We start from the raw sequence: 56,348 nt of genomic DNA, 5'->3' as shown, positions 1-56,348 counted from the left end.
CGGCGGCACCAGCGAGGTCATGAAGTCGATCATCGCCAAGTCCATGGGCCTGTAGAACGGTTACGTTCTTCTCCATGAGCGCAGCACTTGAATCCCTGCTCGATCTGCTCGACCTGGAGCAGATCGAGCGGGACATCTTCCGGGGCACGAGCCGTTCGGCGGTCGTGCCCCGGGTCTTCGGCGGACAGGTCGCGGCCCAGGCACTCGTTGCCGCGGGCCGCACCGTCCCCGCGGACCTTCCCCAAGCTCTCGGCTCCGCTCGAGCAGGGGAGACCCCATTGGCCCACTCGTTGCACTCGTACTTCCTGCGGATGGGCGACCCGGGCGCGCCGATCGTCTACAGCGTCGACCGGATCCGCGACGGCCGCTCCTTCACCACCCGGCGGGTGGTGGCCGTCCAGCACGGGCAGCCGATCTTCCATCTCTCGGCGTCCTTCCAGACATACGAGGAGGGCCTGGAGCACCAGGCGGACATGCCGCCCGCTCCCGACCCGGAGACGCTGCCCACAGCGGAACAGATGCTCCCGCGGTACGCGGACGCGTTCACCGACCCGGGTGTCATGGACCGGCTGCTGGAGGCGCGGGCCGCGGTCGACCTGCGGTATGTCGACGCCCCGCCGTTCGCCAGCGTCGGCGAGTCCCGCGAGCCGCGCTCCCAGGTGTGGTTCCGCACCAATGGCAAGCTCGCGGACGACCCGCTGCTGCATGTCTGCATGGCCACATACGTCTCCGACATGACGCTGCTCGACTCGGTGCTGCTCGCGCACGGGCGCGGCGGCTGGACGGTCGGCGACGTGGTCGGCGCGAGCCTGGACCACGCGATGTGGTTCCACCGGCCGTTCCGGGCCGACGAATGGCTGCTGTACGACCAGGAGTCACCGTCCGCGTCCGGTGGGCGCGGGCTCGGCCAGGCCCGTATCTACACGCAGGACGGCCGGCTGGCGATCACCGTCATCCAGGAGGGCGTGGTCCGGGTCCCCCGGGACTGAACAGGCCGCGAGGAGCAGTTGCAGGAGCGGTATCCGGCGATCCGCCGGGTGTATCTGGACCCGACGCCGGGGCTGGGGCTGCGGAGAGCGGGCCGGGTACCGGACCGGCCTGACCGCGTACGACTCGGACGTACGACTCAGACCAGTCCCGCCGCATCCAGCAGATAGTCCGTCATCGGGTCGTAGAACCGCGGGTCGAGCACGTGATCGTCCAGCGGCACCACCACCTGCAGGGTGCCCTCCGCCTCACCCAGGAAGAGCGCCGGGTCGTTGCAGTCCGCGTACCCGACCGCGTCGAGCCCCCGCTGCCCGGCGCACCCCGCCCACCCGTGGTCGGCGACGACCAGGTCCGGCAGCGGCCGCCCCTCGCGCTCCAGACCGTCGAGGATCGCCGCCATCGGCGCCGGTGAGTGCGTGTGCCACAGCGTCGCCCCGCGTTCCAGCACGGCGACATCGGCGAACTGGAAGACCATGCCCTCGTCCGCCATCAGCCCGGACGGAATCCGTACGATCTCGCACCCGGCGCCGCGCAGCGCATCCGCGGTCTGCCGGTGCACATCCAGCAGCCCACCCGGATGCCCGGTCGCGAACAGCACCCGCTCCGACCCCGCAGCCGCCTTGCGCAGCCGGGCCGCCATCCGCTCCAGCGCGTCGACGGTCAGCTCGGGATCGATGGTGTCCTGCCCGTACCGGTGCTCCGGATCGTCACTGACCCCGCAGCGCTCGGCCATCACGGCGAGCACGTCCTGCTCGTCGGCCCACCGGTTGCCGAGCTCCAGCCCCAGCCAGTAGTGGCGGTCCCCGTTGGCGAGCCTGCGGTAGTGGGTGAGGTTGTTGTCGCGGGGGGTGGCGACGTCTCCGGCGATACGCGTGCGGACGAGGTGTTCGACGAGGGCGGCGCGGCTGGGTATCGGCATGAACCCATTGTGCCGTCAGGTGTGCGCAGTGTGCCGGGTGTCTTGCACGGCGGACGGTTGGGGGCGGCTGCGCTGCCCCCTCCGGACCGTCGCGGAGCGGTCCGGTCCCGGCACTGGGCCGTGGAGTGGTGCTCCTGCCGCCCGATGGGGCATGGTGCGGGGCCCTCCGCGCAACGCCGTTCGGACGGACGTATCCCTCACCGGATCGCGGCTGTCGCGACCCGGTGACCCGCGACCCGGCCGACCGCGACGCGGTCCGGTGCGACATCAAAAGCTTTTGATTCTTCGGGGAATTACCTTCCCAACCCCTCCCTGCCTCCCATCACCCGCAAGGGTGAGGTTTGCCAACTGAGCTGGATTTCGCACCGGTTGGCAGGCATATGCTCGCCGCGACAACCCCAGACATGCGTCGGCCCCCGGCCGGGACTCGCAATCCCGATCGAGGGCCTGACCACCGAGGAAGAAGCACCTTCCCGATGGATACCCAGCAGATTACCGCGCCCTCGCGCGCCACGGCAGGCGATCGCCGCCCTGCCACCCCTTCCGGTGTCATTCACGTCAACACCCGGCACACCAACCGCTACACGGTCATCGGCAACCACCTCGCCCAGCACCGCGAGATGTCGCTGGTGGCGATCGGGCTGGCCGTACACATCCAGTCGCTGCCTGCCGGGGCCAAGATCGGTATCAAGTTCCTCGCCGACCGCTTCCCCGAGAGCGAGACCCGTATCGCGGCCGCCCTGCGCGAACTGGAAGGCCATGGCTACCTGTCCCGTACGCGGGAACGAACATCCGGCGGCCGTGTCATCACGCGGACCGTGTCGTACAACCAGCCGGGAGGGGACGTTGACCGCCTGACGCCGAAGCCCGAGCCCAGGGCCGAGCGGAAGCGGCAGCGCGAGCCGATGGTGCCAGCGATGCCTGCCCCGGCCACCGTCCGGGCCTCCGTACCGGAGCAGCGAGCCGCGCCACCCGTCGCGCCGCTTGCCAAGCCACAGGCCCTCGACCTCGCACATCACCACGCCGCCGTCGACCTGCTCGCCGACCTGCGCCGCCACGATCCCCGGCTGCTGCTCTCCGAGGACGACATCCGCCGACTGACCCCCGCCGTCGCCGCCTGGCTCGAACGCGACGCCCACCCCGACGCCGTGCGCCGCACCCTCGTCGCCGACCTCCCCGAACCTCTGAAATACCCAGCGGGCCTCCTCGCCCGCCGCCTCGCCGTCCTCCTGCCACCCGCGCTCCCCGCCGCCCCGGCCCGGGAAGCCGTACGGCGCCCGGACCCGCTGCAGAACTGCGACGGGTGCGACCGCGCCTTCCGGGCGCCGGAGCCCGGCGAGTGCTGCGACTGCCGATCCGACCTGTGGGAGGCCGCCTAGCATGAACGTGACGACCCTTGCCCCTGGGTACAGACGACGAGGAGCGAGCACTATGACCATCGCCCCGGACGACGCACGGCGAGACGCCCGCCTGTACCAGATCATGCGGGACTTCGTCTCATCCATGGACGACACCCTTCCCGGCAAATTCGAGATCACCAAGGAAGGGATCGTCCACGACATGATGTCGCCCGCGAGGCCGCACGAACTCACCACGCTGCGTGTACGGAAACGCCTGGAGAAGGTCCTGCCGGAAGAGCTGGTGGCCCACACCGGGACTCCCGACGTGGAAGACGCGACCGAGGGCATCATGCGTCACCCCGACGTCATGGTGATCGCCGAGGCGGACATGGAGGGCGAGGGTTCCTTCGAGCCCCGCACGCTCATCGCCGCCGTCGAAGTTGTCTCACGGTCCAACCCGGACAACGACTGGGTGAGCAAGATGCGGGACTACCCGCTTCTGGACATCCCCCTCTACGTGATCTTCGATCCGCGTACCGGGTCGGGGGCCGTGCTCTCCGACATCCACCCCACGCCGAACGGGCCGCGCTACGCCATGCGCAAGGACTTCCTGTACGGCGAGGACATCACCATCGGCGAGTGGACCATCTCGACCGAGAACCTGCCGCGGTACGCATAGCGCACCGCGGCCCGCCCGGTCGGTATCGCGTACCGCGGCCTGCCCGGTCGGTGCGATCTGCGCACGGCCTGTGGTGAGCGACCCGCGCCCGGTCGCCGCTAGGAAGCGGACGCCGCAGCGAACGCGCCCCGCGCCAGCCGGTGCAGCAGCGCCGCCGTCGCCGTGCGGCCCGGGAGGGCGCCGGGGCGGCCCAGGTGCGGGGTCGAGTTGAGCAGGCCGAAGACCGCGTGGACGGTGGCGCGGGCCTCGCTCTCGGGGAGGAGGGGGTAGAGGGCGCGGACCACCTCGACCCACAGCTCCACGTACTGGCGCTGGAGCTGGCGCACGCGCTTGCGGTCGGTGTCCCGGAGGCGGTCCAGCTCGCGGTCGTGCAGGGTGATCAGGGGACGGTCGTCCAGAGCGAAGTCGATGTGGCCCTCGATGAGCGCGTCCAGGAGGGCTTCCGGGGAGCCGTCGCCGGAAGTCGCGTCCTCCGTGACGCGGAGCCTTCCGCCGGCCAGGAGGCGCTCGCTGATGCCGACCAGCAGTTCGGCGAGCATCGCGTCCTTGCCGGGGAAGTGGCGGTAGAGGCCGGGACCGCTGATCCCGACGGCTGCGCCTATCTCGTCGACGCCCACACCGTGGAAACCGCGCTCGGCGAAGAGGCGGGCAGCCTCCTTGAGGATCTGCTCGCGGCGCGTGGGGGCGTCCGTCCTGGTGGTCATGGATTCGATTCTAGACAGTGGCGTTAGCGAGCGTTAACCTGAAGGAAACGTGTTAACGCTCATTAACCGGATCGGCCGGACCGGTCGACCGGGCAAGGGGGCTCGACGGATGCAGCAGGCACCGGTGCTGGCGAGTGCGGCGGATCCCGCTTCTCAGGGCTGGCTGGCCAACGAGGAGGCGCACCGCGCGCTCGGCGACGAGCTGCGGGCGCGCCTGGCCGCGGCCAGGCTGGGCGGGGGTGAGAAGGCCCGCGCCCGGCATGTGGCGCGCGGGAAGCTGCTGCCCCGGGAGCGGGTGGACGCCCTGCTCGACCCGGGGTCGCCCTTCCTGGAGCTGGCACCGCTCGCGGCCGAGGGGCTGTACGGGGGCGCTGCTCCGGCGGCCGGGGTGATCGCCGGGATCGGGCGGGTCAGCGGCCGGGAGTGCGTGATCGTCGCCAATGACGCCACGGTCAAGGGCGGCACGTATTACCCCATGACAGTGAAAAAGCACCTGCGGGCGCAGGAGGTGGCGCTGGAGAACCGGCTGCCGTGTCTGTACCTCGTGGACTCCGGTGGCGCGTTTCTGCCGATGCAGGACGAGGTGTTCCCCGACCGGGAGCACTTCGGGCGGATCTTCTACAACCAGGCGCGGATGTCGGGGGCCGGGATTCCGCAGGTCGCGGCCGTGCTCGGGTCCTGTACGGCCGGTGGGGCGTACGTCCCCGCGATGAGCGACGAGGCCGTGATCGTGCGGAACCAGGGGACGATCTTCCTCGGCGGTCCGCCGCTGGTGAAGGCCGCGACCGGTGAGGTCGTCACGGCGGAGGAGCTGGGCGGCGGCGAGGTCCACTCCCGCACGTCGGGCGTCACCGACCATCTCGCGGAGGACGACGCGCACGCGCTGCGGATCGTCCGGAACATTGTCTCCACGCTGCCCGCGCGCGGGGCTCTGCCCTGGTCCGTGGAGGCCGTGGAGGAGCCGAAGGTCGATCCTGCCGGGCTGTACGGGGCCGTGCCGGTCGATTCGCGGACGCCGTACGACGTACGGGAGGTCATCGCGCGGGTCGTCGACGGGTCGCGGTTCGCCGAGTTCAAGGCGGAATACGGGACGACGCTGGTCACCGGCTTCGCCCGGATCCACGGGCACCCGGTCGGCATCGTCGCCAACAACGGCATCCTGTTCTCCGAGTCCGCCCAGAAGGGTGCGCACTTCATCGAGCTCTGCGACCAGCGCGGCATCCCGCTGGTCTTCCTGCAGAACATCTCCGGGTTCATGGTCGGGCGCGACTACGAGGCCGGCGGCATCGCCAAGCACGGCGCCAAGATGGTCACGGCCGTCGCCTGCACCCGGGTCCCGAAGCTGACCGTCGTGGTCGGCGGGTCGTACGGGGCGGGGAACTACTCCATGTGCGGGCGGGCCTACTCGCCGCGCTTCCTGTGGATGTGGCCCAACGCCAAGATCTCCGTCATGGGCGGCGAGCAGGCCGCGTCCGTGCTCGCGACGGTCAAGCGCGACCAGCTGGGCGACGACTGGAGCGCCGAGGACGAGGAAATCTTCAAGGCGCCGATCCGCGAGCAGTACGAGACGCAGGGCAACGCGTACTACGCCACCGCCCGGCTCTGGGACGACGGTGTGATCGACCCGCTGGAGACCCGGCAGGTGCTGGGGCTCGCCCTGACCGCGTGTGCCAACGCCCCGCTGGGTGAGCCCGGCTTCGGCGTCTTCCGGATGTGAGGAACAGATGACGATGTTCGACACCGTTCTGGTCGCCAACCGCGGCGAGATCGCGGTCCGGGTCATTCGGACCCTGCGCGAGCTGGGTGTGCGGTCCGTCGCCGTCTTCAGCGACGCGGACGCCGACGCCCGGCATGTACGGGAGGCCGATACGGCGGTGCGGATCGGCCCCGCACCCGCCGCCGAGAGCTACCTCAGCGTGCCCGCGCTGCTGGAGGCCGCCCGCCGCACCGGCGCGCAGGCCGTGCACCCGGGGTACGGATTCCTCGCCGAGAACGCCGGGTTCGCGCACGCCTGCGCGGACGCGGGGCTCGTCTTCATCGGGCCGCCCGCTTCCGCGATCTCGCTGATGGGCGACAAGATCCAGGCCAAGGAGACCGTCGCGGCGGCCGGGGTTCCGGTCGTGCCGGGGTCGTCCGGCAGCGGGCTCAGCGACACACAGCTCGCGGAGGCGGCGCGCACGATCGGCATGCCGGTGCTGCTGAAGCCCTCGGCGGGCGGCGGCGGCAAGGGCATGCGGCTGGTGCGCGACGAGGCGCTGCTCGCCGACGAGATCGCCGCCGCCCGGCGCGAGGCGCGCGGCTCGTTCGGGGACGACACCCTGCTCGTGGAGCGGTGGATCGACCGGCCGCGCCACATCGAGATCCAGGTCCTGGCCGACGGGCACGGGAACGTGGTGCATCTCGGCGAGCGCGAGTGCTCGCTCCAGCGCCGTCACCAGAAGATCATCGAGGAGGCGCCGTCCGTCCTGCTCGACGAGGAGACCCGGGCGGCGATGGGCGAGGCGGCCGTCCAGGCGGCCCGCTCCTGCGGGTATGTCGGCGCGGGCACGGTGGAGTTCATCGTCCCGGGCAACGACCCCGCCTCGTACTACTTCATGGAGATGAACACGCGCCTCCAGGTCGAGCACCCGGTCACCGAACTGATCACCGGCCTGGACCTGGTGGAGTGGCAGCTGCGGGTCGCCTCCGGCGAACAACTCCCGTACAAGCAGCCGGACATCACACTCACCGGACATGCGATCGAGGCCCGTATCTGCGCCGAGGACCCGGCCCGCGGATTTCTGCCGTCCGGCGGTACGGTGCTCTCCCTCGGCGAGCCGAACGGCCAGGGTGTACGGACCGACTCGGGTCTCAGTGAGGGGGTCGAGGTCGGCAGTCTGTACGACCCGATGCTCTCGAAGGTCATCGTCCACGGACCCGACCGGGCCACGGCTCTGCGGCGGCTGCGCACCGCTCTGTCGGAGCTGGTGATCCTGGGCGTACCGACCAATGCCGGGTTCCTGCGCAGGCTGCTCGCCCACCCGCAGGTGGTGGCGGGCGAGCTGGACACCGGGCTGGTGGAGCGCGCGGTGGACGGGCTGGTGCCGGACGGGGTACCGGAGGAGGTGTACGCGGCGGCGGCGCTGCTGCGGCAGCCGGCCGCCGGGGGCACCTCGCCCGGGGCCGGCTCCGGTTGGGTCGATCCGTTCTCGGTGGCCGACGGCTGGCGGCTGGGCGGCGCCCCCGCCCGCACGGTCCGCCACTTCCGACTTCCGGGCCACGACCCGGTGCAGGTCGCCGTGCGCTCCTGTCCGGCGGGCACCGAGCTGACGTTCGGTCATGTCGGGGAGGGCGCACTGCCGCCGGCGCCCGCGACGGGCACCTGCGGCCCGCTGGCCCCACTGCCCGGCGGCATGGAGACAGCCAGGGTCATCGACGTCTCCGCGCACCGACTCATCTTCGAACTCGCCGGTGTCACCCATACGTTCACCCACGCCACCTCCCCGGAGGGGACCTGGCTGGGCCGCGACGGCGACACCTGGCACGTACAGGACCACGACCCCGTGGAGGCGTCCCTCACCGGCGCCGCGCACGGCGGCGCGGACACGCTCGCCGCGCCCATGCCGGGCACGGTCACCGTGGTGAAGGTGGCCGTCGGGGACGAGGTCGTCGCCGGGCAGAGCCTGCTCGTCGTGGAGGCGATGAAGATGGAGCACGTCATCTCCGCCCCGCATGCCGGGACCGTCACCGAGCTCGATGTGACGGCCGGTGCCACCGTCGCCATGGACCAGGTGCTGGCCGTGGTGGTTCCGAGCGAGGAGGAAGCATGACCGCCGGCAACCTGCCCATGATCGTGCCCGCACCGGATCTGCCCGCCCGGGTACGCATCCACGAGGTCGGCGCCCGTGACGGGCTGCAGAACGAGAAGGCGGTCGTCCCGACCGAGGTGAAGGCGGAGTTCATCCACCGCCTCGCCGAGGCCGGCCTGACCACCATCGAGGCGACCAGCTTCGTCCACCCGAAGTGGGTGCCCCAACTCGCCGACGCGGAGGACCTGTTCCCCCGCCTCGGGGACATCGAGGGGGTCGCGCTCCCCGTGCTCGTACCCAACGAAAGCGGGCTGGACCGCGCCCTCGCTCTCGGTGCGCGCCGGATCGCCGTGTTCGGTTCGGCGACCGAGACGTTCGCCGCCCGCAATCTCAACCGCACGGTCGCCGAGTCACTCGCCATGTTCGAGCCCGTCGTCGCCCGCGCCAAGGCGGACAAGGTGCACGTCCGCGGCTATCTGTCGATGTGCTTCGGCGACCCGTGGGAGGGGCCGGTCCCCGTCCACCAGGTCGTGCGCGTCGCCAAGGCGCTGATGGATCTCGGCTGCGACGAGCTCTCCCTCGGCGACACCATAGGCGTCGCCACCCCCGGCCATGTGCAGAACCTGCTCTCCGAGCTGAACGAGGAGGGCGTGCGCACCAACACCATCGGGGTGCACTTCCACGACACGTACGGCCAGGCGCTCTCCAACACCCTCGCCGCGCTCCAGCACGGCGTCGCCACCGTGGACGCCTCCGCGGGCGGCCTCGGCGGCTGCCCGTACGCGAAGAGCGCCACCGGAAATCTCGCCACCGAAGACCTCGTGTGGATGCTCCACGGCCTCGGCATCGAAACCGGGGTCGACCTCGACGCGCTCACCGCCACCAGCGTGTGGCTCGCCGAACAACTGGGCCGCCCGAGCCCGTCCCGTACCGTCCGCGCGCTCTCGGTTCAATAAACACAGTCCCACAAGGAGTGACCCCCGCCATGTCCCTGGACCACCGGCTGACCGCCGAACACGAGGAACTGCGCCGCACCGTCGAGGAGTTCGCGCACGACGTGGTCGCCCCGAAGATCGGCGACTTCTACGAGCGCCACGAGTTCCCGTACGAGATCGTGCGCGAGATGGGACGGATGGGCCTGTTCGGGCTGCCGTTCCCGGAGGAGTACGGCGGCATGGGCGGCGACTATCTCGCCCTCGGGATCGCCCTGGAGGAGCTGGCCCGCGTCGACTCGTCCGTGGCGATCACCCTGGAGGCCGGGGTCTCGCTCGGTGCCATGCCGGTCTACCGGTTCGGCACGGAGGAGCAGAAGCAGCAGTGGCTGCCGAAGCTCTGCTCGGGCGAGGCGCTGGGTGCCTTCGGGCTGACCGAGCCGGACGGCGGGTCGGACGCGGGCGCCACCCGGACGACGGCCGTGCGCGACGGGGACGAGTGGGTGATCAACGGCTCCAAGTGCTTCATCACCAACTCCGGTACGGACATCACCGCGCTGGTCACGGTCACGGCGGTGACCGGGCGCAAGGAGAACGGCGCCCCACTCATCTCGTCGATCATCGTGCCGTCCGGCACCCCCGGCTTCACGGTCGCCGCTCCGTACTCCAAGGTCGGCTGGAACGCGTCGGACACTCGTGAGCTGTCCTTCTCGGACGTCCGGGTCCCGGCGGCGAACCTGCTGGGCGAGGAGGGCCGCGGGTACGCGCAGTTCCTGCGGATCCTCGACGAGGGACGGATCGCGATCTCGGCGCTGTCCACGGGTCTGGCGCAGGGCTGTGTGGACGAGTCGGTGAAGTACGCCAAGGAGCGGCACGCCTTCGGCCGGCCGATCGGCGCCAACCAGGCCATACAGTTCAAGATCGCGGACATGGAGATGCGGGCGCACATGGCCCGGATCGGCTGGCGGGACGCGGCATCCAGGCTGCTGGCGGGCGAACCGTTCAAGAAGGAGGCGGCGCTCGCCAAGCTGTACTCGTCGACGGTGGCGGTGGACAACGCCCGCGAGGCGACCCAGATCCACGGCGGCTACGGCTTCATGAACGAGTACCCGGTGGCGCGGATGTGGCGCGACTCCAAGATCCTTGAGATCGGCGAGGGAACGAGCGAGGTGCAGCGGATGCTGATCGCCCGGGAGCTGGGGCTGCCGGCCTGAGCCGGCGGAAGGCCGACGGGACGGGGATCCTTGCTCCCCGTCCCCCCGTGTAATTGATTCGACGGTGCACCATCCGTCGCGGCAGATTCTCTTCATAAACCCCCGGCACTGGCCCCTGTACGGGCTCCGCATCCGCACGCCCCGCCTGGAACTCCGCCTTCCGAACCTGGAGTTGCTCGACGACCTGGCAGGCGTCGCCGCCGACGGGGTGCACGCGCCGGACAGCATGCCGTTCACCGTGCCCTGGACCGACGGCCCGCCCGCCGAACGCGACTTCGCCATGCGCCAGCTCGGCGCGGCCCAGGCCGATTACCTCTACGAACTGGTCAGCGAACGGCAGGGCCGGTCCCTGATCGTCACCAGCAACCGGGCACCCAGTGACTGGTATCCGCTCTTCCCCAACCCCGGCGTCGCCGAGTCGCTGCTGGACCGACTGGTCAGCACCAGCCATCAGGTCATCATGAACGACCCCAGCTACTGCCCGAACAAGCGACCCAAGAACCCCACCGACAAGCCTCCCAAACCCCCGGTCCTCTAACTCCCGGACCCGTCCACGTTCCATTCACGCGGCAGTACCTCATCGCAGAAGACGCAGATGAAGTCCTCCTCCCGAACGATGTTCAACTGGCCGCAGGCGGGACAGCGCCGGAACACCACCTCGTGGGTGAAGCCGGCAGGGTGCTCGATCCCGGCTGCGTTCAGAGCCTTAGCGACGGCCGGCCACGAACTGATGTCCGGGCAGTATCCGGTCGACTGGTTACTCACCTCACCGACCACCCACTGCCCGGACTCCTCGCGGAAGGTCATCTCCCCGGCGCCCAGAACGGGGCCGCCGCCAGCACACACCACGTGCTCACTCCGGCGCGGCGCGAGCCGCAACACACCAGCTGAGTCGATGACGAACGTGAAAGGCTCGGCCAGCTCCACCGCTGCCAGAACAGAAGCCCAGTCGTCGAAGTCCGCTGCCGAGCGGATGCTTCGGCCCTCAGCCTCCGGCCGGACAAGGGCCCGAAGATCAGGCGGTCCAACATACCGATAGCTCCACCCAAGCAAGTTCACGCTGGCCAACGTAACCCCGCCCAAGGCCAGGGCCTGGGGAATTTCGTGAACTTACCCCTGGGGAATAACGGGCTCTGTCGGGGATCTTGTGATGCCGCAGGGTTGAGCTGGGCAGTCTCCAGGGGTGTGGTTCAGGGGTGTTGGGGCGGTTGTTGCCGCATCTGTCCGGTGTTGTTGTCGAGTCGATCAGGCGAACGGCCGGGGCTATCACGCTTCGTGCGGGGTTTCAGACGTTTCCGGTGAGATGCCCGGGATGCGGTATGCCGTCGTGGCGGGTGCACGGCCGGTACGTCCGCCGGCTCGGCGACGCGCCCGTCGCGGGGAGCCCAGTGGTCATCGAGCTGATCGTGCGACGGTTCAAGTGTCTGAGCAGCCGGTGTCCGGCGGTCACGTTCGCCGAGCAGATCGAGGGCCTGACCAGGCCGCATGCCCGGCAGACGCCGGTATTGCGGTCGATGCTCACCTCGATCGCCCTGTGCTTGGCAGGCCGACCCGGCGCCCGCCTGGCCGCGGCCCTCGGGATCCGCATCGCCAAGGACGCGCTGTTGGACCTGCTCCGCTCGGTTCCGCAGCCGCCGGTCGGGGCGGTCAGGTTTCTGGGAGTGGACGATTTCGCTCTGCGCAAGGGCGACTCCTACGCGACGATCCTGGTTGACCTCGAGGCCCGCCGCCCGGTCGATGTTCTGCCCGGCCGGGACGCTGAGCCTCTGGCCGCCTGGCTTCGACGGCACCAGGAAGTGGAGGTGATCTGCCGGGACCGAGCCGGTGCCTACGCGGAGGGAGCCCGAACCGGTGCCCCGCAGGCGGTGCAGGTCGCCGACGCCTGGCATCTGTGGCGGAACATCGCCGAGGCGGTGGAGCGAACGGTCGGATCCCACCACGGTTGCATCCGGGCCGCGTTCGCGGAGACTCCGGTCGTGGCAGAGGCAACCGCGATGGATCCGGTCACGCCGGAACCGTCCGAGGCGGCGGTCGTGCCGTTTGTCCCGCCGGACGGCACGCTCGACGTTATGGGCCGGCCACGGCGCCTGGTGGCCCGCACGGCAGAGAGATACGCGGCGGTCCAGGCACTACTGGCCGACGGGCAGTCCCTGGCGGTGATCGGCCGGACACTACGGCTGGACCACTCCACCGTCCGTCGCTTCGCCCGCGCTGGCAGCCTCGACGAACTCCTGGCCAAAGCCACCGGACGCCTATCCGTACTGGACGAACACAAGCCCTACCTGCACGCCCGCTGGCTGGAGGGCTGTCACGACATTCCCCAGCTCCACCGGGAACTGCGCGAGCGCGGTTTCGCCGGGAGCGTCCAGTGCCTCCGCCGCTACTTCCGCGCCTTCAGGGCTCCCCGCAAACCAGGGCGGAAACAGCAGCCGGTCTCCCGGCCGCAGCCCAGGCCGGCCCCCAAGCCCCGCCGCGTCGTCCGCTGGATCATGACGAACCCCCAACACCTTGCCGCCGCCGACGCTGCGGAACTGAAGGAGATCCGTACGGCCTGCCCCCACCTCGACGCCACCTCACGGCACGTCCACGACTTCGCCGAAATGCTCCATCACCTCCGAGGAGACCAACTCCCCGACTGGATGGACCGCGTCCTGGCCGACGACCTCCCAGCCCTGCACTCCCTGGTCAGCGGCCTAAGAAGAGACTTCGACGCCGTCACCGCCGGACTCTCCACACCGTGGAGCTCCGGCCAGGTCGAGGGCCACGTCACCCGCGTCAAACTCCTCAAACGCATGGCCTACGGGCGAGCCAACCTCGACCTCCTACGCCGACGCGTACTCCTCGCCCCATGACCGTGCGATATCGCAAGGTTCCCGTCAGAGCCGAGTTACGCGAACGGCCACAACACCTTTCAGATGTGGGAAGTGAGGCCGGTAACAGGGTCGTGGGAGATCAGCATCGGCATTCCCGGGTCATACTGAACGGTCTCGCCGGTCAGCAGGGCCCGTCGTTGACTGGCCGTCGCGATCTCGACCAGGAACCGCAGCACGGAGGCCACCCCCGCCCCGTCGAGGACGTCCTCGGGCCAGACGGAGAACTCGATCTCCTCCTCGTTGTAGGGCAGGGCGAAGAACCACACCGCGCCGAAGCGGGCCCGGAAGGAGAAACTCGTCCCCCGGCCCTCTGGCTCGTCTGCCCAGACGCGGAAGAGGTCAGCGAGGGCGGGACGCACGGGATCGAGCCGGGGGTAGGGGTGCTCCACCTCGGTCTCGTCGGCCACAACACTCAGGCGTTCGAGGACCGCGATCCATTCGACGCGGGTCGTGTCGAGGACCCGAATGTCCCTCAGGCTGCCGTCGAGATGGAAGACATCGCACATCCACGGCTCAGGCAGGCATCGCGCGCGGGTACCGTGCTCACCGGCGTGGACATCCTCGTGCGTCAACTCGACCCGCCCCTCGCGTTCGCCTCTCCCATGAAACCAAGATAAGAGGTCACCACGGTATGGAAGGACCTGCCCGGCCGGTTCAGGGGTGGGTGATCCCATATTCCGGGTCCTGCGGCATCACAAGATCCCCGACAGAGCCGAATAACGCGAACGTTCACAGTGGTTAGTTGAGCGCCTTCTCGATCGCTTCGAAGATGTCAGCGTCCGTCTTCTGCTGCCAGGACGGCAGGTCGGGCCAGTCCGCCACATACCCAGGCTTCGGGTCCTCGAAGTGCTTGAACATCTGGGCGGTCCAACACGTCGCGACGAACCGGCTCTTCTGCTCGCGGGACAGCCTCGACGCGTGGCCACCGCTGAGCTCGATGAACTGCTGGACCTGGGCGTAGACCGATCCGGCGGCTTCACGCTCCCACTGCGGGGTGTCGTCCCACGGGGTGACATAGCCGGCCTTCGGCTCTCCCGGGAAGTGCTGGTGCACTCCCGCGATCCAGGTTTCCCGGAACAGTCGTGCACCTTCGGTCTGCGACATGCCTACCCCTCTCGTCACGGCGTGCTCAGTGTGGCGATCTCCGCCCCCAGCTCCGCCACGCGGTGGTCGCGGGCCAAGGGACCGAACTCGTCGCACAGGTCTCGGAGTCTACGGGTGACGTACCCGGACGCTGAGGCTCGGGCCAAGCTGATGGCCTCTCTGCCGTACGCCACGACCTGTTCGGCGTCACGCCGCTTCGCGCCGACGATGGCCAAGTCGGTAAGCACTGCTCCGCGTCGTCGGTAGGACTGCCCGGACGCCAAGGCCGTCTGCTCCAGAGCGTTCTTCAGTGCGCCCTCCGCCAGGTCGAGGCGGCCGAGCTGCACGTATCGCGATCCCCGCGCCTCGGCGAGACGCGCGCCATCGAATCGGAGCCATCCCCCGTTGACGCTGTCGGTACTGAGCTCGCGGACGGTCTCCGCCCGGTCCATGGCGCGCTCGCACGCTTCCAGGTCGCCGAGACCCGCATACGCCTCGGCCTGGACCGAAGCCACCCAATGCCGCGTCGAAAGGTTGTTGTCACCCCGGACCGCCAGTCGTTCGGCCACGCCGAGCATCTGCGCTGCCTGGTGGTAGCGCTGCTCAGACATGTCCACGTAAGCGTGACGGACGAGTGCGCACGCCCACAGGTCGTACGCTTTCGCGTCCTTACTGATCGACGCCGCCAGCGAGTACGAAGCGGCGGCGTCGGAGTACCGGTTGCGGTCGAACGCCACCTCGCCGGCCAACTGGAAGAGGTCGGCAGCCGCGTTGAGCAGTGGGCGGGCGCTTCCGCGGCTACCCGCCAGGGCCTCGTTCAGCGTCGTCAGCTGGTCTCGGATGACGGGGTAGACGGAACCCTTGGAACGAGCCAGTTGGTAGACCTGCCAGAGATGGCTGTTCATACGTGCGAAGTCGGCAGGCATCCCCCGGCGGACGCCCTCCGTGAGGGCCTCTGCCTCATCGACCGGCAGGACGGTCAAGGCGCCGCTGACCGTCAGTATGCGGAGGAATTCGCGGCGGATCATTTCGTCGGAGTCTCCCGCGTTCGGAGGGTCACTGGACTGGTGCCCGGCAATCTCCTGGCCTGCGGCTCGTGGCTGTGTCAGGAGAGCGTCCAGCTCCTGGAGGCTGACTTCCAGGGCAGCAGCCAAGCCTCGTCGTTGGGGCGGCTGAGGATCGATCCTGCCGCTCTCCCAGCGCCCGACCGTTGTGCGGTCCACGCCGAGTAACTGGGCCAATTTCTCCTGATTGTAGTTCAGGGTCCTGCGTCGTTTCGCCAGTCCCATGGCGCCCCCTTCCTGCGGCTTCGGCCCCTTCGGTGCCCGTGCACGAACCTGCGTCAAGACTGCCGCATGGATGCCGTGGAGACCTCCGACTCCTGGCGCTTTCCTGAATGTTGCCCGGGACGAGCAGCGGGATTCACAGAGGAGTTCGGTCATGACGACGAGAGACGAGGCTTTGGCGCGCGAGCCGGACGGTAATGCGCGGACGCAGGGCCTGGGCGCTGAGCAGCGAGTCCTCATGACGCTCAGGGTCTCCCGCGACTCCGGCCGGACTTGGGGCCAGGTGACGGAAGTACAGGAAGAGGAGAATCCGGTGATCCTCGACAACCCCGGCCGCTTTCCGCCGTGCACGTGCCCGCGTTGCACGGACCGCTCCTCGCACTCCGCAGCCTCCTCTCGGGTGGGGCCGTGATGCGGTGCACGCACTGGCGCTGGGTGCCGTTGGACCTGGCGCGGGAAGCGCGGGAGAGGTCGGCCGCCGAGTGCGTGGACAGGGCCGTGCAGTGCCAGTTGTCCACGCACGACGGCGATAAGCACTACGGCCGTTCGCCGGCTGCAACGCGGGACACACCTTCTTCCACGCCGACCCGCACGCCAAGGTCTCGATCTGCAAGGTCGGCCGCGACGACCAGATCGATCTGATGGCCGAGGGCATCGACGGCCTCACCCGGCTCGGCGCCATCGCCGACCGCCTCATGCTTCGCACCGGTGGGTGCGAGGGCTGCGCCCTGTCCGGCACCTGCCGGGTCTGCCGCCCCCTGGCCAAGCACTACCAGGAGGCGAAGGCGCCACTGCACAGCTACTGCCAGCACGGAGACAAGGAGAACGCCTCATGACCTCGCCCGTACCGGTGACCATCCTGCCCGGCCCGCCGTCCTCGGCCCGCCGCGCGGCTCCGCCCGTCGCGACCGCGTCGATCACCGCCGTCCAGGACCTCGACGTGATCGTGGAGAGCGCGGAGTGCTCCTGCGACGCCGGTGACGACAACCCCCACTGACCGACCTGATCCGGTCGACTCCGTTCAGGCCCCGGCGTGCTCGCGTCGGGGCCTGAGCCCTGCCCGGCCCACCGCTAGGGTGCCGCTCATGTTCTTCCGCTGGGACTGGCTCCGGCCCCAACTGACCGCACCGATCGTGCCGACCCTCGGGCCCGTCCACCCCGATGCCCTCACCGCCGACCTCTTCGAGGACACCCTGCGAGCGGCCGACACCGGGGGCTTCCTGCCCTACGACAAGGACCAGCGCTGGAGCGGCGAGAAGGAGGAGAAAGTCCTCCGCGGGGACGTAGTGCACCAACCCGAGCACACCCTCATTCCCACCCTGACCCGGCGCGGACACGGCACCGTCAAGGTCTTCGCCTACGGTCTCCATGCCAGCGTCTTGGGCGAGGCGGCCGAACTGGCCACGAAGCTCGCCGCCGCGCACGACGTGGCTGGCGCCCGGGTCGTGCACCCCCTCGGCCCCGAGACCGGCTCCCCATGCGGCACCCGCATCCAGCTGAAGGACTTCACCGCCGGCCCCTGCCCCGGCCCCGGCCCCGGCGGCCCGGTCCGCCCCGTCACCGACTGGCCGACCGCCGTGCAGGAGACCTTCGCCCCCTTCGCCAAGGCGATGGCCGCCGACGGCCTGGCCTTCCTCCATACCCGGATGCAGACCGGCCGGTGCGGCCCGGTCCTTGCCGCTGTCGTCGACGACCGCGTCGCGGGAGCGATTGGCCCCATGGAAGTACGGCCCGACGCCATCGGGCGCCCCCAGCTCATGCCTCAGTACTTCGCTGTCCTGCCCGAGGCCCGAGGCCAGGGCCTGGGTCGTGTCCTGTGGCGGGCCGCGATGCACTGGGGCAAGTCCCACGGCGCCGCCTACCAGCTCCTCCAGACTGAGGTCGGCGGCCCCTCCGACAGACTGTGCCAGGCAGAAGGACTGACGTCCCTCGGCTTCACCCACACCACACCGGCGTAACCGCCGGATCTCGCCTCCGGCAATGGCCCGTCCCTCTGCGGCTTGTCGCTAACTTCCCCCCGCGTTCTGACCGTTCGCCCATACGGGCGCGGATTGCCACGCGGCCGGCCGGAGCGGCTTTGGCCGGTGTCCTGTTCGGGTTGGGGTCGGGCATGTTCAGGAGGCCGTACGCTGGCCCGGCAACTCGGGCAGGCTTTGCCCCTGCCGATCTGCTGCGGTGGGTGTGGGATTTGAACCCACGGTGACTCGCGCCACGACGGTTTTCAAGAGGGTGCTGCGGGAAGCCTTTCGCACCCAGCTGACCTGCTCGTTCCCCGCCCTCCGGGCCCATCGCCGCCTCTGGCGGTCCACACCTGGTCCACTGGGTCTGGCTCGGAGAGGGATCGCCTACGCCAGCGATTTCCGGACCGCTTCGGCCAGCAGAGACGCGCGTACATCGTCGGACCCGCTGATGATGTGGTTCATCGTGTAGCCGAAGGCGATGCCGCGCTCGGGATCTGCGAAGGCAAGTGAGCCGCCACGGCCGGTGTGACCGAAGGCGTTCGGGCCGCTCATGAGGTTGCCCTCCGTGGGCAGCATGTAGCCGGTGCTGAATCGGCTCGGGATCACCAGCACCTGGTCTTTCCCGCTGGCCTGCTCCTCCGTCGCCGACGCCAACGTCTCCGGGGCGAGCAGGCGCACGCCGTCAACCTCGCTGATCAGCGCGGCGTACATGCGCGCGAGTGCCCGTGCGGTGCCGATGCCGTTGGATGCCGGAAGTTCCGCAGCTTGCACCTTCGGTGAGTCGAAGTCGATCGCGGCCGGGTCGGTGACCGCGAACGCTCGGTTGCTGAAGGAGTTCGGGTCGCGCCAGGCGGCGACCTGTTCACGGAGTTCCTCGGGAAGCGATTCGGCGGGCACTGTCGTGAGGTCGACGGCTGGCGGCTGGTACACCATGCGGCTGACTCGGTCGCGTTCGCTCGTCGGCAGGCCGATGAAGAAGTCCAGCCCGAGAGGGTGCGCGATCTCGTCTGCGAAGAAGTGGCCTGGCGAGCGGCCGGAGACTCGGCGGATCACCTCGCCCACCAGCCATCCCCAGGTTCGCCCGTGGTACCCGTGTGCAGTGCCTGGAGTCCATAGCGGGCGCTGGGCCGCCAGCGCTGCTGTCATGGGATCCCAGGACAACGCCTCGGCCAGCGGGAGCGGTTCGTCCAGGGCGACCAAGCCGGCCTGGTGGGACAGGAGCCAGCGCACGGGGATGTCCGCCTTGCCCTTCGCCGCGAACTCCGGCCAATACTCCGCCACCGGCGCGTCAAGGTCGAGCATGCCGCGCTCGACCAACATGTGCGCCGCGGTCGCGGTGGCTCCCTTGGTTGCCGAGTAGACCAGTTGCAGGGTGTCCCGTGTCCACGGACGACCGGTCTCGGGGTCGGCGAGGCCGCCCCACAGGTCGACCACCGGCCGGCCGTGCCAGTAGACGCACACGGCCGCGCCGATGTCCCCGTGCTGGGTGAAGTTCGCCATGAACGCCTCGCGGACCGGTTCGAACCCGGGCGCTACCTCACCGTCGATCGTTGTCATGCCGCTCATCCTGGCAGCTGGGCTGCCCGTTCTGGCAGTGCAAGTGGGCTGTACTCAAAGGCATTCGGCATCGATGCGTACGACGAGGGTGACGCGTTCGCCCCTCGTGATCGGCCGTACGCCGTGAATGTGGTCGCGGGTGGCGGGGAAGGTGACCAGGGTGCCGCAGGGAGGCTTGATCTCCTGGGCGGGATTCTCGAAGAACAGTTCGCCGCCGCCATAGGAGTCCGGGGTGTTGAGCCAGACCACGAGGGTGAGGTCACCGCCGACGACGGGCTGTCCGTTGGTCCGGGCCCGCTCGCGCTCGATGTCGGTGACCTCGTCGTGGTGGGCGACGAAGCCGACGCCGGGGCCGTAGTGGTAGACGACCGCCGGCTGAGTGGGTATCCGCTTCGGGATGACCTCGAAGTGGTCGCGGACGTGGGCGGCGCAGTGGGAGATGACCGCCTCCTCCAGGTCCGCCGGGACCTCGACGTACTCGCTTTTGCGCAGCGATTCGTCGATGACGCCCTGGTAGGTGCGCGGGCGGGCGGTCTGGTTCTTCACGTGGTCCATCAGCGCTCCGCAGAGGCTGAGGGGGATGGCGCTCTCTACGACGAGCGGTAAGCGGCTCTTCCAGGTCACGGGGTGGTCTCCTTCCACCAGCGGGTGCCTTCGGGCGAGTCCTCAAGGACGACGCCCTGCTTGGTGAGCTGTTCGCGGATCGCGTCGGCCTCGGCGAACTTCCTCGCCGCACGGAGCCGGTCGCGTTCCTTGACGAGTTCTTCGACGGCGGCGTCACTCTGGGCGGCGCCGGGGATGTCGAAGCTTCCGAAGAGGTTGTTCACGTCCTCGATCAGCCGCAGGGCGGCCGGCCCGGCCGGTTCGTCCACGCGGTTCTGCTCGCGGATGAACTGGAAGAGGACCGCCAGGGCGCCGGGAGTGTCGAAGTCGTCGTCCAGGCGCTCGCGCATCTCCTTCCAGGTGTCGGTCGCGCGGACGGTGTTCGCCGAACTGTCGGAGTGCGCGGGGTCGATCGTCCGGACGAAGTTCTCGACCCGGCGCCGGGCCCCTCGGGCCTGCTCCAGCGTGGAGTCGTTCAGCTCCATGGAGGAGCGGTAGTGCTGGGAGAGGAACGCGTAGCGCAGGGTCCGGGCGTCCGCCCGGGTGAGGGCGTCGCGGATGGTGAGGAAGTTGCCGGTGCTCTTCGACATCTTGTCGCCGTCGACCCGCAGCAGGCCGGTGTGCATCCAGTAGCGGGCCAGTGGCTCGATGCCGGATGCGGCCTCCATCTGGGCGACCTCGGCTTCGTGGTGGGGGAAGATCAGGTCGACGGCGCCGCCGTGCAGGTCGTAGGAGGGCCCGAAGGACGTCTCCGTGATCGCGGTGTCCTCGATGTGCCAGCCCGGCCGGCCCGGCCCCAGCTCGGTCTCCCAGAACGGCTCACCGTCCTTGCGGCCCTTCCACAGTGCGAAGTCGCCCGGGTTGCGCTTCCTGGCGTGGTCATCGATCCGGGACACCGAGTCCTCGGGGCGGAGATCGGTGCGGCCGGAGAGCTTGCCGTACGCCGGGAACGACGCCAGGTCGAAGTACCAGCCGTCATCGAGCTGGTAGGCGTGGCCCCGCTCGATGAGCCGCTTGATCTGATCCACGATCGCGTCGATGTGGTCGTGGGCCCGCGCGTGGACGTCGACGCGGGTGTTCCCCATCGCGGCCATGTCCTCCAGGTACTGCTTCTCGAACTCGGCCGCGATGTCCTCCGGCGGAATGCCCTCCTCCTTCGACCGCCGGATGATCTTGTCGTCCACGTCGGTGACGTTCTGGAGGTAGGTAACCTCGTACCCGCTCGCTTCCAGGTACCGGGCAATGAAGTCGAACTGCGTGTAGGTCTTCGCGTGCCCGACGTGACTGGGGCCGTAGACGGTCGGCCCGCACACGAACATCCGTACCTGGGTCTCCCGCTCGGGGCGGAACTCCTCCGTACGTCCGGTCAGCGTGTTGTGGACCTTGATCGACATCCTGCCTCCTGTGTAAGCGGATCACGCAGCGTACTGACGCCCGGACATAAGCGCCTAACTGGAACCGCCGCACTCGCCGAAGGGAATGAATCGCGGGGACAGCTGGTCGGCGAAGACCGACGCCTCTTCCCCGAGGAGCTGGTGGTTGGCCTGCTGGTACACCTTCCGCACGGCCGAGATCGCATGCTGCGATCCGGCTTCCCCGAACGCGCGACCAACGCCCTCGCGGTGGCAGTGGACCAGGCAGTCCCGCGCGACCGAGCCGTGCGCTCCGGCCGCCTCGCCACGGCGCGGTTGGCCGCCAGGGACCTGGACGGCGCCTTGGACGCCGCCAACGTCGGCTTGGAGCTACTGGAGAGCCGCGTCCGCTCCGACCGGGCGTACGTCCGGCTGACGAAGTTCAGCGACTATCTGGGGCCGCACGCAACGGTGCCGTCCGTCCGGGAGTTCCGCGACCGGCTGCGGGCTCTTCCGGCTGTCGGCTGACAGCGTTCCTGTTACGCATCCTCCCCGGCGCAGCCCTCCAGCGCCGGGACCACAGCGCATCAAGTCCCGCCCCTGCCCTGACGGTTGGTGATGGGCGCGAGCGTTGACCCCGCGGTCGGCCGGAGCGACTTTGGCCGGTGTCCTGTTCGGGTTGGGCTCGGGCATGTTCAGGGGGCCGTACGCTGGCCCGGCAACTCGGGCAGGCTTTGCCCCTGCCCGGAATTTGAACGAGTGGCCCCCTGGACTTGCCCGACGCGGGCCCCGGCCCGAACAGGTGGGTAAAGCCGTGGAGGCCAGCCGCCCCAGCCACAGCTGGTTGAACGGCAATCCGCGGTGACCGGTGCGGACTTGGCATGCACCCCGCTCCTGCTGGCCGTGCTCGCCGTGGGGCAGCTGTCGGGGTTCTTCACGGGCTGGCTGCCCGCTTCTCGGGCTTTTGCGGCGCGAGCGGGCGGGGGCCGTCGCGGGCGGTGGCGGAGACATGGAGCCAGCGGCGGCCTGGGGCCGCCGCGCCGCGCGGCCCGCGCCAGCGGGCCGCCTTGATCCAGTAAAGAAACTTTGGACACCTCACCCCTTCGGCTGCTTCGGCCGGTAGGGGGTGGGCTGTTTCTGTCACGCTTCGCCCCGCTCTCCTAGTGATCCGTCTGTTTCACACCGGTCTGTTCGCGGGATCGCCGGAAACTATCCACAGACTCCCCGCTGCCTGATGTTCCTGCTGGAAGTTGTCCACAGGCACGCAGCCGAGCGCGGGGCCGCTGGAAAGGGGTGCGGGAATGCGCGTTCCGAGGGGGTGTCCGCTTTCGCTGATTGCGTGCGGCTCGCGCCGGAAGTTCCGGGGCCTATGCACACGGAAAATGAGAACCGTGGTCCACGTCACATGCATGCAGGGTCACACGGGGGCCGATCGCGACACCTCTATACGCATCCCGGGATCGCGGGCGGCGAAACATAGCCGGCGATCCCCGGTTGGGGAAACCGGGGATTCTCCGGATCATTGCCGTCAGTCGGAGAGTCCGCGCATCGAGGGGAAGGGGCCGTGATGGGGGAAGCCGGGCCGCCGGCGGCCGGTCGGGTAGGCACCCTGCGGACAGTCACTAAGGTTAGGCTAACCTACCTTTGAACTCGTCAGCGGGCGCCCACCGGCGCGTACGAAAGCAGACACACCCATGCCCAAGGTCCGGACCACCTCCCTCTCCCGTCGCGGCCTGCTGGCCGCCGGCGGCGCCGTCGGTCTCGGCGCCGCACTCGCAGCGTGCGGCGACAGCGGCTCGAAGGACTCCAGCTCCGGCTCGGGTTCGAGTGCCGGGAAGTCCGGCCCGTGGACGTTCAAGGACGACCGCGGCCAGACCGTGAAGGCCGCCACGGTCCCGAAGAACATCGTCGCCTTCACCGGGGTCGCCGCCGCCCTCCACGACTACGGCATCGAGGTCAAGGGCGTCTTCGGCCCGACGAAGACCAAGGACGGCAAGGCCGATGTGCAGGCCGGCGACCTCGACATCAGCAAGGTCGAGATCCTCGGCAACGTCTGGGGCGAGTTCAACGTCGAGAAGTACGCGGCACTCGGCCCGGAGCTGCTCGTGACCGCCATGTGGGAGAAGGACGCCCTCTGGTACGTGCCGGACCAGTCCAGGGACAAGATCCTGAAGCTGGCCCCGAGCGTCGCCCTCTGGGCCGCCCGGACCACCATCCCCAAGGCGATCCAGCGCCACGAGGATCTCGCCGCCTCCCTCGGCGCCGACGTCAAGGCCGCCACGGTGACCGACGCCAAGGCCCGCTTCGAGAAGGCCGCGGCCCGGCTGCGCGCCGCCGCCAAGTCCCAGCCGAAAGTCAAGGTCATGATCGGCTCGGCCAGCCAGGACCTCTTCTACGTCTCGCTCGCCAAGATGTCAGCGGACACCCTGTACTTCCAGGAGCTGGGGGTGAAGTTCGTCGAGCCGAAGGTCAACGCCGCGGGCTTCTTCGAGGAGCTGAGCTGGGAAAACGTCGACAAGTACGACGCCGACATCATCATGATGGACAACCGCACCTCGGCCCTGCAGCCCGACGCCCTGACGTCCAAGCCGACCTGGGCGCAGCTGCCCGCCGTCAAGGCCGGTCAGGTCATCCCGCGCACCACCGAGCCGATCTACTCCTACGACAAGTGCGCGCCGATCCTGGAGGACCTCGCGAAGGCCATCGAGGACGCGAAGAAGGTCAGCTGACCGAGCGCCAGGCATCCCCACCTCCGGCCCGGCCCCGGTTGTCCCCCGGCCGGGCCCCGGTTGTCCCCCGGCCGGGCCGGGCCGTTTTCCTTCGCTTCCCGGTTCCTGGAAGGAGCCCTCGTATGACGACCGCAGCCGCACCCCCCGTCGCCCCCTTCCGGTTCTTCGGCCTGACGGTCACCCGGACCAGGCGGCTGGGGCCCTCCATGCTCCGGATCACCTTCGGCGGTCCGGGGCTCGACGGCTTCGCCGCTGGGGGCCGCGACCAGAGCCTGTCGTTGTTCCTGCCGCACCCCGGCCAGCCGGAACCAGTCGTTCCGGTCGGCAAGGACGGCAACTGGTTCGCCGCCTGGCGTGCCCTGCCCGAGGACATACGGGCCGTCATGCGCTCGTACACCGTCCGCGCGCAGCGCCGCGACCCTGACGGATCGACCGAAATCGATATCGACTTCGCACTGCACGAGGACGGCGGACCCGCCTGCCGCTGGGCCACCGCCGCCGCCCCCGGCGATCTCCTCAAGGCGCTCGGCCCGGCCGTCGAGGACAACACGGCCGTCCGCTTCCGGCCCCCGGAGGGCACCGACTGGGTGCTGATCTGGGCCGACGAGACGGCGCTTCCCGCCGCGTCGGCAGCCCTGGAGTGGCTGCCCGTCGGCATGCGGGCCCGGGTCTGGCTGGAGGTCCAGCACACCGAGGACCGTCAGGCGCTGGGCACCGCGGCCCTCGCCCGGATCAGCTGGCTCGTCCGGGACGAGGGCGCGCCGTCGGCCGTGGACGCCGTACGCGCCGCCGAGCTGCCCGAGGGGACCCCGTACGTGTGGATCGCGGGCGAGTCGTCGCATGTACGGGCGCCGCGCCGCCATCTGGTCCACGAGCGCCGGTTCGACCGCCGGCGGGTGACGTTCGTCGGCTACTGGCGTCGCGGGATGAGTGAGGAGCAGCTGCGCGCGGAAGCGGTCACCAAGGACGCGTAATCCGGACAACTTCGGCGTCCCGTGGGGGGGCGAGGAACCATCGCGGCGAGCGGGCGTGCTGGGCGGCGCGACGGGCCGAGCCTGCCGAGAGGGGTGCTGGGAACTGCCCCGGTCGCCGGGCGGGCCCGGAAGATCAAGCCCGCCCGGCGACCGGGGACAGAGCGTCAGCAGGACGTCCGGTCACCTCACTGCGCAGGCCACGGCACCTGCGCCGACCGGTAGTAGTCGATCCCCAGCGCCGAGAACCTCGGACCCTGCGCCGCGAGCCGCACCTTGTACGCGTCCCAGTCATGCGTGGACGCCGGCGACCAGCCCAGCTCCGCAACGCCCGGCAGCCGCGGGAACGCCATCTGCTCGACCTCGTCGCTGTTCGTCACCGTCTCCGACCAGATCGGCGCCTCGACCCCGAGGATCGAGCCCTCCGGGGCGCCTTCGAGGTACGTCGCCGGGTTCCAGTCGTACGAACGCTGCACCTCGACATAGCCGGCCCAGGCCAGGCCCAGCTCGGTGTCCTTGTTGTACTTCATGTCGAGATACGTACGGTCCGCAGGGGACAGCACCAGCTTCGTGCCGTTCTTCGCCGCGTCCGCCACCTGCTTGCGCTCGGCGGCGCCCGTCCGGTCGTAACCCCAGTACTGGGCGACCGCGCCCGCGACGGGCGTGGCCCCGGTCAGCTGATGCCAGCCGACCACGGTCTTGCCGTACGTGCCGACGATGGCCTGCGCCCTGTTCATGAAGGTCACGTAGTCGTCGTGGGTGGTGGAGTGCGCCTCGTCGCCGCCGATGTGGAGGTACTTGCCCGGCGTCAGCGCGGCCAGCTCACGGACCACGTCGTCCACGAACGTGTACGTGATCGCCTTCGGCACGCACAGCGAGCTGAAACCGACGCTCGTGCCGGTGTAGAGCGGCGGTGCGACCCCGTTGCAGTTCAGCTCGGCGTACGAGGCGAGTGCCGCATTGGTGTGGCCCGGCAGGTCGATCTCCGGGACGACCTCCAGGTAGCGGGAGGAGGCGTACCGGACGATCTCCTTGTAGTCGCTCTTGGTGTAGTAGCCGCCGACTCCCCCGCCGACCTCGGTCTGCCCGCCGTACGTGGCCAGCCGCGGCCAGGAGTCGATGGCGATGCGCCAGCCCTGGTCGTCGGAGAGATGCAGATGGAGCTTGTTCATCTTGTAGAGGGCGAGCTGGTCGATGTAGCGCTTGACCTCGGTGACGGAGAAGAAGTGCCGGGAGACATCGAGCATCGCGCTGCGGTACGCGTAGCGCGGCGCGTCCGTTACCGTGCCTCCCGCGACCTGCCACGGCCCCGCCTGGCGGCTGTTCTTCTCCACGTCCGCCGGGAGCAGCTGACGGAGCGTCTGGACGCCGTGGAAGAGGCCTGCCGGGCCGCGCGCGGTGATGGTGACGGATCCGTGGCTCGACTTCAGCGTGTAGCCCTCCGCGCCCAGCTCGCTGTCGTGGGAGCCGAGCCGGAGCCGGATGCCGTCACTGCCGCCGCGGTCGGTGACCGGCAGGGCGTACCCGGTGGAGGGGCGCAGCACGCCCGCCAGGTAGGTGCCGATCCTCCGGGCCTCGCCGGAGTCGTCGTCGATGCGGATCTTCGTTCCCGCGGTGATGGTGTATGGAGACCCGCCCGCCTTCACCTCGGCGGGGGCGGGCACGATCTGCCCGAGCGGACGGGGCGCGGCGGCGGGGGCCTGGCCGCTGTGCGCCGCGGCTCCTCCCGGAGCCGCGCCGACACTGGAGATTCCGGCCGCCGTGACGAGCAGCAGCGAGCCGAGCAGACGGGGAAGTGCGGTGCGCTGTGTCCTGTGCAGTCTCACAAGCCGGGTCCCTTTCGACGGGTTCACACCTGTGGATCTCCTGAGCAACGAACCATCACCATGCGTATCGTGCACCTCACGCGTGGTCAAGGTGTAGACCACTTCCCCGTTCTGCGGCCGACGGAATCACCCGGCATGCGAGGCGCCGGGCGAGACCGCCGTCCGCGCCGAAGCACCTCCGGGTGACTCCCGGGCGGTTCTGGCCCCGGCCCGGGCGCGAAAGAGAGCGTGATCACACTCACCCTTGCCCGATATCGGGCAGAATTCTTGCGTTGAGGCTCCATTCACCGCAATATCGACGAGTGCCTGAACGCCGCTCGTCGCACGACGACCTCATCGATCACCTGGTGCGCTCCACCGCGCTCCAGCGCGGCGAAGCCGCCCGGGTGATCCTCGATGTGCTGGCGTACTTCGACGAGACGACCGACGACTTCGTCCGCCGCCGCCACCGCGAACTGCAGTCCGGCGGCCTGGTGAACACGGAGATCTTCGAACGCATCGCCGCCGAGCTGCCGCACCGGGCGGTCGCGCCGCCGGAGCTCTCGCTCCGCCAGCTGCGCCGCATCGTCTACGGCTGAGCACCAGGCACCACAACAACGTCGATGGAGGGGCAGAGAATCCATGTGCGGAATCGTCGGATATATCGGAAAGCGTGATGTGGCACCGCTGCTGCTGGAGGGGCTGCAGCGGCTGGAGTACCGGGGGTACGACTCCGCGGGCATCGTCATCACCGGCAAGGCAGCGGCCGGAAAGCCCGCCACGCTGAAGATGGTCAAGGCGAAGGGCCGGGTCCGCGAGCTGGAGGCCCGCGTCCCCAAGCGTTTCACCGGCACCACCGGCATCGCCCACACCCGCTGGGCCACCCACGGCGCCCCGAGCGACGAGAACGCCCACCCGCACCTGGACGCCGAGAACAAGGTCGCCGTCGTCCACAACGGCATCATCGACAACGCCTCCGAGCTCCGTGCGAAGCTCGTCGCCGACGGCATCGTCTTCCTCTCCGAGACCGACACCGAGGTGCTGGTCCACCTGATCGCCCGTGCGCAGGCGGACACCCTGGAGGAGAAGGTCCGCGAGGCGCTCCGCTCGGTCGAGGGCACGTACGGCATCGCCGTCATGCACGCCGACTTCAACGACCGCATCGTCGTCGCGCGCAACGGCTCCCCGGTCGTCCTCGGCATCGGCGAGAAGGAGATGTTCGTCGCCTCCGACGTCGCCGCGCTGGTCGCCCACACCCGTCAGGTCGTCACCCTCGACGACGGCGAGATGGCCACCCTCAAGGCCGACGACTTCCGTACGTACACCACGGAGGGCTCGTCCACGACGGCCACGCCGACCACCGTGGAGTGGGAGGCCGAGTCGTACGACATGGGCGGCCACGACACGTACATGCACAAGGAGATCTCCGAGCAGGCCGACGCCGTCGACCGGGTGCTGCGCGGCCGCATCGACGACCGGTTCTCCACCGTGCACCTGGGCGGTCTCAACCTGGACGCCCGTGAGGCGCGCGGGGTCCGCCGGATCAAGATCCTGGGCTGCGGCACCTCGTACCACGCGGGCCAGATCGGCGCCCAGCTCATCGAGGAGCTGGCCCGCATCCCCGCGGACGCCGAGCCCGCCTCCGAGTTCCGCTACCGCAACCCGGTCGTCGACCCCGACACCCTGTACGTCGCGGTCTCCCAGTCCGGTGAGACGTACGACGTGCTGGCCGCCGTCCAGGAACTCAAGCGCAAGGGCGCACGGGTCCTCGGTGTGGTCAACGTGGTCGGCTCGGCAATCGCCCGGGAGGCCGACGGCGGTACGTACGTCCACGCCGGCCCCGAGGTCTGCGTCGTCTCCACCAAGTGCTTCACCAACACGGTGGTCGCGTTCGCGCTGCTCGCCCTGCACCTGGGCCGCATCCGCGACCTGTCGGTCGCCGACGGCAAGCGGATCATCGAGGGGCTGCGCAGGCTGCCCGCGCAGATCACCGAGATCCTCGAGAACGAGGACGAGATCAAGAAGCTGGCCGCGGAGTACGCGGACGCCAAGTCGATGATGTTCATCGGCCGGGTGCGCGGCTACCCCGTCGCCCGTGAGGCCTCGCTGAAGCTCAAGGAGGTCTCGTACATCCACGCCGAGGCCTACCCTGCGTCCGAGCTGAAGCACGGCCCGCTGGCTCTGATCGAGCCCGCGATGCCGACGGTCGCGATCGTGCCGGACGACGACCTGCTGGAGAAGAACCGCGCCGCGATGGAGGAGATCAAGGCCCGCAGCGGCCGGATCCTCGCGGTCGCGCACCAGGTCCAGGAAAAGGCCGACCACACCATCGTGGTGCCGAAGAACGAGAACGAGCTGGACCCGATCCTGATGGGCATCCCGCTCCAGCTCTTCGCATACCACACGGCGCTGGCCATGGGCCGTGACATCGACAAGCCGCGGAACCTCGCGAAGTCCGTCACCGTCGAGTAGCCCGCCACCCGTACGGCAGGAGAGCGGCCCCGCACCACGTCACGAAAGGTGCGGGGCCGCTCTCTCCCGTTGGCCGGTGCCGCCCCAGGTCGCACCGGCCGGTGAGTGCCTCAGCCGGCGGCCGTCACACCCCGGCCGGCAGCACGCCCCGGCAACGCCGTCGGCCACTTGGCCAGCGCCGCCGTCGCTCCGTACCAGGCGGCGAGACCGGCCACCGCGGCCAGCCAGCCGCCGACCTTGCCGAGCCCGTCACTGCCGGCGAACTGCCCGACGCCCAGGAGCAGAAGCCCCAGGAAGAGCAGTGCGTACGTCCCCTGCGCGAGCAGACCGCCGCCGGCCGCCCCGAAGGTGAGACTCAGCGCGAACAGCGCCCAGAGCAGCAGGAACAGCCCCGCCGCGTGACCGGAGACATGGGCATCGGCACCGGTGCCCCAGGTGAACCAGAAGGCGCCGAGCCCGACGAAGGCCGTGCCGGTGAAGGCGCTGCCGCCGCGGAACTCCAGCAGTCCGGCGACGAACAGGGCGATACCGCCGACATACAGCGCGAGCGAGACGGCGTCGGCCGCCGTCACCCCGTCGATGACCCGGGTGTGACCGATGCCGAACGCCAACAGGGTGAGTCCCAGGGCGAGATGGCCGAGGGTGGAGGTGCTGCTGCTTCCCGCAGAGACGTCATTGTCCACGGCGGGCTCCCTTCAAGGCAGTGGTGCTGTTTCCCAGTGACCCTTATGTACCCTTCACAAGCGCACAATTCACCTTTACGGGTGGGTAGATTGCCTGTTTTCAAGGGCGAGTTGACGCCATGTCGGCCATCCGGCCAGGACGCCGCCGCGTCAGGACGAAAGAGTCCTAGTACTGCAACCGCATTTGGGGGTTGTGGCCTCGACGTTTGTAGTGGGAGCGGCGGGCTCGGGCCTGGCTGCGTCGTCGAAAGCGTGACCAGTGCAGATGGTGCTCGTTGGTCTGGTGACGGGGCTTGACGAGGTGGCCCATCAACCGGCGGATCTCCGGGACGCTGAGGGGTATGAGGTCTTGCTCGTCGTCTGCGGTGCCCCTTTTGCGGCTTCTGCGGCGCGGACGGCAGCCAGGTAGGCGAGTGCGGCCATGGCCAGGGTGATGTGCCGGTACCACGCCCGGTAGAGCCTGACCTGGTAGTGGTCCAGGCCGCACTCGCCCTTCGCGGTCTGGAAGCACTCCTCCACTGCCCACCTCGTGGCGGCCACCCTGACCAGGTCTTTCAGCCGGGAGATGGCCGGTCCGTAGCAGACGTAGTAAGCGATCTCGGTGGGGTCGCTGACACTGCGGCGGGCCAGGACCCAGTGCCCGAATCCCTCTTCCCAGCAGGGGCGGATTGCGACGCGGGCCCAGTCGTAGATCCGTTCCCCGTGCGCGCCCTGCCCGCCCGACAGACGCTTCCAGCGTTGCCGTGGCAGCGCGGCGATGAGGTCGTCGACGCGCGACTCGGCCCAACTGGTGGTGATCACGGTGTCGTTGACCTTGGTGGCCAGGACATGCGCGATCTTGCGTTCCTCCAGCCAGGCCCGTGTGTGCTTGACCTGCCCGTACGCCTCGTCCGCGGTCACCCAGGCGAACGGAACGCCGGCGTCGATGGCACGTTGCAGCATCTGCCGGAAATGCTCGTTCTTGGTCGCGAAGGGCACCTCGTCGTCGATCCCGGCAGCGCGGCAGCGGTCCCGGTCATCGGTCCAGGAAGACGGCAGGTAGAGCTCCCGGTCGATCAGGGCTCGCCCCTTCGCCGAGGCGTAGGCCAGGAAGGTCCCGATCTGGCAGTTCTCGGTCCGGCCCGCGGTGCCCGAGTACTGCCGCTGGACACCGGCGGACTTGGTGCCCTTCTTCAAAAAGCCGGTGTCGTCGCAGATCAGGACGCCGTCCGCACTGCCGATGGTCTCCACGACGAAGTCGCGGATGTCGTCGCGGACGGCGTTCTCGTCCCAGTCGGAGTGGTTGAGCAGGCGCTGGACCGAGTCCGGGCGCAGCTGCCCGACCTGCTCCGACAGCGTCCACCCGTTCTTCATCTCCAGCGGCGCGAGCAACCCGGTCAGATAGTCAAGCGCCCGCTCACGCGGCTCCGACCTGCCGAAACGGTGGGCGAACCGGGCATGGAGCCCGGCTACCCCCTCGGACCACGACTCGACCTGCTCAACCGTCAGCACATCAGCACACAGTCACACCAACGAGACACAACGCCGTCCGTCACGCCAGATGCGGTTGCAGTACTAGGGAATGACCACGACCGGACGCTGGGCGCGCCGCGCCAGCCGCCCCGCCACCGAGCCGAAGATCCTGCCGACGATGCCGTGCGTGGAGCCGACGACGATCGCGTCGGCCGAGTACTCCCGGCCGACCTCTTCCAGCTCGTGGCAGATGTCGCCGCCCCGCTCGACGAGCACCCACGGCACCTCGGAGAGGTAGTCCGCACAGGCGAGCTCCAGACCGAGGACCTCGGTGCGGTGATCGGGTACATCGACGAAGACGGGCGGCTCGCAGCCTGCCCAGACCGTGGTCGGCAGCCGATTGGCGACATGGACGATGATCAGGCCGGAACCTGATCTTCGAGCCATCCCGATGGCATAGGCGAGGGCTCGCTCACTGGACATGGAGCCGTCGAAGCCGACCACGACCCCATGCCGGAAGGCGGGATCGCAGGAGTGGCGTGGTTCTTCGACCGCCAGGGGGTCCGACAGTGGGTCGGCTACCCGCTTGCGGTCCGCGGGTTCGGGGATTTCGTGACCGGCCATCGGTGTCTCGGCGAAGAGAGTCCTCGTGAGGAGAGAGCGGCTTGGGGAAGGTGTATCAGCGGGCGGTGTTGTGGTGTCCGGGAATCATCTTCCCAACCCCTTACCCCCAAGGGTACGGCCCCACTCCTCCACTGCCCAGACCCCCGCAAAGCGCGTGCGACGTTCCACGGAGCATGCCCGAGGCAGCCGCGGATGGCAATGCCGGTTGCGTGGTACACCGAGGCCGCCCGACCGGGGGACGGTACCGGGTGACCGGCCGCGGCGGACACCCGTCGGCGACCGAGCCGCACCACAGAGTCACCACCCGCAGGGTGACCACCGCACCGAATCACCGCGCCGCCCCGGGGAGCGGCGCGGCGCCCGCACCCGCCCCGCCCGACCGACCGACCGTGCCCGTCACCACCGCCGACCGGTCCGCGACCGGCGTGGTCCGCCGGGCGGTGTTCAGCCGCCTGCCCGAACCGGCCGCCCTCGTGGCGTACAGCACATCCGCCGGCGATGCCGGGCGCCCTCGCTCCCGGCCTCGCGGGTCGGCACCGCCGCCTGCCGCATCCTGCTCCGCCGGTCCGAACGCGTGGCCGCCCACCGGACCGAGGGGGCGCACACGAGCAGTCGTACGGAGGGGTCGTGCGCCGGTCAAACGACTAAATCCGGCACACGCAACCGTATATTTTCAGCCAACTTCTCACCCCTGTCGATTCCTTGGTGAATTGGCCGATCAACCCCCTTGCCACCAGGCAAGAAGAGACCACGCGGTACGCTTCCACCCGATAGGGACGGGCCACGAACGGGAGGCGCACTTCCCTGCACGGCCCGGGGGTGGAACGCTTCGTGATCGAATGCTTCCCGCCAAGTGGCCATGTCGACATAGCGCTGGTTGGTCAACTTGTCACGACGGCGCCACGAGACGCAGTAGATTCGATCTTGAGTGCCGAAGACTGGGGACTCGTGCAAGACCGAGGGGAAACGTGCAGGAGCGACAGGCCCGTAAGGACCAGGAAGACGCGAACACCGAGGGGGGCTTAGCGTCATGAGCCAGGACTCCGCCGCCGCAACGGAGGCTGTACGGAAGCTCGGCGGACGACGACGTCGGGAAGTCGTCGCCGTCCTGCTGTTCAGCGGCGGCCCCATCTTCGAGAGCTCCATCCCGCTCTCCGTGTTCGGGATCGACCGCCAGGACGCGGGAGTTCCGCGCTACCGACTTCTCGTCTGCGGCGGGGAGGAGGGGCCGCTGCGCACCACCGGCGGGCTCGAACTCACCGCGCCCTACGGGCTGGAGGCGATCAGCAGGGCAGGCACCGTCGTGGTGCCCGGCCTGGCGTTCGATCACCTCGCCACCTCCCGCCGAGGCACTGGACGCGCTGCGCCGCGCCCATGAGGAAGGGGCCCGCATCGTCGGGCTGTGCACCGGCGCGTTCGTGCTCGCCGCCGCGGGGCTGCTGGACGGCCGTCCCGCGACCACGCACTGGATGTACGCACCGACGCTGGCCAAGCGCTACCCGTCGGTCCACGTCGATCCGCGCGAGCTGTTCGTCGACGACGGCGATGTGCTCACCTCCGCCGGGACAGCGGCAGGGATCGATCTCTGTCTGCACATAGTCCGCACGGACCACGGCACCGAGGCCGCCGGGGCACTGGCCCGCCGGCTCGTCGTGCCCCCGCGGCGCAGTGGCGGTCAGGAGCGCTACCTCGACAGGTCTTTACCCGAGGAGATCGGCTCCGACCCGCTCGCCGAGGTCGTGGCCTGGGCGCTGGAGCACCTCCACGAGCAGTTCGACGTGGAGACGCTCGCCGCGCGCGCCTACATGAGCAGGCGGACCTTCGACCGGAGGTTCCGTTCGCTGACCGGCAGCGCACCGCTCCAGTGGCTGATCACCCAGCGCGTGCTGCAGGCGCAGCGGCTGCTGGAGACGTCCGACTACTCGGTCGACGAGGTCGCGGGCCGCTGCGGCTTCCGCTCGCCGGTCGCCTTGCGCGGACACTTCCGGCGCCAGCTGGGCTCCTCCCCCGCCACGTACCGGGCCGCGTACCGGGCCCGCCGTCCGCAGGGCGGATCCATGGAGCCGGTGGCGACGGCGATCGAGACGGCCGTGCCCGCACAGGGCACGTCCGCGAGCCGGAGGGCCGGGGCGGGGCAGCCGGAGCACGGGAAGCCGGGCTCCGACGCATACGCCACCGGGCGCCCGACTCTGCCGGGGCAGCGCAGCGCCCCGTAGGGTGGGTCGTATGAACGATCGCATGGTGTGGATCGACTGCGAGATGACCGGGCTCTCGTTGACGGAAGACGCACTCATCGAGGTGGCCGCACTGGTCACCGACTCGGAGTTGAACGTGCTCGGCGAAGGGGTGGACATCGTGATCCGCCCGCCGGACAGGGCCCTGGAGACGATGCCCGAGGTGGTGCGGCAGATGCACACCGCCTCGGGCCTCCTCGACGAGCTGGCCGACGGCACCACGCTCGTCGACGCCGAGGCCCAGGTGCTGGCCTATGTGCGCGAGCATGTGAAGGAGCCGGGCAAGGCACCGCTCTGCGGGAACTCGGTCGGTACCGACCGGGGATTCCTGGCCCGGGACATGGCGGCCCTGGAGGGCTACCTGCACTACCGGATCGTCGATGTGTCCTCGGTCAAGGAGCTGGCCCGCCGCTGGTACCCGAAGGCGTACTTCAACAGTCCGGAGAAGAACGGCAACCACCGGGCGCTCGCGGACATCCGTGACTCCATCACGGAGCTGCGGTACTACCGGGAGGCAATCTTCGTACCGCAGCCCGGGCCGGACTCGGAGCAGGCCAAGGCCATCGCGACACGCCTGACGGCGCCGCCGTCGTAGGACCTCGGGAAGCCGCTGGTCACGGGCGTTTCAAGGTCCGGGATCAGCGGCTGAACAACTGGGGCGCGAGCACCCTCTCGGACCCTGTACACTTTTTCTCGGCCGGTCAGAAAAAGACCGGACACGGTGGGTATAGCTCAGATGGTAGAGCACCTGGTTGTGGTCCAGGATGTCGCGGGTTCGAGTCCCGTTACTCACCCTGAAGGGAAGGGCCCCGGTCTTCGGACCGGGGCCCTTCGTCATGTGATGCCCTCTCACCAAGGGGCCGAGTGACGGTCGTCACACCGTTATCGGCCCGGCGGCGGGCGTCACGACGAGTCGCGGACGATCAGCTCGGTGGGGAGCACGATCTGCGGGCGTTCCAGGTCCTCGCCCGCGATCTCCTGGAGCAGCAACCGGGTCATCTCCCGGCCCATCTCCTCGATCGGCTGACGCACGCTGGTGAGCGCGGGGTCCATGTGGCGGGCCACGGCCGAGTCCGGTCGGCCTGAGTCACTGGAACGCGGAGGACGGCGGTACCGGAGACGGACGGGCGTCCGCATCGCGCACCGCAGCCGCGCCGCCGGTGAAGTCGGCGAGTTCCCGGCCGTGTTCGACGCGTCCTGGGTGCGGGTCGGTGGCGACCCTGCGGGTCAGTTCGGCGACCTTGAGCGGCAGCCCGGAGGCGAGCAGCACGGCGTTGCCGAAGCGGCGGCCACGCAGCACCGCCGGATCGGCGGCGAGGGCCAGTTCGGGGAAGACGGCGGCGGCGGTGGCGATCTGGCCGCGGAGATGAGCCAGCGGCGGGCCGTCGGTGAGATTGGCCACGTACTGCCCGGTGGGCTTCAGCACCCGGCGTACGTCGGTGAGGAACTCGGTGCTGTTGAGGTGGGCAGGGGTGCGGGATCCGCTGAACACGTCGGCGATGACGAGATCCGCCCAGTCGTCCGGGATCTTCCCGAGCCCGGCGCGGGCGTCGGTGGAGCGGACCCGGATCCGGGCCTGCGGGTCCAGGGGCAGCTCCCGGCGGACCAGCTGGACGAGCGCCGCGTCCAGCTCGACGATCTGCTGGGTGGAGCGGGGGCGGGTCGCGGCGATGTAGCGGGCGAGGGTGAAGGCGCCGCCGCCCAGGTGCACGACGTGCAGGGGCTGCTGCGCGGGAGCGACGAGATCCGCGATGTGGCCGATCCGACGCTGGTAGGAGAAGGAGAGGTGCGAGAGGTCGTCGAGGTCGACATGGGACTGAGGGGCGCCGTCGAGGTTCAGCGTCCAGGCACGGGGGCGCTCCCGGTCGGGTATCAGCTCGGCGAGACCGCCGTCGACCGCCTCGGCGAGGCTCTCCGGCCTGCGGTCGGAACGCTTCCGGGCGTTCTCGCCACCGCTGGATGCTCCTCGACGTGCCACTGCTGTTTCCCCTGCTCGCTGCTCATCGCTCCGGTACCGGACCGGCACCGGCGGGGAACACGCCCCCGGCCATTATGAGCTCAGCAGCAGTTGTCGGCCGCCTCGATCAGCCGGGCCGCCTGGTCGAGGGCGGCCCGCAGCGCGGCAGGGTCGGTGACCGGGGCGTCGGCGGCGGGCGGCAGCAGCCAGCCGCTGCCGGAGACCGGCGGCTCGGCGGGAATGCGGAGCCCGCGGCCGCTCGTCTGCGTACAGGCACTGCCCGGTACGTCCCAGGCCTCGGCGGTGCCCGGCGGCACCAGGAAGCCGAGGGTGTCGCAGGTGCCGTCGTGCAGGACCGGGCCGACTGCCTCCTGATCGGCGCCGCGGCGCAGGATGTCGACGGCTTCGAGGCCCTGGCGGGCGGGGACGGTCACCAGCTCGCAGGGCCCGGGGAGCGGCAGGGGCTCCGCCACGGCGGGCTCGGGGGTTGGGGGCCGGGGTGTGGCGGGTTCGGGGGTGGCGGGTTCACGCTCCGCAGCCCCGGAACCGGTCGTCGTCGCAGTCGTCCGTGAGCCGGTCTCCGTGCCGAGATGCAACAAGGGACCTCTCCTCTCATCGCCGGGCGGAGCCAGACTCCGTCTCCACATGAACCAACGCGTCGACTACGTCAAGGGCTACGGTGCCACGCCGCCGCAAAGGATGGCAGTTCATGGCGGATCGCGGGCGAGATATCCCTTTTGTAGGCAAACACTGCGTGTGCGGTCCGTCACAGCAGGTACCTTCTTGCTCCGCCGGGACACCGGAAACAGGCCCGGCTTGCACCAGAGAGGGCCCAGCCATGGTGTCGACAGGGGCAGTTCCCAACCTCGCTTTCCGGCGGCTGCGCGGACCGCGCTCCGCCGGGGAGTTCGCTGCCGCGGTGCGCAGATCCGCCCGTGAGATCGGCGAGCAGGTCGCGTGCGACGCCCGGTACATCGGACGCGTGGAGTCCGGCGAGATCCGCTGTCCCAACTACGCGTACGAACGAGTCTTCCTGCACATGTTCCCCGGGGCGACCCTGGCGGACCTGGGCTTCTCGTCGCGCGAGACCGTACGCGGCCGAGGGGCGCGCGCCACCGCCGAGATCCCCGACACCCCACCGCCCCCCACGCTCCACAGCGACACCGACGAGGAGAGCGACGTGCTGCGTCGCGTATTCATGACCAGCGGCACCACCGCGATGGCGGCCGCATCCCTGGGCTTCGGCCTCGGCACCGCCGCCGCTGCCGCTGCCGTACCGGCACAGCGACCCGCACAGCGACGGGTCGGCGAGGCCGAAGTGACCGCCGTCGAGAAGGCGGTACGGCAGATCAGGCTGCTGGACGACCGGCACGGCGGCGACGGCCTCTACCGGCGGGCCGCGCAGCCGTTGAGGGCGGTGTACGTGCTGCTGGACGAGGGGACGACCACCCGCCGCTCCACGTCCGAGCGGCTGCATGCCGGGGCGGGTGAGCTGGCCATCTCGGTGGGGTGGCTGGCCCATGACTCGGGGCGTTTCGATGACGCCCGCTCGCACTACGCGGAGGCGCTGGCGACGGCGCGGCTGGCCGGTGACGCGGCGCTGGAGGCGCATGCGTTCTGCAACGCGTCGTTCCTGGCCAGGGACACGGGGCGGCCGCGGGAGTCGGTACGGGCGGCGGAGGCCGGGCAGCGGGCGGCCACGCCGCTGGGCTCACCGCGACTGCTGGCGCTGCTCGCACTGCGGGAGGCGGGGGGCCGGGCGGGGCTCGGTGATCGCAGCGGCTGCGAGCGGGCGCTGGGGCGGGCGCACGAGGCCTTCGGACGGGGGACGCGCGATGCCGACCCGGAGTGGATGACGTTCTTCCGGGAAGCAGAGCTGGAGATGCTGGAGGCGCAGTGCTGGTCGGCGCTGGGTGACTGGCCGCGGGCGGCGCGTCATGCGCGACGGGCCACACAGCTGCAGGACCCGCACTTCACCCGGAACCTGGCGCTGTACCGGGCCGAGCTGACGACGGACCTGGCGCATGCCGGGGCCGCGGCGGAGGCGGCCGCGACGGGGCACCAGGTGCTGGACCTGCTCGACCATGTGCAGTCGTCCCGGATCCGGGCGATGTTGGCGGGGGCGGTGCGGGTGTTGCGGGCACAGCGCGGGTCACCGGAGGTGGCGGTGCTTCTGGAGCGGTGCGGCGAGATGGACCTGTAACGGCCGCCCCCGCGAAGCGCCCACCGCACCTCCGGGCAACGGCGGGACCTAGTGCCGCGATGGGGCAAACCTTGCCGGTCGCGGCACTAGCGGTCCAGGTGACCCGTGTCGTTCCAGCGTTCCAGCGCCGGCGCCCCGTACGCCCACCCCAGGACCGACAGCGACGTCGGGTCCAGCCGGATGCGGGACGCGAACGACACGTCCTCGCCCAGCCAGCGCGCCCCCAGCGCCCGCAGGATGTGACCGTGCGCGAAGACCAGCACGTCGCGGTCGGCCGAGCGCGCCCAGGCCACGATCTCGTCCGCGCGGGCGGACAGTTCGGGGAGGGTCTCGCCCTCCGGCACCCCGTCGCGCCAGATGAACCAGCCCGGCCGGATCGCCTGGATCTCGGCCGGGGTCATGCCCTCGTACGCCCCGTAGTCCCACTCCATGAGCGCGTCCCACGGCTGTGCCCGGTCCGCGAAGCCGGCTATCTCGCAGGTCTCCCTGGCGCGGACGAGCGGGCTGGTCCGGACCTCGAGGCCCGGCAGGTCCGCCCACGGTTTCCGGTGCAGCCGCTCGCCCAGCAGCTTGGCGCCCTCGCGGCCCGCGTCGAGCAGCGGGATGTCCGTCCTGCCGGTGTGATTGCCCTTGACGGACCATTCCGTCTGGCCGTGCCGGGCGAGCAGGATACGCGGTGCCATGACGGCTCCCCCTGTGATGTGGATCGGAGAAAACGACAACAGGGACGGGTCATCCGCCTTTGTCCATCATCGCTCACGTGCCCGGGAGGCAACCTCCGGGACCGCATCGGCGTCCCTTCCCCCGCGGAGAAGGCTCCGCGCGCACGGGGCATCCACAGGGGACCCCGGGGGGATTCGCCACCGACCTGCGCCGTACGGTTGAACGCCCGCCGTCAGGCACATGAACACATGATGGAGAGCATCCGGATGTCGCTTGCCACCGCCGCGCCCGCGTCGCGGCACCGGCCTCGATGGTGGGCCGAGTTGCCGCTGATCGCGATCGTGTACGCGGCCTACTCGGTGGGCCGGCTGCTGGTCCGAAGCGATGTGTCGACCGCCGTCGACCACGGGCTGCGCATACTTCATCTGGAGAAGACGCTCTTCCTCAACGCCGAGCACCCGCTCAACCGCTTGATGACGGCCCATCCGATGATAGGCATACCCGCCGACTTCGTGTACGCCTCACTGCATTACGTGGTCACCCCGGCCGTCCTGGTCTGGATCTACCGGCGGCGCGCGGCCGCGTACCGCGCCGCCCGCACCTGGCTGATGACGTCCACGCTGCTCGGTCTGATCGGTTTCGCGCTGGTGCCGACCTGCCCGCCGCGGCTGCTCCACGCCACACACGGCTTCGTCGACACCATGGCCCAGTACAGCTCGTACGGCTGGTGGGGCGCCGAGGCGAGTGCGCCGCGCGGCATGGGCTGGATGACCAACCAGTACGCGGCGATGCCGAGCCTGCACGTCGGCTGGGCGCTGTGGTGCGGGATCCTGCTGTGGCGCCACGGCAGGCACCCGCTGCTCCGGGCCGCGGGTGTCGTGTACCCGATCCTCACCACGTTCGTCGTGATGGGCACGGCCAACCACTACTTCCTCGACGCGGTCGCGGGCGCCGCGGTGATGGGCGTCGGGGCGCTGCTCACCACGCCGCTGATGCGGCTCGTCGACCGGATCAGGGCAGCGGCAGGGGCCCGCACCGCTGCGGCCGTCCCGGTCACGAAGTCCCCTGTTGTCAGTGCCGGATGCAAGACTTCGGCGGGTGAGCGAATCCCCGGCCAGCGGACCTCCTCCGCAGACTCCATCGATGTCGCAGCATCGGCCGACGCAGCAGGCGACGACACTCCGGCAGCGGCTCGCTGAACTGCGCGGTCCCGCCGTCGCGCCGCATCCGCTCGATGCCCGCGCGCTGGCCGCCCTCGCCGCCAACCCCGGCTGCAAGCGGCGCGCCCTGCTGGACGGCGCCGGGGTGGACAAGGCCGCGCTGGCGGCCGCGCTCGGCTCTCCGGCCGCGTTCGGTCAGTCGCAGTTCGCTTTCATGCGGGGCAACGCGTTCGAGGCGAGAGTCAAGGCCGACGGCGGCACGGAGCTGATGCGCCTGCTGTACGAGCGGCTCGGCGGCGGCGGCGAGGCGCCGCGCGAGGTCCGGGTGCCGGATCTGGCGGCGGCGGGTCCCGAGGGCCGTGCGGCGCGTACGGCGCTGGCGCTGCGGGCGGCGACCGAGGCGGGTGGCTGGGCTCTGCTCGATCACCCGATGCTGGCCCTGGAGGTGGCGGGCTCGCCCGCCTATCTGGAGCCGGACGCGGTGGTGGTGCACCCCGACGGCCGGTGGACGGTCGTGGAGATCAAGTCGTTTCCGGTGATCGACAGTTCGGCGGACGCGGCGAAGGTCGGCGCGGCGGCCCGGCAGTCGGCGGTGTATGTGCTGGCGCTGGAGCGCATCGCGGCGGTCACGGCGGGGGCGGAGGTCGGCCACCGGGTGCTGCTGGTCTGTCCGAAGGACTTCTCCAACCTGCCGACGGCGTCGGTCGTCGACGTGCGCAAGCAGCGCGCGGTCACCCGCCGCCAGCTGACCCGGCTGACCCGGGTCGAGGACATCGCGGCCGCCCTGCCCGTAGGCACCACCTTCGACCCGGAGTGCTCCGCGCAGGAGCTGACGGCCGCGGTCGACGCGGTCACGGCGGCGTACGCACCGGAGTGCCTGGCCGCGTGCGAACTGGCCTTCCACTGCCGGGCGAAGGCGCGTGCGGCCGGTGCGGTGGAGGCGCTGGGGCGGAGCGTACGGGGTGAGCTCGGCGGTCTGACGACGGTGGGCGCGGTACTGGCCGCGGCGGCGGGCAAGGAGGGCGATCCGGCCGACCCCACGGTCGCCGCCCTGCGCCGCGCCGCGGCCCTGCGCGCGGAGGCGCTGGAGCACCGGGGCGCGCACCTGGAAGGAAGCCCGGCATGTCTCTGATCAGCACCCTGGCGCGGCTGGAGGCCGTGGAGAGCGGGCGGGCGCAGCCGATGGCCACCGTCCGGCACCGTCATCTCACCGGTGCGCCGCTCGTTCTCGTACCGCTGACCACCGCCGGTGAGGCGGGCGCCCCGCTCGGCGCCCTCGTCGGAACGGACCGGGACGCGCCCCGGCTGCTCGCCGTGGCCCAGCCGCGCGACCGCGACCTGCGGTTCGCTTTCCTCGCCGAGCTGGCCGAGGCGGTCCTGCCGCACATCGAGACGTACACGGACGTGGTGGAGCCCGCCGAGCGCAATGAGATCGATCCCGAGACCGGAAAGAAGGTCAAGGTCGAGGTCGAGTTGTGCACGGACGCGCCGCAGTTGATCGTGCCGAGCCGGGCGGGTCTCGACTTCGTACGGCTGCTGGGCCGGTCCATGCGGTTCCGGCGCACCGCCGAGGACGACCCGGACACCCCGTACCCGGCGCCGGCCAGGGTCCCGCTGTTGGGCCGCTGGCTCACGCATTACGGGGAGCGGGCCCGGGTGCCGGGTTCCTCGCTGCTCCTCGCCATGACCGATCTGCTGAACCGGCACTGGGCGACCGGACAGTCCACGCTGGAGGACCAACATCTGGGGGCGCTGCTCGCCTGGATCGACCCTGCGGTGGGCGAGTCCGGTGCGGAGGCCGCGCTCCGGGCCGAGTTGCAGCGGGACGCCGGTGGCCAGCTGCTCTGCCCGCCCGCCGGTCCGGCGACGGATCCGGCGTTCGACAACCGGCTGCTCGCGCCCGCGATCGATAAGTACGACCGGGCGCGCACGTCGCTCGCGGCGGCCGAGGACGGCCTCGCGGCCGACGCCCGGCTCGCCGAACTGACGGCCGCCGAGCGGGAGATCAGGTCACTGCTGGCCGGGGTGGCGCGGCCGACCTGGGACGCGGTGTGGCGGGGGCTCGACCTGATGCGGGAGCTGCCGGCCGGGTCCAGGACCGAGGACCGGTGGACCCGGGACCGGTGGTCGTTCACCGGCCACCGGGACCGGGTGCGGGCCGGGGAGCCGCCGCAGCCGCGCCGGGACGACGCGGTGACGGCGGCGGCAAAGCTGGCCTCGCGGGAGACGGCGCAGGCGCAGTTGGAGGCGCAGGAGGCACTGGACGACCCGCTGGTGCTCGCCGGGCGCCGGCTGGCCGGTGAGGCGTTCGTCGGGGAGGTGGCCGAGGTGGTGATGGCGTACAGCGAGTCGAAGCGGCCCTCGCCGCGTCCGCTGGTCACGGTCCGGACGGGCGAGCACCCTCATCTCGGTGAGCGCACGAAGGTGTACCGCACGCTGGACGGCAAGCCGCAGACCGCCGAGTTCGTGGCGTACGCCTCCGAGGATCTCCCGGACGCCGAGGAGCGGCTGCTGGTGCTGCGGATCACCGACCGGATGGGCCGGAGCAAGGAGCCGGCCCCGGGTTCGTTGCCGGAGCCGGGCGACCGGATCGTCTGGACCCTGTTCGAGCACGACCAGCGCAGCGGCCCGAAGCTGCCGGACCCGGAGGAGACGCCGTGGACGCACGGCGGCCCGCCGGGCGCCGCCGGACATTCCGAGAACCCCGACCCCGTGACCCCGGAGGACCTGTTGTGACGGCCGTATTCGATCCGGGCGCCGAGGCGGGGCGGGCCACCGCCCAGATCTTGGACGACACGCTGAACGGCACGGCCCGCGGCATCGTGGTGGACTCCCCGCCGGGTGCGGGAAAGTCGACGCTGGTGGTGCGCGCCGCGCTCGAACTCGCGTCAGCAGGCCGCCCGTTGATGGTGGTCGCGCAGACCAACGCCCAGGTCGACGACCTGGTGGTGCGGCTGGCCGAGAAGGACCCGGGGCTGCCGGTCGGGCGCTTGCACAGCAACGACGCGGACCCGTACGACAAGGTGCTGGACGGCCTGGCCAACGTACGGAAGTCGGCGAAGGCCGGGGATCTGGCCGGACTTGATGTCGTCATCTCGACGGCCGCCAAGTGGGCTCATGTGAAGAACGTCGAGCCGTGGGGGCACGCGATCGTCGACGAGGCGTACCAGATGCGCTCGGACGCGCTGCTGGCCGTCGCGGGGCTCTTCGAAAGGGCGCTGTTCGTCGGCGATCCGGGCCAGCTGGACCCGTTCTCCATCGTCGGCGCGGACCAGTGGGCGGGGCTGTCGTACGACCCGTCGGCAAGCGCGGTCTCGACGCTGCTGGCGCACAACCCCGAGCTGCCGCAGCGCCGGCTGCCGGTGTCGTGGCGGCTGCCCGCGTCGGCCGCGCGGCTGGTCTCGGACGCGTTCTACCCGTACACCCCGTTCCGCAGCGGTACGGATCACGGCGACCGGCGGCTGGCGTTCGGGGTCCCGTCGGACGGCTCCGCCCCGGACCGGGTGCTGGACGAGGCCGCGGAGTCCGGCTGGGGCCTGCTCGAACTCCCGGCCCGGCACACCCCGCGCACGGACCCGGAGGCGGTACGGGCGGTGGCCCTGGTGGTCCGCCGGCTGCTGGACCGGGGCGGCGCGGCGACGAGCGAGCGCTCCCCCGGCCCGGCCCCGGTGACGGCGGACCGGGTCGCGGTCGGCACGGCCCACCGGGACCAGGCGGCGGCGGTACGGGCGGCGCTCGCCGAGCTCGGTGTGACGGGTGTGGCGGTGGACACGGCGAACCGGCTCCAGGGCCGCGAGTTCGATGTGACGGTGGTCCTGCACCCGCTGTCCGGCCGCCCGGACGCCACGGCGTTCCATCTGGAGACGGGCCGGCTGTGCGTCCTGGCGTCCCGCCACCGTCACGCCTGCATCGTGGTCTGCCGTGCCGGCGTCGCGGACCTGCTGGACGAGCACCCGTCGACGGAACCGGTCCAGCTCGGCGTCACGGTCAAGTTTCCCGACGGGTGGGAGGCAATGATGTCCACATGGGATCACTGGTCCGAGCACCGGGTGGTCTGGCGCCCCTGACCGACGCCTCGGTGCCTGCCCAGCGGACGCCGGCTGCCGCGCCCCATCCGCCGGACGGAGTCCGGCATGCCGCCGGAGGCGGCCAATGGTTACAGCCCCGACGGGTGGGAGGCGAACCACGCGGTCCTCGCCCACCTCGCGGAACACCGCGTCCCATGGTGCCCGTAACACTGCCGGATCCCGGGCGATGGGCCGTCGGGGGCGTGCGCCGTGCCGGGCGGCGACCCGGTGCGCCCCCGCGCACCGCCCCCGAAGCCCACTTGCGGACGGTTGGACAATGGAGGGTGGCCGTCGGGCCCACCGAAGGAGGAACACCACATGGCACAACCCGAGCGGAAGGAGCAGCAGCGGCTGCGCCCCGCGCCCCTGCTCTTCGAGCCGACGGCGGCGGTCGCCGACCCCGAGCACTTCTTCGACCTGGAGTCGATGGACGACCCGGAGGAGCTGCTGGCCCGCGCCACCGAGCTGACGCTGGCCTTCCGCGCCGCGACCGACCGGGCGGTGGAGTACCAGGCGATCGCCGCCGCGCAGCTGGCCGATCCGCGCCGGTTCGACCGGCTCACCACGGCGGACATCGCGCAGCGTGCGGAGTGGACCGAGGACTACGCGAAGAAGATGGTCGAGTTCGGCTGGAGTCTGCTGGGCGGCGCGCGGCCGTGACGCCGGAGCGTCCGGCCCCTGGCCGCGTCCACGACCGACTCCGGATCCGGCGACGGGGCCTCAGGCTCCGGCACCGGCTCTCGCTCCGGATCTGACTCCGGGCCGCTGGCATATGCCCGCGCGCAAGATACTCCTCCCCATCCCACCCTGTCCGGGTTTCCGACAACTCTTGCAATCCACAGTGTCACTACCGGTAAACCGGTAGTCATGAGCGCATGGCTGCGAGACGAGACCACCCTGCATCCCGGCTCCGGCACCTGCGCCGGGCCCCGCGTCGGCACCCGCCGCGGTGCCGATGTTTTCGCGGTCCTGCGGGACCGAGCCGGTGACCAGACCGCTCAGGTCACCGCGGCCGGAGCGGCCTGGCTGGCCGGCGCCACCGCGTATCCGCGCTCCGCGCTCGCCCAGTGGCAGGCCCACCCCGGCTCCCCCGGCGTGCTGCCGTGCGGATCGGCGTTCGACGTGGTCAATGCGCCGGCACTCTTCGGGCGGCGGATGCTGGAGCACCTGTGGGCCGACGGCCCGGGTTCCGGCCCGGTCGCCACGCACCGCGGGCGGATGCTGCTGTTCGCCGCCCCCGGCACCGCCCAGCGGCTGCCGTCGCTGCTCGACTGGGAGGAGTGGGGCACCAGCCGCGAGCAGGCGGCGGAGCGCGGCCCCGAGGCGCTCCGGGAGAGTGAGGACCACGAGGGCAGGGTCCCGCCGCTGCTCTGCCACGGCACCGGTGACGCGGTGACCGTCCCGCCCCTGGCCTGCGACTCCTCGTCGTCAGGGCCCCGCTGGGTGGTCGCCCCCGACACCCGCACCCCTTGGCTGCCGGGCCCCGACGTACTGCTCTGGGCCTGTGTGCGCGTGACCCGCTCCGCGCCCACCGGGTCGGCTCGGATTTCGATTTTTCCTCCCGCCGATCAGGGTGCTAATGTCTACGACGTCAGCAGGCGCCGCTAGCTCAGTTGGTTAGAGCAGCTGACTCTTAATCAGCGGGTCCGGGGTTCGAGTCCCTGGCGGCGCACAGACGGAGGAAGCCTCTCGCGAAAGCGAGGGGCTTCTTCGTTTACCGTCGCGGCAGCGTTACGTGCCCGTGGCGATACGGACTGTCCACGCACCCGACGGCGTCCGGTCCGCGACCTCGATCCGGGTGTGCTCGCCGGGGACGGAGTACGTCTCGCCGACCCGCAGCGGGGCGTCCGCGAGCGGCGGGTAGACCGACCGGTCCCAGCAGGCGTCGGTATGGGGGTGGGTGTCGATGACCTGGATCGGCCCGCCGCCGGACGGTGTCTCGTTGCGGACCCGGTAGATCAGCACCCCCTCGCTGCACGTCGCCCGGTCGTTGCCGGTGGCACTGCGGGCCTCCAGCGCCACGGCACTGCCCTCACCGGTCCTGATCACCGCGAGCCGCGTGCCGATGGAAGCACCGTGCACCGGCACGGCGGCCATCGACTCCAGGGTGATGTCCTGGTTGTGCTGGATACACGTCACTTGCCTGCGGTCCAGCCAGCCCAGCTTCCACTTGTGCCAGCCGAAAAGGTCCGGCGCGAGTCCGAACTGGCTGCCCATCACGTCCCAGTCGCCGACGTACGTGTCCCAGTCGCCCTTGCCGTCCGACGGCCGGTGGTAGAGGTCCGGCAGGTCGAAGATGTGCCCGGTCTCGTGGGCCAGCACGTTCCGGTCCGGCGGATGCTGCTCGAAGACGGTGACGACACGCCTGATGTCCGTGCCGTCGGCGTGCAGCGGCTGGTCGAAGTTGACGACCTTGGTGGCGTCGGAGTCGACGCCGGGCGCGTCCGGGTCGGCGACCAGATAGACGATGCCGTACTTCGAGAAGTCGACCTGGTCGTCGGCCGCGGCGATCGCGTCGCGCAGATAGGAGCTGCGCCGCTTGTCGTCCCAGTCGCGCTTCATGCCGTACGACGTGGAGTTGTGGGGCATCTGGACCCACTGGTGCTGCGGGTGCGGGCGCAGGGTGAACTTCCCGTACGAGGCGCGCCGGAAGAACTGTGTGGTGGCGGGGAAGTAGTCGGCGGCGAGCTCGGCGGGGGTGGTGACGGGGCGGGCGTCGGGGAACGAGAGAAAGATCATGACCGCGTCGAGGGCGTGGTCGGGGCGCGGGTATGCGCCGTCCCACTCGTCCAGGCCGAGCGTGTGGTGCGCCCCCGTCCTGGGCAGGGCGCAGGGGCCGGCTTCACCCGTGGCCGCCACGGCCGGACCCGCAACGAGGGAGGTGGAGGCGAGCGCCAGGAAAGAGATCAGACCGGCCACCACACCACGCGGACTCGGTCTCTCCACTCCCCCGAGCCTGCGCTGAGGCGGCACATCGACCTCCGGGTGCGGGATGCGGATACACGCAATCCACCCTGTGCCGGTTCGGGGGCATTCGCCCTGTTGTGCTGCCCCACTCGGGTCAGCAGTCAGCCTCTCGGAGCCCTTTCACGGACAGTCACAAATGATCACTGCGGCAACGTGAAGGAGACCCAAGATCGACGTGAGGGAACAGAGCCGCGCAGAAATAATCAGTCATGGGCAAACCGGAAAGACGCGCGAATGACCCATGCGGGGTGCTCCCCGGGGTCGCAACGGCCGGGAAGCTGGAACGGGCCAGACAACAGCATCTATGCTTCACCACGCTTTCCTGCGTGGTTCCCGCCTCGGACAACGGCGCTCCGCGCGGCGGGCCAGTCCGACCACAACTGTTCAGGACAGAACTGCACGGCGGGAGCGAGCGGTGAGCGGAACCTCCGAAGGGCCGAGGCCCGCGGCAGGCACAGCGCCCCCCACCGTGCGACCGTGTGTCACGGAGCGTCACATGGAACCGGTCGGCCCGGGAGCCGTCGACTCCCGCCCGGCCGATTACCGGGCCGCCTTCCGCGGCGCCATGCTGCCGATGGCCGTCGTCGACCGCGAGGGCCTGGTCCTGTGCGCCAACGACGCTCTCGGCGGGCTGTTCGGCGCCGATGCCGCGGCGCTGACCGCCCAGTCCGCGTCCGATCTGCTCGACCTCTCCGCCGACGTCCGGACCTGGCATGCGTACCGCGAGGTGCTGCGCGGCCGGCGATCCCGGTTCCGCTGCACCCGCAGGCTCAAGCACCCCGACGGACGCTCGATGTGGGCCGAGATCACCGTCGTGCCGATGCCGGAGACCGGGGCAACAGGCGCGAAGACGGGCGCAGGGACAGAGCCGGAGACCGGGACGGGCACGGAGACCGGGGCGGGGATCGCTCCGGGCGCCTGCCCCGTGCTGCTCTCCGTCGCCGACATCAGCGACCGCCACGAGCTGCAGAAGCGGCTGCGCCACCTCCAGACGCACGACCCGGTGACCCGGCTGGCCAACCGGACACTGTTCTTCGAGCGGCTCTCCGCCGCCCTGGAGACTCCGCCGTACGAGGACGGCAGCCTCCCGCGGCACGGCCGGATCGGGCTCTGCTACCTCGACCTGGACGGCTTCAAGGCCGTCAACGACACGATGGGGCACCGGATCGGCGACCGGCTGCTCGCCGCCGTCGCCGCCCGGCTCACCGACTGCGCCGAACAGGAGAGCCTGCACCGCACCAGCAGCACACTCGTGGCGCGCCTCGGCGGCGACGAGTTCGCGATCCTGGTCGAGGAGTCCGCCGGGACGCAGCAACTCACCGATCTCGCCCGCGCGGTGCTCACCGCCCTCCAGAAGCCGTTCGACCTGGCCGGGACACGGCTGGCCGTGTCGGCGTCGATCGGGGTGGTGGAGCGGGGCGTCGCCGGGACCTCGGCCACCGCTCTGATGCAGGCCGCCGACACCACGCTGTACTGGGCGAAGGCGGACGGCAAGGCACGCTGGACCCTCTTCGACCCCGAGCGCAACGCGCACCGGATGACACGGCAGGCGCTCTCCTCCACGCTCCGGCCCGCCGTCGAGCGCGGCGAGTTCACCATCGAGTACCAGCCGCTTGTCGGGATGGCCGACGGAGTCGTACGAGGGGTGGAGGCTCTGGTCCGCTGGAACCACCCGCAGTTCGGCATGCTCTCACCGAATCGGTTCGTCGCGATCGCCGAGGAGGACGGCTCGATCGTCCAGCTCGGCCGCTGGGTGCTCCGGTCGGCCTGCCGTCAGGCCCGGCGCTGGCAGCTGGACCATCCGGCCGAGCAGCCGCTCTTCATCAGCGTCAATGTCGCCGTACGGCAGGTCTGGGACTCCGACCTGGTCACCGATGTCGCCGAGATCCTCGCCGAGACCGGCCTGGCCCCCGGACTGCTGCAGCTGGAACTGACCGAGTCAGCGGTGATGGGCTCGGCGGGCCGCCCGCTGGAGGCGCTCCGGACTCTCAGCGACATGGGCGTCCGGATCGCCATCGACGACTTCGGGACCGGCTACTCGAACCTCGCCTATCTGAGCCGGCTGCCGGTCTCCGTACTGAAGCTGGACGGCTCGTTCGTACGCGGCTTCCGGTACGAGGACGGGGCCCACCCCAGCCCGGCCGACGAGACGATCGTCGAGGCGATGGTGCAGCTGGCGCACCGGCTGGGGCTGACCGTCACCGCGGAGTGCGTGGAGACCGTGAACCAGGCGGAACGGCTCCGGCGGATCGGCTGCGACACGGGGCAGGGCTGGCTCTACTCCCGGGCGGTGGCCCCGGAGCGCATCGCAGAACTCATCGGGACGAGCCCCCTGGGGCTCTGAGAGAGCCGCGCCCCAGGGCAGAACGGTCGCACCGACCGGCCCGAGGGCCTCTCAGCCACGCAACCCGTACGCATCCGCGATCAGGTCGTAGCTGCGCAGCCGCGCCTCCCCGCCATGCGCATTCGCCGTGATCATCAGCTCGTCCGCCCCGGTCCGCTTGGCCAGGTCGTCCAGACCGCTGCGCACCTCGTCCGCCGTCCCGTGGATGACATTGCCCAGCCAGCTGTCGACGAACTCCCGCTCCATCGGACTGAAGGCATAGGCCTCCGCCTCCTCCGGCGTCGGGATCAGACCGGGGCGGCCGGTGCGCAGGCGGACCATCGACAGGGCACCGGTCAGGACCTGGCGGCGGGCCTCGCGCTCCTCATCGGCTGCCAGCGCCGAGACGCCGATCAGGGCGTACGGGGCGTCCAGCCCCGCGGACGGCTTGAACGAGTCCCGGTACAGGTCGAGCGCCGGAATCGTGTTCTGCGCCGAGAAGTGGTGGGCGAAGGCGAACGGCAGACCCAGGACCCCGGCCAGCCGGGCGCTGAAGCCGGAGGAGCCGAGCAGCCAGATCGGCGGGCGGCCCACGGGACCCTGCACCGGGCCCGGGACCGCATGGATCCGGGCGTACGGGTGGCCGTCCGGGAAGTCGTCGTCCAGGAACCGGGTCAGCTCGGCGAGCTGCTGCGGGAAGTCTTCGGCGCCCTCGCCCGGCCGGTCCGTGCGGCGCAGCGCGGCGGCGGTCGCACCGTCCGTGCCGGGGGCGCGCCCGAGGCCGAGGTCGATGCGGCCGGGGGCCATGGCCTCCAGCGTGCCGAACTGTTCGGCGATGACCAGCGGGGCGTGGTTGGGCAGCATGACCCCGCCGGAGCCGAGCCTGATCCGCTCGGTGCGGGCGGCGAGGTGGGCCAGGATCACGGCCGGGGACGAGGAGGCGACGCCGGGCATGGAGTGGTGTTCGGCGACCCAGAGGCGGTGGTAGCCGCGGCGCTCGGCGAGCTGGGCGATGTCCACGCTGGTACGCAGCGCCTGGGTCGCGGTGCGGCCCTGGCCGACGGTCACCAGGTCGAGCACCGACAGCGGCACGGGGGCCGTTCCCTCGGCCCTGCCCCGAATGCCGTCGCCGCGACTCTCGTCGCCTCGGTTCTCGTCGCCTCGGTTCTCGTCGCCTCGGTTCTCGTCGCCTCGGTTCTTGTCGCCTCGGTTCTTGTCCACGTGAAGGCCTCTCCGGTGATGCTCGTGCGTCCGGGGAAACCTAACAGGAGGTTGTCTCCGTTTATTCCCGGCCGGTCACTTCCCGACCGGCGCGGGCGGCGCCTCCCGGGTGGCGAACAGCGTGCCGAGCTGGGGCGCCCAGGTGCGGCGACGGGCCAGCCGCAGAGCCTCGTACACCGCCACCTGGTTCGCGGTGAGGACCGGTTTGGCGAGGAGTTCCTCCAGGTCACGGACGTGCGCGGCGGTGTGCACGGCGTTGTCCGGCAGCAGTACCGCCTCCGCGTCCGGCCGGTCCGCGGCAACCGCGAGCTCCTTCAGCCGGTCCAGCCCCCACCCCGCGGCCGCGGCCGCGGAGGTGACGCCGGCGCCGCGCACGGCGACCACCTCGACGCCCGCGGCGGCCAGGAAGTCGCCGAAGAGTCCGGCGATCTCCTCGGTGTACGGAGCGGCGACCGCGACACGCGCGGCGCCCAGCGCCCGTACCGCGTGGACGAAGGCGAGCGACGTACTCGATGCGGGCAGCCCCGCCGCCCTGGCCAGAGCGGTGCTCTGCTGATGGGCGCCCTCCCACCCGTACACGAGACTCCCGCCGGTGCTGGCCCAGACCACCGACTCGGCACCGGCGCGCCGCAACTCCTCGACCCCGGCGGCGAGGCGTTCGGGTGCGCCCCGCTGCCGCAGGATCTCGGTACGGCGGTCGTCCTCGCCCGGCTCCGTGCGGTTGACGACGAGCCTGATGGTGGTGTCGAGGATGACCTCCATGCGCGGGAAGTCGTCGTCCGCGAAATGGCCCGGATAGAGGAAACCGACGGTCGTCATATTCACCCTCCTGCACTGCTGGACCGCTGTTCTGCCGCTGCCCTCCCCACTGCCCAGTATTCCTCCGGCGCCCGCACCCCTGCCGACCTTGGCGTTGACGGGCGCGGGCCCGGGTGCGAGCGTGGTCAATCCGTACATCTCAGACGTTGACGAGGCGACCACTCCCTGATGTCAGAGCCCACCCTCCTCGTACTCGACGCCGCCCCGTCGCCGCGCCTCGGCCGGCTGACCGGCCGGGTCCGGATCCGCTACGTGGACGAGGCCGGCCTCGCCGGGGAGCTGCCGCACGCCGACGCCCTGCTGGTGTGGGACTTCACCTCCGACGCGGTACGCGCCGCCTGGCCCGGCGACGGACCGCGGCCCCGGTGGGTGCACACGGCCAGCGCGGGAGTGGACCGGCTGCTCTGCCCGGAGCTGGCCGGGTCCGACACCGTGCTGACCAACGCGCGGGGCATCTTCGAGCAGCCGATCGCCGAATACGTGCTGGGCCTGGTGCTCGCGTTCGCCAAGGACGTCCCCGGCACACTGGAGCTGCAGCGCCGGCGGCGCTGGCACCACCGCGAGTCGCAGCAGCTCGCGGGCGCCCGCGCGGTCGTCGTCGGGGCCGGGCCGATCGGCCGCGAGATCACCCGGCTGCTCAACGCACTGGGCGTCCAGGTGGCGCTCGTGGGGCGTACGGCGCGGCGCACCATCCATGGCGCCGAGGATCTGGACCGGCTGGCGGCGCTCGCCGACTGGGTGATCTGCGCGGCGCCCCTGACGGAACGGACGCGCGGGATGTTCGACGCGCGGTTTTTCGGGCTGATGCAGCCTTCGGCCCGCTTCATCAATGTGGGGCGAGGCCCGATGGTCGTCGAGGACGATCTCGCCGACGCGCTGCGCCGACGGTGGATCGCGGGCGCGGCGCTCGACGTCTTCCAGCACGAACCGCTCGCTCCGGGCAGTGGCCTGTGGGACGTACCGGGGCTGATCGTCTCGCCGCACATGAGCGGCGACACCGTGGGCTGGCGGGACCGGCTGGGCGAGCAGTTCGTGGAGATGTACGAACGGTGGGCGGCCGGGGAGCCGTTGCCGAACGTGGTCGACAAGCGGTGCGGATACGTTCCCTCCCCGGATGTCCCCGGCGCCCCGAACGGCGTTGACACGTCTGCGCATTGAGACACGGAGAGGTCACCTTCCGGACACCGTTCGGTCACACCGGGCCGCTTCCTGCATAGACGTACGGAATCGGGCAGGCGTTCCTCCTGTCCGAACTGTTCGTCCGTTCCAGGAGATTGCGAACCATGGCCGACTTCCCGAACCTGTCCCGCCGGGGCTTTCTCAGCCGCTCAACAGCCGTGGGCGGCCTGCTCGTCGTGCCCGGCGCGCTCGCGGCGTGCAGCAAGACCGCCTCCGGTGGCACGGACGGCGCGGGGGCGCTCGACAAGCTCCGCAAGCAGGGCTTCGTCCGGGTCGCATACGCCAACGAGGCCCCGTACGGCTACCTGGAGGGCAAGGAACTCAAGGGTGAGGCGCCCACCCTGCACCGGGAGATCTTCAAGGCGCTCGGGGTCGAGGAGCTGAAGCCCACCCTCTCCGAGTGGGACGGGCTGATACCCGGACTGCAGGCCGGAAAGTACGACGTGGTCAGCGCGGGCATGGCGATCACCCCCGAGCGCTGCGCCAACGCCCTTTTCTCCGAGCCGGAGTTCATCTCTCCGACCGCTCTGATGGTGAAGAAGGGCAACCCGAAGAAGGTCACGGACCTGGCGTCGGCGAAGGCCGCCGGTATCACCGTCGGTGTGATGTCGGGTGCGGTCGAGGGCTCGTACGCCGAGGGCGCGGGCATCTCGAAGGAGAAGATCAAGACGCTGCAGAAGCCGCAGGACGGCGCCGACGCGGTCAGGGGAGGCAGGATCGACGCCTTCCTGCTCACCGGAATCTCGCTGCGCTGGCTCGCGAAGACCAACCCGGGCACCGAGGTCACCGAGGCGTTCCTGCCGGAGCTCGACGGGAAGAAGCAGTACAGCCCCGGCGGCGCCGTCTTCCGCAAGGGCAACGAGGACCTGCGGGACTCCTTCAACCGCGAACTGAAGAAGATCGTGTCCGACAGCTCGCGCTATGTGGAGCTGCTCCAGGAGTACGGCTTCGGCGCCACCGAGCTCCCCCCGGCCACGCTGCGGACGGCGGATCTGTGCAAGGGCTGACGGTTCCGGCCGGGCTGGCCACGCCGACAGGGACGGGCAGCGCCGCATGAGCGACTTCTTCTCCGCCTTCTCCGACAATCTCCCCCAGCTCCGGTCGGGGCTGTGGGTCACCCTCCAGGCCACGGTGCTGGGCTCGCTGCTCGCCCTGCTCCTGTCGTTCGTCCTCGGGCTGATGGCCATCAGCAGGATGCTCACGGTGCGCGGTGTGTCCCGGGTGGTCGTGGAGTTCTTCCGCGGCACCTCGCTCTACATCCAGCTGTTCTGGCTGTACTACGCGATGCCGCCGCTGACCGGGTACGAGCTGACGCCGCTGCTCTGCGGCGTCGTCGCGTTCGGCCTCAACTACGGGGCGTACGGCTCCGAGGTGGTGCGCGGCGCCATCAACTCCGTACCGCGTGCCCAGCACGAAGCGGCCGTCGCACTGAACCTGACGCCGGTCCAGCGGATGCGGAAGGTGATCCTGCCGCAGGCCTGGGTGCAGATGATTCCGCCCTTCACCAATCTGCTGATCCAGCTGCTGAAGTGCACGCCGCTGCTGTGGCTGATCTCCGCGGCCGATCTGATGACTGTGATCCAGCAGCTGCGCGACCGTACCGGGGAGACCCTCACCGCGTATCTGACCCTGCTGGCGGTCTACTTCGTCCTCGCGTACGCGCTGACCCTGCTGATGAACCTGCTCGAGCGGACCGCCAAGCGGCGGCTCGGACTGCCGACCGGCGCGGGCTCCCTGCTGCGCACCCGCTCCGCGGTGGACGCCGTGGCGACGACCGCCGGAGGTGCCCGGTGAACGGCTTCGACTGGAACGCCGCGGGCGACGTCCTGCCCCTGGTCCTGCAAGGGTTCGAGGTCACGCTGCTGGCGACCGTGCTCGGCACGCTCGTCGCGGCCGTCCTCGGGCTGGCCGTCGCGGTCGCCGGGCGGGCGCCGAGCCGGTTCGTGACGGTGCCGGTGCGGGCCGTCATGGAGTTCGTCCGGTCCACCCCGCTGCTGGTCCAGCTGGTGGGCGCGGCAGCTTTTTTCACCTCGGTGGAGCCGCTGACCATCGGCATCGTGGTGCTGGGTATCCACTACGCCGCCTACACCTCCGAGGTGTACCGCGCCGGGATCGACGGTGTGCCGAAGGGCCAGTGGGAGGCCTGCCGGGCGCTCTCGCTGTCGCCGCGGCGGACCTGGCAGGCCGTGGTCCTGCCGCAGGCGGTACGCAAGGTGCTGCCCGCCCTCGGCAACTATGCGATCTCGATGTTCAAGGAGACCCCGTTCCTCGCCGTGATCACGGTGCAGGAAATGGTCTTCGAGGCCCGCAGGTACGGGGCCGCCCACTTCGCGTACACCGAGGCATTCACGCTCGCCGGACTGGTCTTCCTGGTCGCGAGCTACCCCACCTCACTGCTGATGAGAAAGCTGGAGAAGCGCCTTGGCCACTGAACCTCTCCCCCTGCAGAAGACGGCGGCCGCAGCGCCCCAGGACGCCGCGCCCTCCGCCGCGGGCACGGACGCCCTGGTCCGCTTCGACCACGTGGTCAAGCGGTACGGCGACCACGTCGTCCTCGACGAGCTGGACTTCTCGGTGCGGCGCGGCGAGCACGTCACGCTGATCGGGCCGAGCGGCTCGGGAAAGACCACGATCCTGCGGCTCCTGATGACGCTGGAAAAGGTGAGCGGCGGCGTGATCTGGGTGGACGGCGCGCCGTTGTCCCATGTCCGGACGCCGGACGGCGGCCTGAAGCCGGCGGGTGAGAAGCATCTGCGCGAGGCCCGGAAGAAGATCGGGATGGTCTTCCAGCAGTTCAATCTGTTTCCGAACATGAAGGTGCTGCAGAACATCACCGAGGCGCCGATCAGCGTGCTGGGCATGGACCGGGACGAGGCGGAGAGCCGCGCGCGCGAGCTGCTCGACCTGGTCGGGCTGGCCGGGAAGACCGACGCACACCCGTCCCAGCTCTCCGGCGGCCAGCAGCAGCGGGTGGCGATCGCCCGGGCGCTGGCGATGCGGCCGGAGATCCTGCTGCTGGACGAGGTGACGTCCGCGCTCGACCCGGAGCTGGTGGCGGGCGTGCTGGACCTGCTGTCCGACATCGCCCGGACCACCGACATCACCATGCTCTGCGTGACCCACGAGATGAATTTCGCCCGTGACGTCTCGGAGAAGGTGCTGATGTTCGACGCAGGGCGGGTGGTGGAGGCCGGTCCGCCGGAAAAAATCTTCACCGCTCCCGAACATGAACGTACGCGCGAGTTCCTCGACGCGGTGCTGTGACCTCGCCGTCCGTCGATCGTCGTTGACTCTGGCATATGCCAATCGAGCGCACCCCAGCTGACAGCGCCGTGGGGCACACCGAGAACTCATCAACAGGCCCCCACCAAAAGCCTCTTGGCGGCTATCGTGGTGCCAAAGCTTGCGGTCACAACCTGATAGGGGGAAACCGTGGCGTTGAAGCCCGAACCGACCGCACCGTTCCACTCGGTGCAGTACGCCCTTCGTGTTCTCGAAACGGTCTCCAAGCACGGCACCGGCGTGACGGACACCCAGATCT

Annotated in this window: 52 protein-coding genes, 2 tRNA genes and 4 pseudogenes (2 of these 58 cut by a window edge); 37 read left to right on the top strand and 21 right to left on the bottom strand. The window is 70.3% G+C overall.

Annotation, left to right across the window (positions count from 1 at the left end; all coding sequences use genetic code 11):
* Together OH809_RS27785 and OH809_RS27780 are read left to right on the top strand one after the other, a co-directional pair.
* A protein-coding gene (locus OH809_RS27785) for an acyl-CoA dehydrogenase family protein (protein ID WP_406515771.1) crosses the window boundary here: on the top strand, positions 1-55 show its end. It extends 1,103 nt beyond the left edge of the window; only the last 55 of its 1,158 coding nucleotides appear in the window; its start codon lies beyond the left edge, outside the window; it ends in the stop codon at positions 53-55.
* A 19-nt stretch (positions 56-74) separates the two neighbouring features.
* Positions 75-989 (top strand): acyl-CoA thioesterase, encoded by a 915-nt coding sequence (locus OH809_RS27780; protein WP_406515770.1) that lies wholly within the window; start codon positions 75-77, stop codon positions 987-989.
* Between the two features lie 137 nt (positions 990-1,126).
* Here OH809_RS27780 and OH809_RS27775 read toward each other — a convergent pair whose 3' ends face one another.
* Complete coding sequence (locus tag OH809_RS27775) at positions 1,127-1,906, bottom strand: phosphatase (RefSeq protein WP_406419655.1); 780 nt, start codon at positions 1,904-1,906, stop codon at positions 1,127-1,129.
* A 476-nt stretch (positions 1,907-2,382) separates the two neighbouring features.
* On the opposite strand from OH809_RS27775, the gene OH809_RS27770 reads away from it, so the two are divergent.
* Together OH809_RS27770 and OH809_RS27765 are read left to right on the top strand one after the other, a co-directional pair.
* Entirely contained in the window at positions 2,383-3,285 is a 903-nt protein-coding gene (locus tag OH809_RS27770; RefSeq protein ID WP_406515769.1) for a helix-turn-helix domain-containing protein, read from the top strand.
* Positions 3,286-3,337: 52 nt separating this feature from the next.
* Positions 3,338-3,925, top strand: a complete 588-nt coding sequence (locus OH809_RS27765; protein WP_406515768.1) for a Uma2 family endonuclease — start codon at positions 3,338-3,340, stop codon at positions 3,923-3,925.
* Positions 3,926-4,023: 98 nt separating this feature from the next.
* Here OH809_RS27765 and OH809_RS27760 read toward each other — a convergent pair whose 3' ends face one another.
* On the bottom strand, positions 4,024-4,629 hold the full coding sequence (locus OH809_RS27760; protein WP_406515767.1) for a TetR/AcrR family transcriptional regulator: 606 nt from the start codon (positions 4,627-4,629) through the stop codon (positions 4,024-4,026).
* A gap of 109 nt (positions 4,630-4,738) precedes the next feature.
* Between OH809_RS27760 and OH809_RS27755 the strand changes: the two genes are divergently transcribed.
* The 6 genes and pseudogenes from OH809_RS27755 (at position 4,739) to OH809_RS27730 (ending at position 11,101) form a co-directional block, all read left to right on the top strand.
* Positions 4,739-6,346 (top strand): carboxyl transferase domain-containing protein, encoded by a 1,608-nt coding sequence (locus OH809_RS27755; protein ID WP_406515766.1) that lies wholly within the window; start codon positions 4,739-4,741, stop codon positions 6,344-6,346.
* A 13-nt stretch (positions 6,347-6,359) separates the two neighbouring features.
* Complete coding sequence (locus tag OH809_RS27750; RefSeq protein WP_406419665.1) at positions 6,360-8,438, top strand: acetyl/propionyl/methylcrotonyl-CoA carboxylase subunit alpha; 2,079 nt, start codon at positions 6,360-6,362, stop codon at positions 8,436-8,438.
* Positions 8,435-9,373, top strand: a complete 939-nt coding sequence (locus tag OH809_RS27745) for a hydroxymethylglutaryl-CoA lyase (RefSeq protein ID WP_406419667.1) — start codon at positions 8,435-8,437, stop codon at positions 9,371-9,373. The genes OH809_RS27750 and OH809_RS27745 overlap by 4 nt, the downstream gene beginning before the upstream one ends.
* Before the next feature lie 29 nt (positions 9,374-9,402).
* Positions 9,403-10,563 carry an acyl-CoA dehydrogenase family protein gene (locus tag OH809_RS27740; RefSeq protein WP_406419669.1) on the top strand — a complete coding sequence of 387 codons (1,161 nt, stop codon included), beginning with the start codon at positions 9,403-9,405 and terminating at the stop codon, positions 10,561-10,563.
* A gap of 94 nt (positions 10,564-10,657) precedes the next feature.
* Positions 10,658-10,831, top strand: a pseudogene (locus OH809_RS27735) (GNAT family N-acetyltransferase); the annotation flags it as partial.
* 12 nt (positions 10,832-10,843) lie between these two features.
* Positions 10,844-11,101, top strand: a complete 258-nt coding sequence (locus OH809_RS27730) for an ATP-binding protein (protein WP_406424941.1) — start codon at positions 10,844-10,846, stop codon at positions 11,099-11,101.
* On the opposite strand, the gene OH809_RS27725 is transcribed toward OH809_RS27730, so the two are convergent.
* On the bottom strand, positions 11,098-11,622 hold the full coding sequence (locus tag OH809_RS27725; RefSeq protein ID WP_406419671.1) for a hypothetical protein: 525 nt from the start codon (positions 11,620-11,622) through the stop codon (positions 11,098-11,100). The genes OH809_RS27730 and OH809_RS27725 overlap by 4 nt on opposite strands.
* A gap of 137 nt (positions 11,623-11,759) precedes the next feature.
* On the opposite strand from OH809_RS27725, the gene OH809_RS27720 reads away from it, so the two are divergent.
* The gene (locus OH809_RS27720; RefSeq protein WP_406419673.1) at positions 11,760-13,415 is read left to right on the top strand and encodes an ISL3 family transposase; all 1,656 of its coding nucleotides are present in this window, start codon (positions 11,760-11,762) and stop codon (positions 13,413-13,415) included.
* A gap of 59 nt (positions 13,416-13,474) precedes the next feature.
* Here OH809_RS27720 and OH809_RS27715 read toward each other — a convergent pair whose 3' ends face one another.
* The 3 genes from OH809_RS27715 to OH809_RS27705 all read right to left on the bottom strand — a co-directional run bounded on the left by OH809_RS27715 (position 13,475) and on the right by OH809_RS27705 (position 15,808).
* Positions 13,475-14,008 carry a hypothetical protein gene (locus OH809_RS27715; protein WP_406419675.1) on the bottom strand — a complete coding sequence of 178 codons (534 nt, stop codon included), beginning with the start codon at positions 14,006-14,008 and terminating at the stop codon, positions 13,475-13,477.
* A gap of 166 nt (positions 14,009-14,174) precedes the next feature.
* Positions 14,175-14,540: a hypothetical protein gene (locus OH809_RS27710; RefSeq protein ID WP_406419677.1), complete on the bottom strand. Its 366-nt coding sequence runs from the start codon at positions 14,538-14,540 to the stop codon at positions 14,175-14,177.
* Positions 14,541-14,554: 14 nt separating this feature from the next.
* Complete coding sequence (locus OH809_RS27705; protein WP_406515765.1) at positions 14,555-15,808, bottom strand: helix-turn-helix transcriptional regulator; 1,254 nt, start codon at positions 15,806-15,808, stop codon at positions 14,555-14,557.
* Positions 15,809-16,344: 536 nt separating this feature from the next.
* Here OH809_RS27705 and OH809_RS27700 point away from each other — a divergent pair.
* The 3 genes and pseudogenes from OH809_RS27700 to OH809_RS27690 all read left to right on the top strand — a co-directional run.
* Positions 16,345-16,641: pseudogene (locus OH809_RS27700) on the top strand (radical SAM protein); the annotation flags it as partial.
* Positions 16,638-16,802, top strand: a complete 165-nt coding sequence (locus OH809_RS27695; protein WP_406419681.1) for a hypothetical protein — start codon at positions 16,638-16,640, stop codon at positions 16,800-16,802. The pseudogene OH809_RS27700 and the gene OH809_RS27695, both read left to right, overlap by 4 nt.
* 88 nt (positions 16,803-16,890) lie before the next feature.
* Entirely contained in the window at positions 16,891-17,763 is an 873-nt protein-coding gene (locus OH809_RS27690; protein ID WP_406419683.1) for a GNAT family N-acetyltransferase, read from the top strand.
* Positions 17,764-18,150: 387 nt separating this feature from the next.
* Here OH809_RS27690 and OH809_RS27685 read toward each other — a convergent pair whose 3' ends face one another.
* The 3 genes from OH809_RS27685 to cysS are packed head-to-tail and all read right to left on the bottom strand — an operon-like array spanning position 18,151 to position 21,320.
* Complete coding sequence (locus OH809_RS27685) at positions 18,151-19,323, bottom strand: serine hydrolase domain-containing protein (RefSeq protein WP_406419685.1); 1,173 nt, start codon at positions 19,321-19,323, stop codon at positions 18,151-18,153.
* 54 nt (positions 19,324-19,377) lie between these two features.
* Positions 19,378-19,947 (bottom strand): 2OG-Fe(II) oxygenase, encoded by a 570-nt coding sequence (locus OH809_RS27680; RefSeq protein ID WP_406419687.1) that lies wholly within the window; start codon positions 19,945-19,947, stop codon positions 19,378-19,380.
* Positions 19,944-21,320, bottom strand: a complete 1,377-nt coding sequence (gene cysS / locus OH809_RS27675; protein ID WP_406419689.1) for a cysteine--tRNA ligase — start codon at positions 21,318-21,320, stop codon at positions 19,944-19,946. The genes OH809_RS27680 and cysS overlap by 4 nt, the downstream gene beginning before the upstream one ends.
* Positions 21,321-21,503: 183 nt before the next feature.
* On the opposite strand from cysS, the gene OH809_RS27670 reads away from it, so the two are divergent.
* The 3 genes from OH809_RS27670 to OH809_RS27660 all read left to right on the top strand — a co-directional run bounded on the left by OH809_RS27670 (position 21,504) and on the right by OH809_RS27660 (position 24,981).
* Positions 21,504-21,806, top strand: a complete 303-nt coding sequence (locus tag OH809_RS27670) for a hypothetical protein (protein WP_406419691.1) — start codon at positions 21,504-21,506, stop codon at positions 21,804-21,806.
* Between the two features lie 1,166 nt (positions 21,807-22,972).
* Positions 22,973-24,007, top strand: a complete 1,035-nt coding sequence (locus OH809_RS27665; protein ID WP_406419693.1) for an ABC transporter substrate-binding protein — start codon at positions 22,973-22,975, stop codon at positions 24,005-24,007.
* Between the two features lie 122 nt (positions 24,008-24,129).
* Positions 24,130-24,981, top strand: coding sequence for a siderophore-interacting protein (locus OH809_RS27660; protein WP_406419695.1), 852 nt, complete (start codon positions 24,130-24,132; stop codon positions 24,979-24,981).
* 185 nt (positions 24,982-25,166) lie between these two features.
* Here the strand turns inward: OH809_RS27660 and OH809_RS27655 are convergent, their stop codons facing one another.
* Entirely contained in the window at positions 25,167-26,804 is a 1,638-nt protein-coding gene (locus OH809_RS27655) for a beta-N-acetylhexosaminidase (RefSeq protein ID WP_406419697.1), read from the bottom strand.
* Positions 26,805-27,106: 302 nt separating this feature from the next.
* On the opposite strand from OH809_RS27655, the gene OH809_RS27650 reads away from it, so the two are divergent.
* Together OH809_RS27650 and glmS are read left to right on the top strand one after the other, a co-directional pair.
* Entirely contained in the window at positions 27,107-27,382 is a 276-nt protein-coding gene (locus OH809_RS27650) for a hypothetical protein (protein WP_384951187.1), read from the top strand.
* Between the two features lie 43 nt (positions 27,383-27,425).
* Entirely contained in the window at positions 27,426-29,255 is a 1,830-nt protein-coding gene (gene glmS, locus OH809_RS27645) for a glutamine--fructose-6-phosphate transaminase (isomerizing) (protein ID WP_266985376.1), read from the top strand.
* A gap of 110 nt (positions 29,256-29,365) precedes the next feature.
* Here glmS and OH809_RS27640 read toward each other — a convergent pair whose 3' ends face one another.
* The 4 genes from OH809_RS27640 to OH809_RS27625 all read right to left on the bottom strand — a co-directional run bounded on the left by OH809_RS27640 (position 29,366) and on the right by OH809_RS27625 (position 32,618).
* A complete protein-coding gene (locus OH809_RS27640) occupies positions 29,366-29,938 on the bottom strand; it encodes an acetate uptake transporter (protein ID WP_406419699.1) in 573 nt (190 codons plus the stop codon).
* Positions 29,939-30,247: 309 nt separating this feature from the next.
* The gene (locus tag OH809_RS27635; protein WP_331744016.1) at positions 30,248-31,426 is read right to left on the bottom strand and encodes an IS701 family transposase; all 1,179 of its coding nucleotides are present in this window, start codon (positions 31,424-31,426) and stop codon (positions 30,248-30,250) included.
* Between the two features lie 66 nt (positions 31,427-31,492).
* A complete protein-coding gene (locus OH809_RS27630; RefSeq protein ID WP_406419701.1) occupies positions 31,493-32,014 on the bottom strand; it encodes a universal stress protein in 522 nt (173 codons plus the stop codon).
* A gap of 328 nt (positions 32,015-32,342) precedes the next feature.
* Positions 32,343-32,618, bottom strand: a complete 276-nt coding sequence (locus OH809_RS27625) for a hypothetical protein (protein ID WP_406419703.1) — start codon at positions 32,616-32,618, stop codon at positions 32,343-32,345.
* A 426-nt stretch (positions 32,619-33,044) separates the two neighbouring features.
* Here OH809_RS27625 and OH809_RS27620 point away from each other — a divergent pair.
* From OH809_RS27620 to OH809_RS27610, 3 genes and pseudogenes are all read left to right on the top strand, one after another.
* Positions 33,045-34,230 (top strand): annotated as a pseudogene (locus OH809_RS27620) (helix-turn-helix domain-containing protein).
* 10 nt (positions 34,231-34,240) lie between these two features.
* Positions 34,241-34,843, top strand: coding sequence for an oligoribonuclease (orn, locus tag OH809_RS27615; RefSeq protein ID WP_406419707.1), 603 nt, complete (start codon positions 34,241-34,243; stop codon positions 34,841-34,843).
* A gap of 126 nt (positions 34,844-34,969) precedes the next feature.
* Positions 34,970-35,042: transfer RNA gene (locus OH809_RS27610), tRNA-His, on the top strand.
* Between the two features lie 109 nt (positions 35,043-35,151).
* On the opposite strand, the pseudogene OH809_RS27605 reads toward OH809_RS27610, so the two are convergent.
* From OH809_RS27605 to OH809_RS27595, 3 genes and pseudogenes are all read right to left on the bottom strand, one after another.
* Positions 35,152-35,331, bottom strand: a pseudogene (locus OH809_RS27605) (substrate-binding domain-containing protein); the annotation flags it as partial.
* A 4-nt stretch (positions 35,332-35,335) separates the two neighbouring features.
* Complete coding sequence (locus OH809_RS27600; protein WP_406419709.1) at positions 35,336-36,226, bottom strand: spermidine synthase; 891 nt, start codon at positions 36,224-36,226, stop codon at positions 35,336-35,338.
* A gap of 80 nt (positions 36,227-36,306) precedes the next feature.
* Entirely contained in the window at positions 36,307-36,804 is a 498-nt protein-coding gene (locus tag OH809_RS27595; RefSeq protein ID WP_406419711.1) for a hypothetical protein, read from the bottom strand.
* Positions 36,805-37,043: 239 nt separating this feature from the next.
* On the opposite strand from OH809_RS27595, the gene OH809_RS27590 reads away from it, so the two are divergent.
* Entirely contained in the window at positions 37,044-38,408 is a 1,365-nt protein-coding gene (locus OH809_RS27590; protein WP_406419713.1) for a tetratricopeptide repeat protein, read from the top strand.
* Between the two features lie 86 nt (positions 38,409-38,494).
* Here OH809_RS27590 and OH809_RS27585 read toward each other — a convergent pair whose 3' ends face one another.
* Positions 38,495-39,091 (bottom strand): histidine phosphatase family protein, encoded by a 597-nt coding sequence (locus OH809_RS27585; protein ID WP_406419715.1) that lies wholly within the window; start codon positions 39,089-39,091, stop codon positions 38,495-38,497.
* 246 nt (positions 39,092-39,337) lie between these two features.
* On the opposite strand from OH809_RS27585, the gene OH809_RS27580 reads away from it, so the two are divergent.
* The 7 genes from OH809_RS27580 (at position 39,338) to OH809_RS27550 (ending at position 45,970) form a co-directional block, all read left to right on the top strand.
* A complete protein-coding gene (locus tag OH809_RS27580) occupies positions 39,338-40,270 on the top strand; it encodes a phosphatase PAP2 family protein (protein ID WP_406419717.1) in 933 nt (310 codons plus the stop codon).
* Positions 40,170-41,363: a hypothetical protein gene (locus OH809_RS27575; protein WP_406419719.1), complete on the top strand. Its 1,194-nt coding sequence runs from the start codon at positions 40,170-40,172 to the stop codon at positions 41,361-41,363. The genes OH809_RS27580 and OH809_RS27575 overlap by 101 nt, the downstream gene beginning before the upstream one ends.
* Complete coding sequence (locus OH809_RS27570) at positions 41,354-42,967, top strand: hypothetical protein (protein ID WP_406419721.1); 1,614 nt, start codon at positions 41,354-41,356, stop codon at positions 42,965-42,967. Before OH809_RS27575 ends, OH809_RS27570 begins: the two co-directional genes overlap by 10 nt.
* Positions 42,964-44,298, top strand: a complete 1,335-nt coding sequence (locus OH809_RS27565) for an AAA domain-containing protein (protein ID WP_406419723.1) — start codon at positions 42,964-42,966, stop codon at positions 44,296-44,298. The genes OH809_RS27570 and OH809_RS27565 overlap by 4 nt, the downstream gene beginning before the upstream one ends.
* Positions 44,299-44,616: 318 nt before the next feature.
* Positions 44,617-44,958 (top strand): hypothetical protein, encoded by a 342-nt coding sequence (locus OH809_RS27560; protein ID WP_406419725.1) that lies wholly within the window; start codon positions 44,617-44,619, stop codon positions 44,956-44,958.
* Positions 44,959-45,165: 207 nt separating this feature from the next.
* Positions 45,166-45,906: a bifunctional DNA primase/polymerase gene (locus tag OH809_RS27555; RefSeq protein ID WP_406419727.1), complete on the top strand. Its 741-nt coding sequence runs from the start codon at positions 45,166-45,168 to the stop codon at positions 45,904-45,906.
* Positions 45,897-45,970, top strand: a tRNA-Lys gene (locus tag OH809_RS27550). Before OH809_RS27555 ends, OH809_RS27550 begins: the two co-directional genes overlap by 10 nt.
* 59 nt (positions 45,971-46,029) lie before the next feature.
* On the opposite strand, the gene OH809_RS27545 is transcribed toward OH809_RS27550, so the two are convergent.
* Entirely contained in the window at positions 46,030-47,244 is a 1,215-nt protein-coding gene (locus OH809_RS27545; protein WP_406419729.1) for a M6 family metalloprotease domain-containing protein, read from the bottom strand.
* A 517-nt stretch (positions 47,245-47,761) separates the two neighbouring features.
* Here OH809_RS27545 and OH809_RS27540 point away from each other — a divergent pair.
* On the top strand, positions 47,762-49,609 hold the full coding sequence (locus OH809_RS27540) for a putative bifunctional diguanylate cyclase/phosphodiesterase (RefSeq protein WP_406419731.1): 1,848 nt from the start codon (positions 47,762-47,764) through the stop codon (positions 49,607-49,609).
* Positions 49,610-49,660: 51 nt separating this feature from the next.
* Here OH809_RS27540 and OH809_RS27535 read toward each other — a convergent pair whose 3' ends face one another.
* Positions 49,661-50,710, bottom strand: a complete 1,050-nt coding sequence (locus OH809_RS27535) for an LLM class flavin-dependent oxidoreductase (protein WP_406424943.1) — start codon at positions 50,708-50,710, stop codon at positions 49,661-49,663.
* Positions 50,711-50,884: 174 nt separating this feature from the next.
* Positions 50,885-51,628 (bottom strand): decarboxylase, encoded by a 744-nt coding sequence (locus OH809_RS27530; protein WP_406419733.1) that lies wholly within the window; start codon positions 51,626-51,628, stop codon positions 50,885-50,887.
* 168 nt (positions 51,629-51,796) lie between these two features.
* Between OH809_RS27530 and OH809_RS27525 the strand changes: the two genes are divergently transcribed.
* From OH809_RS27525 to OH809_RS27500, 6 genes are all read left to right on the top strand, one after another.
* The gene (locus tag OH809_RS27525; protein WP_406419735.1) at positions 51,797-52,786 is read left to right on the top strand and encodes a D-2-hydroxyacid dehydrogenase; all 990 of its coding nucleotides are present in this window, start codon (positions 51,797-51,799) and stop codon (positions 52,784-52,786) included.
* A gap of 125 nt (positions 52,787-52,911) precedes the next feature.
* Entirely contained in the window at positions 52,912-53,814 is a 903-nt protein-coding gene (ehuB, locus tag OH809_RS27520; protein ID WP_266985319.1) for an ectoine/hydroxyectoine ABC transporter substrate-binding protein EhuB, read from the top strand.
* A gap of 46 nt (positions 53,815-53,860) precedes the next feature.
* On the top strand, positions 53,861-54,601 hold the full coding sequence (gene ehuC / locus OH809_RS27515; RefSeq protein ID WP_406419737.1) for an ectoine/hydroxyectoine ABC transporter permease subunit EhuC: 741 nt from the start codon (positions 53,861-53,863) through the stop codon (positions 54,599-54,601).
* Entirely contained in the window at positions 54,598-55,239 is a 642-nt protein-coding gene (gene ehuD / locus OH809_RS27510) for an ectoine/hydroxyectoine ABC transporter permease subunit EhuD (RefSeq protein ID WP_406419739.1), read from the top strand. Before ehuC ends, ehuD begins: the two co-directional genes overlap by 4 nt.
* Positions 55,229-56,071, top strand: coding sequence for an ectoine/hydroxyectoine ABC transporter ATP-binding protein EhuA (gene ehuA / locus OH809_RS27505; RefSeq protein WP_406419741.1), 843 nt, complete (start codon positions 55,229-55,231; stop codon positions 56,069-56,071). The genes ehuD and ehuA overlap by 11 nt, the downstream gene beginning before the upstream one ends.
* Positions 56,072-56,239: 168 nt before the next feature.
* Positions 56,240-56,348, top strand: partial view of an IclR family transcriptional regulator gene (locus OH809_RS27500; RefSeq protein WP_406419743.1) — the 5' end (the start) only. It continues 650 nt past the right edge of the window; the window shows 109 of its 759 coding nt (coding positions 1-109); it begins with the start codon at positions 56,240-56,242; its stop codon lies off the right edge, out of view.

Origin of the sequence: Streptomyces sp. NBC_00873, from assembly GCF_045207415.1 — a bacterium.
In the GTDB taxonomy this organism is placed as follows: Bacteria; Actinomycetota; Actinomycetes; order Streptomycetales; family Streptomycetaceae; genus Streptomyces.
This window is presented reverse-complemented; position numbering and strand designations above follow the sequence as displayed.

What these genes read in the sequence shown, in the direction of transcription:
- OH809_RS27780 (WP_406515770.1), top strand. Translation starts at nt 75, where the DNA reads ATGAGCGCAGCACTTGAATCCCTGCTCGATCTGCTCGACCTGGAGCAG.
- OH809_RS27775 (WP_406419655.1), bottom strand. Translation starts at nt 1,906, where the DNA reads ATGCCGATACCCAGCCGCGCCGCCCTCGTCGAACACCTCGTCCGCACG.
- OH809_RS27770 (WP_406515769.1), top strand. Translation starts at nt 2,383, where the DNA reads ATGGATACCCAGCAGATTACCGCGCCCTCGCGCGCCACGGCAGGCGAT.
- OH809_RS27765 (WP_406515768.1), top strand. Translation starts at nt 3,338, where the DNA reads ATGACCATCGCCCCGGACGACGCACGGCGAGACGCCCGCCTGTACCAG.
- OH809_RS27760 (WP_406515767.1), bottom strand. Translation starts at nt 4,629, where the DNA reads ATGACCACCAGGACGGACGCCCCCACGCGCCGCGAGCAGATCCTCAAG.
- OH809_RS27755 (WP_406515766.1), top strand. Translation starts at nt 4,739, where the DNA reads ATGCAGCAGGCACCGGTGCTGGCGAGTGCGGCGGATCCCGCTTCTCAG.
- OH809_RS27750 (WP_406419665.1), top strand. Translation starts at nt 6,360, where the DNA reads ATGTTCGACACCGTTCTGGTCGCCAACCGCGGCGAGATCGCGGTCCGG.
- OH809_RS27745 (WP_406419667.1), top strand. Translation starts at nt 8,435, where the DNA reads ATGACCGCCGGCAACCTGCCCATGATCGTGCCCGCACCGGATCTGCCC.
- OH809_RS27740 (WP_406419669.1), top strand. Translation starts at nt 9,403, where the DNA reads ATGTCCCTGGACCACCGGCTGACCGCCGAACACGAGGAACTGCGCCGC.
- OH809_RS27730 (WP_406424941.1), top strand. Translation starts at nt 10,844, where the DNA reads ATGCGCCAGCTCGGCGCGGCCCAGGCCGATTACCTCTACGAACTGGTC.
- OH809_RS27710 (WP_406419677.1), bottom strand. Translation starts at nt 14,540, where the DNA reads ATGTCGCAGACCGAAGGTGCACGACTGTTCCGGGAAACCTGGATCGCG.
- OH809_RS27705 (WP_406515765.1), bottom strand. Translation starts at nt 15,808, where the DNA reads ATGGGACTGGCGAAACGACGCAGGACCCTGAACTACAATCAGGAGAAA.
- OH809_RS27695 (WP_406419681.1), top strand. Translation starts at nt 16,638, where the DNA reads ATGACCTCGCCCGTACCGGTGACCATCCTGCCCGGCCCGCCGTCCTCG.
- OH809_RS27690 (WP_406419683.1), top strand. Translation starts at nt 16,891, where the DNA reads ATGTTCTTCCGCTGGGACTGGCTCCGGCCCCAACTGACCGCACCGATC.
- OH809_RS27685 (WP_406419685.1), bottom strand. Translation starts at nt 19,323, where the DNA reads ATGACAACGATCGACGGTGAGGTAGCGCCCGGGTTCGAACCGGTCCGC.
- cysS (WP_406419689.1), bottom strand. Translation starts at nt 21,320, where the DNA reads ATGTCGATCAAGGTCCACAACACGCTGACCGGACGTACGGAGGAGTTC.
- OH809_RS27670 (WP_406419691.1), top strand. Translation starts at nt 21,504, where the DNA reads ATGCTGCGATCCGGCTTCCCCGAACGCGCGACCAACGCCCTCGCGGTG.
- OH809_RS27665 (WP_406419693.1), top strand. Translation starts at nt 22,973, where the DNA reads ATGCCCAAGGTCCGGACCACCTCCCTCTCCCGTCGCGGCCTGCTGGCC.
- OH809_RS27660 (WP_406419695.1), top strand. Translation starts at nt 24,130, where the DNA reads ATGACGACCGCAGCCGCACCCCCCGTCGCCCCCTTCCGGTTCTTCGGC.
- glmS (WP_266985376.1), top strand. Translation starts at nt 27,426, where the DNA reads ATGTGCGGAATCGTCGGATATATCGGAAAGCGTGATGTGGCACCGCTG.
- OH809_RS27630 (WP_406419701.1), bottom strand. Translation starts at nt 32,014, where the DNA reads ATGGCCGGTCACGAAATCCCCGAACCCGCGGACCGCAAGCGGGTAGCC.
- orn (WP_406419707.1), top strand. Translation starts at nt 34,241, where the DNA reads ATGAACGATCGCATGGTGTGGATCGACTGCGAGATGACCGGGCTCTCG.
- OH809_RS27590 (WP_406419713.1), top strand. Translation starts at nt 37,044, where the DNA reads ATGGTGTCGACAGGGGCAGTTCCCAACCTCGCTTTCCGGCGGCTGCGC.
- OH809_RS27585 (WP_406419715.1), bottom strand. Translation starts at nt 39,091, where the DNA reads ATGGCACCGCGTATCCTGCTCGCCCGGCACGGCCAGACGGAATGGTCC.
- OH809_RS27580 (WP_406419717.1), top strand. Translation starts at nt 39,338, where the DNA reads ATGTCGCTTGCCACCGCCGCGCCCGCGTCGCGGCACCGGCCTCGATGG.
- OH809_RS27570 (WP_406419721.1), top strand. Translation starts at nt 41,354, where the DNA reads ATGTCTCTGATCAGCACCCTGGCGCGGCTGGAGGCCGTGGAGAGCGGG.
- OH809_RS27560 (WP_406419725.1), top strand. Translation starts at nt 44,617, where the DNA reads ATGGCACAACCCGAGCGGAAGGAGCAGCAGCGGCTGCGCCCCGCGCCC.
- OH809_RS27555 (WP_406419727.1), top strand. Translation starts at nt 45,166, where the DNA reads ATGAGCGCATGGCTGCGAGACGAGACCACCCTGCATCCCGGCTCCGGC.
- OH809_RS27540 (WP_406419731.1), top strand. Translation starts at nt 47,762, where the DNA reads ATGGAACCGGTCGGCCCGGGAGCCGTCGACTCCCGCCCGGCCGATTAC.
- OH809_RS27530 (WP_406419733.1), bottom strand. Translation starts at nt 51,628, where the DNA reads ATGACGACCGTCGGTTTCCTCTATCCGGGCCATTTCGCGGACGACGAC.
- OH809_RS27525 (WP_406419735.1), top strand. Translation starts at nt 51,797, where the DNA reads ATGTCAGAGCCCACCCTCCTCGTACTCGACGCCGCCCCGTCGCCGCGC.
- ehuB (WP_266985319.1), top strand. Translation starts at nt 52,912, where the DNA reads ATGGCCGACTTCCCGAACCTGTCCCGCCGGGGCTTTCTCAGCCGCTCA.
- ehuC (WP_406419737.1), top strand. Translation starts at nt 53,861, where the DNA reads ATGAGCGACTTCTTCTCCGCCTTCTCCGACAATCTCCCCCAGCTCCGG.